Source organism: Stutzerimonas azotifigens DSM 17556, assembly GCF_000425625.1.
In the GTDB taxonomy this organism is placed as follows: Bacteria; Pseudomonadota; Gammaproteobacteria; order Pseudomonadales; family Pseudomonadaceae; genus Stutzerimonas; species Stutzerimonas azotifigens.
Map to the genome: position 1 here is coordinate 111829 of NZ_AUDU01000017.1, position 55388 is coordinate 167216.

The following is a 55388-nucleotide window of genomic DNA, read 5'->3' on the forward strand; positions in this document are numbered from 1 at the left end:
CTTCACCAACCTGATCAGCGGCGTAATCCCGGCCGATTTCGATGCCGAACAGAACCGCTTCTGCATCGTCCCGAACTGCCGGATGCTGGACAAGACTGACCAGCAGACACGCGATGCCTACCTGCCGTTCTTGATCACCTGTACGCGCTACCTGCTAGAAAAAGGCGCCAAGCCCTTCGTGCTGGTGCATGAGGGCAAAGGTGATCTGGCGCTCGCCGAGAAGCTGTCGTCTGCAGTTGGCGGCATCCCGATCGTCCGGGAAAGCGGCCCGCTGGAAATCAAGGGCATCCTCGGCGCCTGCAGTGGAACGCTGGGTAGCCGCTTCCACGGTTTGGTCAGCGCGCTCTCTCAAGGTGTGCCGGCGCTGGCCACCGGATGGAGCCACAAATATCAGATGCTGTTCGAGGACTACGGCTTCCCTGAAGGGCTGGTGCAGGTCACCAGTGATGAGGCCGAGATCAAGCGCAAGCTGGATCTGGTGACGGACGAGAGCGCGCGCATCGCGGCACTCATCCAGACCCGTACCGCCGAGCTCAAGCAGCAGTCCGAGCAAATGTGGCAGCAAGTGTTCGCGACCATAGACCAGTGCAACGCCGCCAATCGTTCAGTGCAGCCTGATCAAGTCACAGCTTGAGTCAAGAAGCCATCGACCGACTGGGCATAGGCAGGCGGTCACTAGGCTACATAATTACTGCAATGCGCGAATGCTAGACGTTCCGCTTGGGTCGATTGCAGTTCTTAGCTAATGGCTGCTTTTGGCCGATTTCTGCCTTTAGATATAGTCTGTAGATTCAGCCTACCAAACGACAGCTGCGGGTCGGCTGTTACCGATCCCTACTGGTGGGAAGACCTCTCCTCAAAATCGATTCACGTAACGCTCTCTAATCGATTCCCGAGACGCTGAACGCCAGACGACTTCAGCTACGCCTGCTTGGCCAAGTTTATCTATGCAACGATACCAGCCCCATCACCAGCTATTGCGGCGACTGACCAATGCGGTCGCGCGCGATTACCGATTCCCCCTGGCCGAGAGATTCGCGTAGCGCCAGGCTCACCCCATGTTCCGCTGACGTTGTCAGCGACATGCCAGGCAGCTTCGGTCTTCAAGGCTGCTCATGGTTTCCCCGTGTGACCGACCCCGTTCGCACCGCATCCCTCGCGCGAACGCCTACTGGCTTGCCGGTAGCGGATGCATATGTTCCTCAACCCACCGCGGGGTTACGCACCTCCCCGCATTGGGCCGGTGTGTCTTCGCTTTCTTGTTCCCAAGTCAATGGAGATCCGCCATGACCAGCACTACTTCCAATCCAAAGTCGTACTTCGACATCCACACCTCGGGCATCGGCTACATCCAGCGTGTCCGCGAAGTACAGGTGAAGGGTGGCCGCAAGGCTATGCCATTTCTCGCGTGCACTGTAGCGGCGCTCTTCGGGCCTGCAAATAACCCGGTCCGACGCTACTTCGACGTGCGGGTTTCAGGTGCCGAAGCCAAGAAACTCCTCCAACCCTACATCGGTACCGATGATCCCCAGCAACGGCCACTGGTCCGCTTTCGTCTCGGTGATCTGTGGATCGATCCGTTCCGTCGGCTCTCGGGCGATCCAGCTGCCAGCATGAAGGCCCGGCTACTCAAGGCCGAGGTACTGGAGCGCAGCGCCTTGGACGAAATCGAGCATCACGAGCTGCATACCCGCGGTATCGGCTACTTGAACAATCCCAGGATGATCCCGAACGGCGGTGATCCGTTCCTCTCGTGCTCAATTGCAGCCTTGGCCGGCCCGGTTGGCGATCCCGAGTATCGCTATATCGAGGCCACCGTAGCTGACGACGGCGCCCAACACCTGGTGCAGCGCTGCATTCAGGCCGTTGAAGCGAAGAAGAAGGTGCTGCTTGCCTTCACGCTCAACGACATGAAGGCGGATGCCTACGTCCGTACCAAAGGTGAGCATGCTGGTGAAGTGAGCGGAAGCCTGAAGTCGAAGCTGGTTCGCGTCAGCCTGATCAAAGTCGACGGCGAAAAGGTCTATCCGCTAGAGCCCGAAGCCCCCGCTCTCGAAGACGTTCACGCGTCCGACAAGACGGTTCTCGCCGAGGACGACAACGGTGGCCCACAACCCACTGCCCTCATTTTGGCCCCTGTCGAGGAGCCCGCGCGGGTGGCTTCGTTCTGACCCACTGGGCCTAACCTAGGGCACGCGTCCCGCACCTTCCATGCCCCGGCACCTCGGTGTCGGCGGCATGCGCAGCTTACCTCCCGTTATCGCCCATCTTGGGGCTTTCTTTATCCCATGCAATCAGACGTGCCGGCCTTCCAACCCGCATGTGATTGCCGCATTTCTCAAGGAGAACGGCCATGCAACTCGCCTCTCGTTTCGCTTCGCGCTCGCCAATACTGCGCTCTGACCATCCACTTTCCGATGATCAGATTCGCGCAGTGGTACCGTCGATCTTCGCGGAAAACCCGCATGAAAGCCGATCCGAGCGATACAGCTACATTCCCACCGCCTCGGTGCTCACCGAACTGCGCGGAGAGGGTTTCCAACCTTTCATGGTGTGCCAAACCCGCGTGCGCCACGAGGACCGCCGCGAATTCACTAAGCACATGGTTCGCCTTCGCCACGCCAGCCAGATCAACGGCAACGAAGCGAATGAAATCATCCTCCTAAACTCGCACGACGGCACCAGCAGTTACCAGATGCTGGCCGGTATGTTCAGGTTCGTCTGCCACAACGGCTTGGTCTGCGGTAACACCCTCGCCGATGTCCGCGTACATCACAAAGGCAATGTCGCCGAGCACGTAATCGAAGGTGCCTATGAGGTCTTACACAGCTTCGAACAAGTGCAGGAGTCTCGCGACGCGATGCGCCTCATCACCCTGGACGAAGGCGAGCAGGAACTACTGGCCCGCTCTGCATTGGCGCTCAAGTACGACGCGCCGAACAAGGCGACGCCAGTCACCGAGGCTCAGATACTGATGCCTCGCCGCTTCGGCGACGGTGGCAGTGACCTGTGGTCCACGTTCAATCGTATTCAGGAAAACCTCCTCAAAGGCGGTTTGAACGGGCGCAGCGCCCATGGCCGCCGCCAGAGCACCCGGCCAGTCCAAGGCATCGATCAGAACCTGCGGCTCAACCGAGCACTGTGGATGCTGGCCGAAGGCATGCAACAACTGAAGGCCTAAGTGCCACGCGGACCTCGCCCTCAGGCGTGGTCCGCCATTCTCTATTCAATGCGTGCTCAGCACCCCGGGGACCGAGGAATCTCACACCCATCGCAAGGAGAGCAGCCATGCAGCCGCACGCCCTAAAACACAGATGCTGGAACATCGGTTTGCATTGGCCATGGCGTGCGGCATGTGATTGCTGGTCGCCTCACTCTCCACACTGCTGACCGGTCTGGATGCGCGCAGCGGGGATTTTCAATAGACCGCTTCGCCCGACGGATCGTTGGCTAGCGGGTCTCCAGTTCGGCCCGTACCGACTTCGTTCTCGATGCGCTGGAGCAGGCCTTGTATGCCCGTCGCCCAGTCGATCAAGGTGGCCTCATCCATCACAGCGGACGCGGCGCCCAGTATGTTTCCCGCTACACCGAGCGCCTGGCTGAAGCGGGCGTTGAGCCGTCAGTGGGCAGCGTCGGCGACTCCTATGACAATGCCTTGACTGAGACCGTCAGCGGGCTGTACAAGGCCGAAGTGATCCACCGGCGATCATGGCAGAGCCGCGAGACGGTGGAACTGGCAACGCTGGAATGGGTGGACTGGTTCAACCATCGACGATTGCTGGCGCCCATCGGGAACATACCGCCCGCGGGAGCCGAAGCGATCTACTATCGGCAATTTATCGAGTCTGCCCAAGCGGTATGACTCACACCAAAGAGCCTCCGGAGAATGCGGGGCGGTTCAGGTCGGTAGTGGCGGCAGTCTGTTGTTTCACGCCGGTGCTGGTGGTTCTGTTTGGAGCAATCGGCCTATCCGCCTGGGTAGGCTACCTGGACTACGTACTGTTTCCGGCGCTCGGCGCCTTCATTGCGCTGACCCTTTATGCCCTGCACAAGAAGCGTAAAGCCGAGGCCTGCTGCACAGTCGATTCGAATACGGGAGAAAAGTGATGATCGAACTCCAGGTGGAGGGCATGACCTGCGGATCGTGCACGGAGCACGTCAAACAGGCATTGGAGCAGGTGGCGGGTGTGCGCTCGGCGAGTGTTTCCTATCCGCAGGGGCTGGCAGCGATCGCGACCGATGGCCATGTGGGCTTGGAGCCGCTTATCGCGGTGGTCACCGCACTCGGTTATCGCGCGCGGGGCGCCGACGGCTCTGCCGGTCCATTCGACCAGGCGTCGGGCTGGTCGGGTCGGGAAACTACACAGGCGGGCGATGAGCAATCGCTGCACGTTGCCGTCATTGGCAGCGGCGGCGCCGCCATGGCGGCCGCGCTCAAGGCGGCGGAAGGTGGTGCCCGCGTCACGCTGATCGAGCGCGGCATCATCGGCGGCACCTGCGTCAACGTGGGGTGCGTGCCCTCCAAGATCATGATTCGCGCCGCCCATGTAGCCCAGCTGAGGCGCGAGAGTCCGTTCGACGCCGGGCTGTCGGCCACCACGCCGGTCGTCCTGCGCGAACGGCTGCTCGCCCAGCAACAAGGTCGCGTCGACGAGCTGCGCCATGCCAAATACGAAAGCATCCTGGAGTGTACCCCGGCCATCACCGTGCTGCGCGGCACCGCCCGCTTCAGGGATGGCCGCACGCTCAGCGTGGAACTGGCCGAGGGCGGCGAGCGCATCCTTGCCTTCGACCGCTGCCTGATTGCCACCGGCGCGAGCCCGGCGATTCCGCCGATTCCAGGCCTTAAGAACACGCCCTACTGGACCTCGGACGAGGCGCTGGTGAGCGACAGCACTCCCAAACGTTTGGCCGTGATCGGTTCCTCGGTGGTGGCGCTGGAACTGGCGCAGGCATTCGCCCGCCTGAGCAGCAAGGTCAGCATCTTGGCGCGCCACACGCTGTTCTTCCGCGAAGACCCAGCCATCGGCGCAGCGCTGACGGCGGCCTTCCGTATGGAGGGCATCGAAGTGCTGGAGCACACGCAAGCCAGCCAGGTGGTCTACGCCGACGGCGAGTTCGTATTGAGCACCAACCACGGCGAACTGCGCGCCGACCAACTGCTCGTCGCCACCGGCCGCACGCCCAATACCCAAGGCATGAATCTGCAAGGCGCCGGCGTGAACCTGGATCAGCGCGGTGGCATCCAGATCGACACGGGCATGCGCAGCAGCGCCCCCGATATCTATGCGGCAGGTGACTGCACCAACCAGCCGCAGTTCGTCTATGTCGCGGCGGCGGCCGGCACTCGGGCGGCGATCAACATGCTTGGCGGCGAGGCGACACTCAATCTTGGTACGATGCCGGCCGTGGTATTCACCGATCCGCAGGTGGCCACCGTCGGTTACAGCGAGGTGGAAGCGCACCACGCGGGCCTCGAAACCGACAGTCGCACGCTGAGCCTGGACAACGTGCCACGCGCGCTGGCCAACTTCGACACCCGTGGTTTCATCAAGCTGGTCGCCGAAGCGGGCTCCGGCCGGCTGCTGGGCGTGCAAGCGGTGACTCCAGAAGCAGGCGAGATCATCCAGACCGCTGCCATCGCCATCCGGGCGCGGATGACGGTGCAGGAACTGGCCGACCAACTATTCCCCTACCTGACCATGGTCGAGGGATTGAAGCTGGCGGCGCAGACCTTCACCAAGGACGTGAAGCAACTGTCCTGCTGCGCGGGTTAAGGGAAGACCGGACCGTGCCAGGAGACGAGAGCCAAGGCTGTTGCATCAGTGAGATCGCAACAGCCGAGGAGGTGGAGAGTGGACACCCGCATCACCACAGCTTGCGGCGCCGGGACGCAGACCGAAGGGGCCAGCGCGGAGCGATTGCGTAGTGGCGACCGAGAGGCATTCACGGCCCTGGTGCGTGAGCATCATCAAGCACTACGGACGCTGGCTGCCTGCATCGTCGGCGAAGCCTGGGCCGACGATGCGTTGCAAGAGGCCTGGCTCGCCGCCTATCGGACGCTGCCCTGGTCCGAAGGGCGGGCCAACCTCAAGACATGGCTCTGGGCAATAGTGCGTAACCAGGCACTGGCCCGGCTGCGGCGGGAGCGGCGCTACGTGCCCTGGGCGGCGATGTTCCCGGAAGCAGACAGCGGCAAGAGCCTGCGCTTCGACGCGGCCGATCCCTGGCCGACGACTCCGGGCCCCTGGCATCAGGAGCGGCCGGAAGCGCTGTTGTGCTCCGCCGAGTCGGCCCAGTGTCTGGGCCGCGCCATCGCCGCGCTGCCGGGTGCGCAACAGCGCGCCTATCGGCTGCGCGAGATGGAGGGCCTGGAACTCGACAATATCGCCGAGGGCATGGCGACCTCCAGCGGCAACGTGCGCGTGCTGCTGCACCGGGCCCGCTCCGCGTTGAGGCGTGTGCAGTTCGATGCTGCATAGTGGAAACCTCATTCATGGCGCGATGGATTCGTTTAGGCTAGGTTTTACCCGTGACCCATTCGCCGCTTTCTCATCTTTCAAGAAAGAATTTCTAAGCGTCTTCGTAGCTGCGGCTGCTCGCCCATTCCAAGTCATACTGCACTTCAAGGTGAAAGGCCTCATAGAGTCGCCAGGCCTTCTGGCTGGCTTGCTCCAAGGCCTTCTCCACCCCGGCTTCTGTGAGGGGTTTACTGACATCAGGCTGGGCTGGGAGCTGTTCACGAAGCGACGCGAGCTTCACATAGACGGCATAAGCAGCATCGCGACTCTGGGCGGCATGCCCTTCGGCAATTTTGCCGTCCAATCTAGACATCAACTGTTCTATCTCTGTTGTCTCAACGTCAGTCACAAGCTACGCGTCTCCGTTTGGGAAATGAGGGGCGTTGTCGATTCGGCTGGTCAGGCTTTCAATGCCAGAATTCGGCGCGCACCGTTCAGCACGATGAGACCAACGACCGTACCAATCACCAAATCTGGATAGGGAGAACCGGTCCACGCAACCAAAGCACCTGCGGCAATAACGCCAATATTCGCGATCACATCGTTGGCCGAAAAAATCCAACTCGCTTTCATGTGTGCACCGCCTTCGCGATGGCCATAGATCATCAACAGACAGCTGACGTTCGCGACGAGTGCAAATAAGCCAATCCCCATCATCAGCATCGACTCAGGTTCGCTGCCATACATGAAGCGTCTAACCACCTCCACGAGTACCCCCAGAGCCAATACGATCTGGACGATACCCGCCAGGTGCGCAGCGCGAACCTGCAGCTGCGCAGCTCGACCGACCGCAAAGAGAGCCAGGCCATAGACGGCTGCATCAGCAAACATGTCCAGCGAGTCGGCGATCAGGCCCGTCGACTGAGCGATCAAGCCCGCGCCCAACTCGATGACAAACATCGCGGCATTGATACCGAGCAGGATTTTGAGCGTGCCGGCCTCCTTGGAAGCAGTCAGCTCTTCACTGGCGCTATTGGTCGAAGCTGCTTCCTGGCTGGCCGGTTGAGTGCCGAGAAGCGTTGCCCCTAAACCAAGCGACTCCAGCTTGGTCGCGATTTGGTCAACCGGACCGTCATGGAAAGCGCGTACCTGTCTGCTGCTCAGATCAAAGGACAACGAATTGAGCTCAGGCAAGCCATTGAGCGCGAGCCGAATCATTCGCTCTTCTGAAGGGCAATCCATCTTGGGCACAGAAAAACTGCTGACCCAGGTTCCTTCCTTCGAAGGCGCGGTTGCCGCTTCAGTGGTTGCCGCCTCAGGGCCACAGCCACGGGATGTATCACAAGAACTCATGATTCGCCTCTCCTATAGGACTTAATGCTACCGATTAAAAACCATGTAGTAGCTATAGGGTCAAGCCTGGATATACTGGCCCTTTTACCAAGGGACAGACCATGCGCATCGGCCAACTTGCACAGCAGGCTGGGGTGGACATTCAGACGATTCGTTTTTATGAACGTCAGGGGCTGCTTCCACCGCCTAATCGTGAGGACAATGGCTATCGAACCTATAAAGCAGACCATGCGGACAAACTGCTGTTCATTCGTCGATGCCGCTCTTTTGGCATGTCACTGGAAGAAATTGGTGTTTTGCAGAGCTACCAAGAACAGCCGCAGCAACCCTGCGTTGCGGTCAATGAGCTCCTTGATAGACATATCACCCAGGTCAGGAACCAGATTGCGTCCTTGCAGGTCTTGGAAAGCCAACTGGTGACGTTGCGGGGCTGCTGCGATAACGGACGACAAAGCCTGGACTGCGGGATACTTTCGGGCCTGCTGGGGGGCGACAAACCTCTTTTATGATTTCGGCTTCAAGTCATTTTTCGCGTCGCCTCAATCCATAGCGCTTGACCCTATAGCGGCTATAGGGTGTTCACTTAGGCCATCTGCTGCGTAAGTGAGATCCAGATGAATACCGCTCTCCGCATTGCCATCGATGAGGCCTTCTACCAAGCGAGGAAAGCACTCAAAGAACAGACGCCAACCGAGGCTTTCTCCTGGCTGGAGCGAGCCCACATATTGAACCAGCGAATGCCTATTCTTCATGCTCAGAGCCATTGGCTGATGCTAAGGGCTGGCTGGCAGTTGCGCGACTTTCGGGAGGTGCTCAGCCAAGTACCGCGAATCATAGCGGCCCTGCTGTTCTCGAAGATCTGGGTGCCGCTCGGAAACAGCGGACGCGCCAGGGTCAGTGCTTTTGCGCCGATGCCCATCTCACCGGAGCTGCAGAGACTTCTTCAAGGAGAAACGCGATGAGCTCGTCTCCTAGAAGGTTACTTTTTGTTGCTCCCTGGTTCTGGTGGATGCTATCGCTGACCATTGCCTCGGCCGACCAAGCGTTGAAGAGCGCAATCACGGGTTCGCTCCCGGTCGGCACCGTGACTCCTCTCACCCCGTTTTTCAATCTGGTTCATTTCTGGAATACCGGTGCAGCGTTCAGCTTCCTGGCTGACGCGGGCGGTTGGCAGCGTTACTTCTTCATCGTTATAGCTCTGGTCGTTTCGATGGTGCTGGCTCTGGTATTGCGTAAAACCAGAGCCAACAGCGAAGCCTTAGGCTATAGCCTTATCTTGGGCGGGGCAGTTGGGAATCTGATTGATCGCGCATTTCGAGGCCATGTAATCGACTACTTGGATTTTTACTGGCAGTCCTGGCATTGGCCTGCGTTTAACCTGGCAGATACTAGTATCGTCGGTGGTGCCGCCATGTTGATCCTGAGCAGTTTGCTGAGCCCAAATGCGGAAGCTGGCCGAGTCAAAGAATGAAAGGCTCGCCCTCAACGGATACGGTGCGCTGGACAGGCAAGGCCTGGGTAGGGCCCGGCATCGGCATCTTTCATGGCCGTGCCGGCCCCCAGGAGTGGCACCACCATCAGGCGCATCAGATTTCAGTGGGCCTCGACTCACCTGTATCGGTTGAAACCCCGTTGGGCATTCAAACAGGGGCAGCCATCTTCATAGCCGCGGGCCTGAAACACCGACTTAGTGCTGGACGAGTTCTGTCGATCTATCTGGATGCACTATCCGATGAAGCCCCAACTATGCGTATGCGGGGTACCGAAGAAGCGAGAGTGATTGTGATCGCCCCGACGGACGTATTGGCGATTATCGACGTGCTGCGCGAGACAGGACACACCGCACTCCAGGTTAGGGCGGGGGTGCGTCAGGCACTGCGGCTACCCGATCCACCGATTCCAGATCCTCGCTTGACCAAGGTGATAGAGGCGCTGCGTAGAGGTCAAATGGGACGCGACGGAATGGCCGAGTTGGTGCATTTGTCTCCTACACGATTTTCCCATTGGTTCGTGGAACAGACAGGCTTGCCGCTGCGCAGCTATGCGAAATGGTTACGTCTCACACAAGCCCTACAGCATCTAGCCAAAGGGGGGCTGCTCATCGAAGCGGCCCATGAGGCGGGCTTTTCTGACTCGTCGCATTTCTCCCGGACATTTAAGGCGCTACTGGGCATCGATCCTTCCTCCGCCCTGGCTGAAGTCGATCTTCAGGAATCGTAGCTCTTTCGTTCAAGCTGAAAACGGACCATCCCACATACAGTCATGGCTCCCTCTTCAGGAGCTGAGCGATGTCTATCTCCCTGCGATTCGCCATCCGGTGGCTGAGCTATCCACTAGTGTTTGGCAGTTGTACCGCCTTCATGGTCTGGGCACTGTATGCAGGAATACCGTATTGGCCCACCACCCTCATAGTCTCCGCGGCGGGGATGCTACTCATTGCTGGCTTGGAGCGCATCCAGCCTTTTCGGCGAGCCTGGCTGGAAGATCATCAGGACACCCTGACGGATCTGCTGCACATGCTGGTGAACCTGTCTGTCATTCAATTCACTGCGGAGTTCCTGGCCGAGTTAGGCGATGCGGTACCGGCTTCGATTCGGCTCTTCCCGATCGAGAGCCCATTGTGGTTGCAATTGCTACTAGTCGCCGCCGTGCTCGATTTGAGCCTGTATGTGATGCACCGCATCAGCCACCCTCGGTGGGTGGCGTTCGGCTATTTTGCCAAAATCAGAAAGTCTTTTTCAGACTGTCCCTAAAACCCTGTAGCGCCGGAACCTCCTGTTCCGGGGCCGACATGCTGATTTTCGGCAGCGTACCGTTGCCGCTTTTGTCCCTGGCGGTTTTCATTGCCATTGTCCTGCTTCTTGTCCTGATTCGTCGGCGAACCCTTGTATGAATAGACGTGCCGTCGTGCTGACCATCAGCGCGGTAACCATTGCCGGATTCGTCGTGGCGGCAATGCTCTACCAGCGGTTTTCCACCCCCCAGGAGGCTCAGGTCGTCACCCAGGCGAGCAGCTCGCTGGTGCGTTTCCACTCACCAATCATTGGGCCGATCAACGCTCCGGTCACCATCGTCGAGTTCTTCGACCCTTCGTGCGAAAGCTGCCGAGCGTTTTTCCCCTACGTGAAGCAAATCATGGCGCAGTACCCGCAGGACGTACGCCTGGTCGTGCGCTATGTGCTGTTCCACCGGGGCTCGGAAGAGGCCGTGCGCTTACTGGAGACGGCGCGCATGCAGGGGCTTTACGAGCCGGTGCTGGCCGCCGTGCTGGAAGCACAGCCGCTGTGGCATGACGACGCGCAAGCACAGAAAGCCTGGGAAGCGGCCGCCGCAGTGGGTCTGGATGTCGAGAAGGCCCGCGCCACAATGAACTCGCCGGCCATCGACGAGATACTGGCCAAAGATGCTGCGGACGTGAAGAAAGTCGGCATTCAAGGTACGCCCACCTTTTTCGTCAACGGAAAGCTTCTGACTAAATTCGGCCCAGAGCCTCTGTTGGAGTTGGTGCAAAGCGAATTGCAGAAAGTGCGCTAAAACACCAAGACTGGCGCAAACGCCGTGACTGCTTTAATCGGGAGTTTTTATGCGAGCACTGGAAAACAAGATACCTCCGCCGATTGTGACTGCTCTGTTCGGGCTGCTGATGTGGCTGGTCGCCCGATATGTGCCGAGCCTCGACCTGGCGCTCTCTGTGCGTGTGCTGTTGGCGCTGCTCGTGTCGGCCATTGGCGTTTGCTTCAGTGTGGCCGGAGTGCTGTCGTTTCGGCAGGCGCAGACCACCGTCAATCCGCTTAAACCTGAAACTGCATCAGCGCTGGTGCGCTCGGGTATCTATCGGTACTCACGCAACCCGATGTACGTCGGCTTTGCTCTGTTATTGCTGGCCTGGGCCTGCTACCTGGCCTCACCGTTAGCATTGCTCGGGGTGCTGGGGTTCGTCCTGTATATGAATCGCTTCCAGATCAACCCTGAGGAGCGCGCCCTGACAACCCTGTTCGGCAGCGAATTCCAGGTCTATCAGGCGCAGGTGCGTCGCTGGCTCTAAGTTGGCTAGTCCACCGTGTTAGAACGGCCATCTGGAAGCCAGCGGTCTTCCAAAGCAATAATTTGTGGCAACGACCTAGAGGTTGAATGCCCGCTTTCGCCGATTTCTGCCAATTGATGCCCCAGGTAGTACCGTCCTAGCTCGTCTGCCTGTTTGATGATCCAAGCTGTATCGAACCTCTGTGGTCGAGGCAGGCATCAGAGGCGCCAGCCTTTGTTTTATCCACAAAACCTGTGGATAACCCTTTCGATAACTCCTGAATGCACACAACCGAGGGCGTCTTATTCACCTGACGATTTTTTGACCACTCCTGAGATTGGCTCAGCACAGGAGCTCATAAAACCGGCAACACAGCAGTTCCCTTTGTTTGCTGATCCGGTTCCACAGAACGCCGATGGTCTCGCCTCGACCTTGCCGAGAGCCGAGCCATGCACACCGCCCTTCCCTATCACAGTTGCCTGCTGCTGGCCGCTCTGGCGACCGGCTGCGCAACGCCTCCACCGCTCTCTCCCCCGCCCGATGAGGTGGCGGCTCCGGCACCGGAGAACATCCCGGTTGTCCGCTACGGCCGCTACACCCTTGTCGAGCTAATCCCGACGGCCGCTCAGCAGGATCTGCTGTTGCAGATCGTCGACGTGTCCATTCCCGACACTCTCAACGCCAACGTCGCTGACGCACTGCGCCATGTATTGCAACGCTCCGGCTACCAGCTCTGCAGCGGAAGTGAAACTGATGCGCTGGGCAGACTCCCGCTGCCGGCGGCCCACTACCACCTTGGCCCGCTGCAACTGCGCGATGCCCTGCTGACCCTAGCCGGGACAGCGCGGACGCTGCACGTCGATCACACTGCACGCCGCGTCTGCTTCACCCAGCCTCCCCATACGCCAGCCGAAGCCCCACCCGCCACTGCGGATACCGCTCCCGGTGCCGCTAGGGAGTCACAGCCATGACGACGATGCTAGGTAGCGAGCAACACCGGCACGGCACGCTGATGCGCACCGCCATCATCACTTGGCTGTTGCTCATCAGCGCCGCCGTCGTGATCGATCACGTCGCGCTGTCGGGTCTGGCGACACAGGTCGAAACCAGCGCCACCGGCCTGCAGGTCGCCGTGCTGGAAAAGCGCTTGGCCGACCTAGTCCAGCAGGTCGAACAAGCCCAACAGCAACCTGACGCACTGCCCCAGGCGCGCTACGACGTCGAGCATCAGGCCTTGGAGCGGCGACTGAACGTCATCGAGCAGGCCCTCGGCAGCCGCCCGACCGCGGAGAGTCTACTGCCGCTGGTGGCCCGCATTGAGCAGTTGGAAATACAGCTCAACGAACCTCGCCCAGCACCACCGCCGGTGCCCCGCCCGCGAGCTTCCGTCCCCGCTAAACCAAAGTCCATCGAGCCGCCATTCCGGGTGATCGGTGTCGAGCTACGTGCCGGCGAGCGGTTCCTTTCGATTATGTCAGCCACCTCGGGCACGCTCTCGCAGGTTCACCTGCTGCGCCCCGGCGAGACGGAAGCCGGTTGGCACCTCGAAACCATCGAACGGAGCGCTGCCGTGTTCCGACACGGCGACGACACTCGTCGCCTGCCCATTCCCGCGCAGTAGGACAAGCAGATGAAGCTGCACCATATCGTCCCCGTACTGATCGCCCTGCTGATCAGCAGCCTTGTCCAAGGAGCGGAAACCCTCACCGCCAACAACCTGCCCACGCGCGAGCGACTGATGACCACCGAGCGCGCCGACGAGCAGCACACGCGAGGTTGGGGGCTGAGCGCCGAGGAATGGGCGCGCTACCGGACGCTGATGCGAGGGCCGCTGGGTATCTATTCTCCCAACCTCGACCCACTTACCGCGCTAGGCATTGAGGCGCGCTCCGACCAAGAACGGCGACGCTATGCAGAGTTGCAGGTCGAAGCAGAAGCCCACCGCGTCGAAAAGCTGCTGGCGTACCAACGGGCTTACGACGACGCCTGGCAGCGGCTCAACACCGATATGCCGCGCGTCATCCTGCCCGATGCCGGCCTGGCATTCTCGCCGGTTGTGCCAGCGGCGAACGGACGGCTCGCCGTATTCGTCCAGGACGCTTGCCCCGCATGTGATCGGGCAGCGCAGCGGCTGCAAGCTGCTGGTATGGAATTCGACATTTACGTCGTCGACAGCCACGCCGACGACGCACGTATTCGCGCCTGGGCACAACGTATTGGCATCGACCCGGCCAAGGCGCGCAGCGGCCAGATCACGCTCAACCACGATTCGGGACGCTGGCAATCGCTGAATCTGCAGGGTGACCTGCCGGCAATCGTACGCAAGGTCGGCAACCAGTGGCAGCGGCAGCCGTAATGTCGCGCCGCCACGCGCTCGTGCTGCTGGCCTGCGCACTGGCAGGCCCCATCCAGGCGCGGGAAATCCCACCGCCGGCCTATCAAGTCGCTGCGAAGCGCGCCGGTATTCCCTCGACCGTGTTGTACGCCATCGCGTTGCAAGAGAGCGGCATCCGTTTGCGTGGCCGTCTGGTGCCATGGCCGTGGACGCTCAACGTCGCTGGCAAGGCGCAGCGCTACGCCACCCGTGCTGAGGCTTGCGGCGGGCTGCGCCAGGCACTCAGGCGCACACCCGCCAAGCGCATTGACGCCGGTCTCGGCCAGATCAATCTCGGCTACCACCCGCAGCGTTACGCACAGCCCTGCGACCTGCTCGACCCTTACCGTAACCTGGCCATCGCCGCCGAGATACTGCACGAGCAGCACATTCCGGGCGACGACTGGCTGCTCGCCATCGGTCGTTACCACCGGCCTGCCGGCGGCGCACCAGCCGCGCGCTACCGTCACAGCGTCGGCCAGCACCTGGCCCGCGTACTGGGTACCCCCCAGCTGGAAATCACTTCGCGAGGGAATCTGCCATGAAATCCCTGACCATCCTCGTCGCGTATCTTTCGCTGCCGTGGCTGTCGCTGGCCACCCAGGCTGACGCGCTGATCATCGTCGCAGACCATGGCGGTACGTCGGCCTTGCCGTACTACGAAGCCTTGAACTTGCAACCGCGCGCCGAGGTGAGCGCGCCACCCATCGAGATTCCGCGTCCGCCAGCCAAACCGTTCAACGAAGCCGATATGCTGCCGGTGCGCTCGATGCAGCTGTCACCTGGCGATGTGGCGCGTAGGTTGATCGAAGCACCGGGAATGCCGCCGTTCTTTCTCGTCGGCGACGACAATCGCTCGCGCGCCTGGCTGCGTCAGCGCGCACTGCGCATACACGAGCTCAATGCCGTGGGCCTAGTGGTCAACGTCAAGTCGGCCGAGGCCCTGGCTGCGCTGCGTGCGCTGGTGCCGGGGCTGTTACTGTCACCGGTTGCGGGGGATGATCTCGCCGAGCGCCTTGGCTTGCGCCACTACCCGGTGCTGATCACGGCAACCGGCGTCGAGCAGTGAAGCGCCGACCATGGCCCAGAGCCACGCGATCGAAGTGCTGTTGCGGCCAGCCGTGGAGCTGTACAGCGTGGCGGTCTGCGCCGCCGCCGCGTTTCTGTCCCTGGTGGCACCGTGGTCACTGGCGCTGAGCCCATCGATTGGCCTGGGCAGCGCCCTTGCCTTTCTCACCTTCGGCACCATTCGCCTGCGTGATGCGCTGGTCATCCTGCGCTACCGGCGCAATATCCGCCGCCTGCCGCGCTATGTGATGACCAGCCGTAATGTGTCTGTCAGCCAGCAACGGCTGTTCATAGGCAGAGGCTTTCGCTGGGAACAACGGCACACGCACCGCCTGACGCAGACATTCAGGCCCGAGTTCCGCCGCTATGTGGAACCTACGCCCGCTTACCAGTTGGCACGCCGCCTGGAAGAGCGGCTGGAGTTCGCGCCGTTTCCACTGTCGAAGATGGCCAAGCTCACCACTTGGGACGTTCCCATCAATCCGGTGCGCCCGTTGCCACCGGTCGGCGGCCTGCCGCGGCTGCACGGCATCGAGCCAAACGAAGTCGATGTCAGCCTGCCACTCGGAGAACGAGTCGGACACTCACTTGTGCTGGGCGCGACACGGGTCGGCAAGACCCGATTGGCCGAGCTGTTCGTGACTCAGGACATTCGACGGCGCAACGCCGCCGGAGAGCACGAGGTGGTGATCGTATTCGACCCCAAAGGGGATGCAGACCTACTCAAGCGGATGTACGTGGAGGCCAAACGCGCCGGGCGCGAACGTGAGTTCTATGTTTTCCACTTGGGCTGGCATGATTTCAGCGCACGCTACAACGCAGTGGGCCGGTTCGGGCGGATCAGCGAAGTGGCCACGCGTATCGCCGGACAGCTCTCAGGTGAAGGCAATAGCGCCGCTTTCAGGGAGTTCGCCTGGCGGTTCGTCAACATCATCGCCCGTGCCCTCGTCGAGCTGGGCCAGCGCCCCGACTACCTACTGATTCAGCGGCATGTCGTCAACATCGACGCGCTCTTTATCGAGTACGCGCAGCACTACTTCGCCAAGCACGAACCGAAGGCCTGGGAAATCATCGTCCAGCTCGAAAGCCGGCTGAACGACAAAAATATCCCGCGCAATATGATCGGGCGAGAGAAGCGGGTCGTAGCCTTGGAGCAATACCTCTCACAGGTACGCACCTACGACCCCGTACTCGACGGTCTGCGCAGTGCCGTGCGCTATGACCGGACGTATTTCGACAAGATCGTCGCCAGCCTTTTACCGTTGCTGGAGAAACTCACCACCGGCAAAACCGCGCAGCTACTCGCACCGAACTATTCCGACCTCAACGATCCCAGGCCAATCTTCGACTGGATGCAGGTCGTCCGCAAACGCGCGGTGGTCTATGTCGGCCTTGATGCCCTGTCGGATGCGGAAGTTGCCGCTGCAGTCGGCAACTCGATGTTCGCTGACCTGGTATCGGTCGCCGGCCATATCTACAAATTTGGCATCGACGACGGGCTGCCCGGCGCAACAGCGGGAGCACGAGTCCCTATCAACGTCCATGCGGACGAGTTCAATGAGCTGATGGGTGATGAATTCGTGCCTCTGGTCAACAAGGGCGGCGGCGCAGGGTTACAGATCACCGCCTATACGCAGACGCTCTCTGACATCGAAGCCCGTCTTGGCAACCGCGCAAAAGCGGGCCAAGTTATCGGCAACTTCAACAATCTGTTCATGCTGAGAGTGCGCGAAACCGCTACCGCCGAGCTACTCACCCGGCAGCTTCCAAAAGTGGACGTCTACACCACGACGCTGGTCAGCGGGGCTACTGACAGCTCCGACGTTCGGGGGCCAACAGATTTCACCTCCAATGCTCAGGATCGCATCAGCACCGCCAGCGTGCCGATGATTGAACCCGCACACGTGGTTGGCTTGCCAAAAGGCCAGGCCTTTGCCCTGTTGCAAGGTGGCCAGCTCTGGAAAATCCGCATGCCGTTGCCGGTACCCGACCCTGACGAAATGATGCCCGAGGACTTACAGCAGCTTGCGAGCCACATGCGCCAGCACTATGTCGAAGCCAGCGACTGGTGGGAAAACCGTGGCACTCCCGGCCTACAGGATCAATCACTGCCCGACGACCTGCTCGATGGCTTCCGCCACCTCGCCACCACTGAGACAAGCAACGCCGAGGCACGGCCATGAAGGACCCGGCCAGCACCACGCAACGCGAACAAACCCACCAGCGAGGCTTGCTCGCCAGCATCATCACCCTGCCGCTGCGTATGCTCGGCGTGCTGATCGGCTCGCTGCTGCTGTCGATCATTATCGAGTGCGTCGGCATGCACCTGTTCTGGCCTGATCAGGGCTGGCGTCACGCCCAGGGCATGCTCGACTACGAACTGAACCACCTTTCCAGCCACTTCACCCGCAGCGCGGTGGTACAGGAGCCCGGCCGCACCGCACATCAGCTTGTCGAGGGTGCTTACGAATGGATCTTCGTGAAGACTGGCCTGCTCGACTGGATGAGCCAGGCATCGGCGCGCTCCCACGCACCCAGCCATGGTGATGGCCGAGACATCCGTTTCTACATCAGTCAAGTCTACGTCTGGAGCGAGAGATACCTGATCGCCGCCGCATTCACGGCATTGACGTTCATGGTTCGACTGCTGGTCCTGGTACTGACGCTGCCACTATTTCTGCTGGCTGCTTTCGTCGGCATGATTGATGGTCTGGTGCGGCGCGACATCCGCAAGTTCGGCGCGGGCAGAGAGTCAGGCTTCGTCTACCACCGCGCCAAGGCGAGCCTGATGCCATTGGCGGTCCTGCCATGGATCATCTACCTCACCCTACCCGTCAGCGTACATCCGTTGCTGGTGCTGCTGCCGAGCGCGGCGCTGCTCGGCCTGGCGGTGAACATCACCGCAGCCAGCTTCAAGAAATACTTGTGATTCGCTAGCCAGTGGGTAGTGACGCTTGAGTCCGCCTGTAATAGGGGCACACCCAGGTTCCCATTGTTTAAGGCAGCTCCTCAGGCATACCGAGAGCATTTAGCCACTTCTCGCAAATTGCGGATTGGCCAATGTCGAAGCGACTTCCCCCACCAGCCGACAGGCATCACGCGCCCGGTCTGACCCTGGCGCTGCTGCTCGGCCTGTGCGTATCCGGCCACACCAGCGCCGACGATGCCACGCCCGAACACGCCCGGCTCGCCGCCGCGCTGCGCCAGCTCAACAGCATCGAACGGCTCGTCGCACAACAAGCCGCGCAGCAGCGGGACGAACGCGCCCGCTACCACTTCGACTACGCCCGTCTCACCGCTGACCTTGAGCGCGTGCGCGCCGGCATCCACGACTACCTCACCCCAACGCGTGCGCAACCGCGCGACCCCGCCCTGCTGCTTGGCGACTACCGCCAGCCTACCGCCGCCCTCGAGCCGCAGGTCGCGCCATGAACGCCGCGCAGACCGCCGCGTTCCAGGCCAACAGCGGCATCACCCCTTCCGACATGGCGACCGTGCTACTCGGTGCGGTGTTCGCCGTCCTGCTCGTGTGGGGTGCCTGGGCGATGCGCAGCGCCTACGTCGGTTGGGCAGAAGAACAGCTTTCCCAACGTCAGTTCCTGGTCGTCGTGGTGCGCTTTGCCGTGCTGTACCTGGTGCTGACCTTTTTCCTGCTCTCGTAAGAGGTAGCCATGATGAAGCCGCTCACCCGCATTTCCCGCCCCCTCCACTTCGCTAGCCTGGCTGCACTGCCGATGTTCAGCGTGCTGACACCTCTCGCCCACGCCGAGCTGCCCACCCTGGAAAACCCTTCGCGCGGCACGGGCGGCGGCATCATGGAAACGTTGCAGAATTACGGCTACGACATCGTGATGCTCATTGCATTGCTCGTGGTCGCCTCGATGTTCGTCGGCGTCTGCTACCACGCCTACACCCGCTATGCGGAAATCCACATTGGCCGCTCAACCTGGGGCCAGTTTGGCCTGACCGTGGCGGTCGGTGCGATCCTGCTCGTGGTTGGCATCTGGCTGCTGACCGAAGCCATCGGCGTTCTCTGAACCAAGGAATGCCGACATGGCTGAAGACATCCGCCCGGACGGGACGGTGGCGTTCCTGCCCCACCGTCTCAACCGTCACCCCGTGGTGGTGCGAGGGCTGACGGCAAACGAACTGTGGGTCTGTGCGGGATCATCGGGGGTGATCGGTCTCGCGAGTGGCATCCCGCTGGCCTTCATATTTACAACGATTGCCATCGTCCCCACAGCCATCCTACTGGCGGTCACCGCTGGCATTTTCATCGGTGGCGGCACGCTGCGCCGGCTCAAACGCGGCCGCCCAGAAACATGGCTGTACCGGCAGTTGCAGTGGTGGATCGCCGCCCACCTGCCGCAGCTCGCACCTTTCACCGATGGCCACACACTGGTGATTCGCTCCGGTTACTGGAGCACACGCCGGGGCAAGGCGCTGTGAGCCGGTTCAAAAACGAAGTGCTGCGGCTCGAAGCCCACATCAAGACCCTGCGTATCGGGACCAGCGCGCTGGTCGTACTGGCGCTGGTCATGGGCGTCGGCTGGTGGAGCGCTCCACGCGACCTGACCATCCATGTACCGCCAGACCTGCGCTCAGGCAGTACGCGTCCATGGTGGGACGTGCCGCCTGAGAGCGTTTACGCCTTCACCTTCTACGTCTGGCAGCAGCTCCAGCGCTGGCCCACCAATGGCGACGAGGACTACCCGCGCAACCTGCACGCGCTGTCGCCCTATCTCACGCCCGCCTGCCAGGCGTTCCTGCAGCAGGACTACGAGTACCGCCGCAATGCTGGAGAGCTGCGGAGACGCGTACGCGGCATCTATGAGATTCCGGGCCGCGGTTACGGCGACAACCCGACGCTGCGCGTGCGCACCGTCTCCACCCGCGAGTGGGTCGTTAGCCTCGACGTCACGGCAGACGAATACTACGCCTCGGAGCAAGTCAAGCGCGCCCTGGTCCGCTACCCGCTCAAGGTCCTGCGGATTGACGTCGACCCTCAGCGCAACCCGTTTGGTCTTGCCATTGACTGCTACGAGGGCGCGCCGCAGCGCATTGCCACCCCTGTCGATCCGGCGGCAGCGCCCGCTCCTTCCCCGGAAAACATGCCATGAACCGCTTATTGCCACTGGCTCTTGCGGCGCTCACCCTGGTTCTGTTCAGCGCCGTCCATGCCACCGAACTCGTGCGTTGGGAAAGGTTGCCGCTGGCCGTACCACTCGTGGTTGGCCAGGAGCGCATCGTCTTCGTCGAGCGCAATGTCCGCGTCGGGGTACCCGCATCGGTCGGTAGCCGCCTGCGCGTGCAGAGCGCCGCCGGGGCCATCTACCTGCTGGCGAGCGAGCCAATCGAACCGACCCGGCTGCAACTGCAGGACGCCGATACCGGTACCGTCATTCTGCTCGACATCGCCGCCGAACCCGAGCAGGAGGGTCAGCTACCGTTGGAGCCGGTGCGCATAATCGAGAGCGCATCATCCGCTGCTCAGACGGATGCAGATGACAGTGCCGCAGCCGCCCCGCCCGTGCGGGCAACACCGCAGCCGGTGATCCTGACCCGCTACGCGGCACAGAACCTCTACGCACCGCTGCGCACGGTCGAACCCGTACCGGGCGTCACACGCGCCACCCTGCGCCGCGACCTGCCGCTGGACAGCTTGCTGCCGACGCTGCCGGTACAGGCCCAGGCGCTCGCGGCATGGCGTCTGGACGACCTGTGGGTCAGTGCCCTGCGCCTGCGCAACAACGCCGCGCACTGGCTCGACCTGGATCCTCGCGCCCTGCAAGGCCACTTCCTCACCGCGACCTTCCAGCATTCGACGCTGGGACCGAACGGCACGCCGGACGACACCACCGTCGTCTACCTCGTCACCCGTGGACATGGGCTGGCGCAGGCCCTGCTGCCGACCATCGCGCCCGTCGATGCCTCCCTCAACCTGCCCGTTCCGCAAGATGAAGGAGGCCGCTGATGCACAGCAATGGCCTGCTCAAATGGCTGATGATCCCCCTGGCGCTGCTGCTGGTGTTCGTCGGCATCAAGCTGTTCTCCGGCGGCAACGACGTTCCCGGTTCGCAGGAAGAAAGTACCCGGCTCACGCCCGATGAAGCCAAAGCGCTCGGTATCGAGGGCGACACCCCACGTGACACCGTGGCGACGTTAGTCGCTCAGGTCCGTCAACTACGCACCGAGTTGCAGACCGCACTGGGCGACAACAAGGCCCAGCGTGACGAGAACCAACGGCTTCGGCAACGCGAAGGCACCATCGACCGGCGCATCCAGAGCGCGCTCGACAGCGAACGCAATCAGATGCATCAGGATCGGCAGCAGGTCACCAGCGAGCGGCAGAAAACCCAGGGGCTGCTGCAACAACTGCAGCAGCGGCTCGATGGCATCGGCAAGGATAACCCCGCCGATCTACCGGTCGGCCTAGGCCTTGAGCCGGGCGACGGTCTGGCTGGCGATACTCTGCGCTGGATCGAGCCGGAGGACCGGCGCGACGACGGCAAGCAGCGCAACACCGGCAATGCCAGCAGCCCCAGCTTCCCGACCCGCTTCGGGCCGGCGCAGAAGACACTTGAAACCACTGCCAGCTCCGCTGTCGACGCCGGCCGCCGCGCGGCGGGTGTGCCAGAGACGACAGCCGTCTACACCGTGCCGACCAACTCGACCCTGATGGGCTCGATCTCCATGACGGCACTGATCGGCCGCGTACCGATCGACGGCACCGTCAGTGACCCGTATCCATTCAAAGTCCTGATCGGGCGGGACAACCTCACCGCGAACGGCATTGATATTCCGGATGTTGCCGGCGCCGTGGTCAGCGGCACCGCCTCAGGCGACTGGACCCTCTCCTGCGTGCGCGGGCAGATCCGTTCGGTCACGTTCGTCTTCGAGGACGGCACGATCCGCACCCTCCCGAAAGACGACGAGCGCGGCGGCAACCGCCAACAAAGCAACAACGGCAACGACACACAGGACGGCATGGGCTGGATCAGCGACCCGCACGGCATTCCCTGCGTCAGTGGCCAACGCCGTAGCAACGCGCAGCAGTACCTAGGCACGCAGGCCCTGATCACCGCGGCCGGTGCCGGCGTCGCCTCGCTGATCGACTCAGACAGTGGTCAGGTCTCCTACATGAGCAACGACGGCTCCATCGGGACCGTCGGCATCGGCTCAAACGAAGCCATGGGCCGTATCCTCGCTGGTGGCGTGCAAGACATGTCTGCTTGGGTCAACAAGCTCTATGGTCAGGCGTTCGCAGCGGTCTACGTCAAGCCCGGCGCACGCGTCGCAGTGCATCTCGAAGAACCCCTGACCATCGACTACGACCCGAAAGGTCGCCGCGTCGATCACCGTCTTGGAGGAAGCTCACATGCGCAAGATCTGGACTAACAGCCTGACGCTGCTGGCCGTCGTGCTCACACTCGGCGGCTGCGCGACAAGCAAGGACGAACTACTGCCGCACGACGACAGCACCATGCTCGATATCTGGAACGTCGAGACCGGCGGCGGAACCGCCCGGCAACTGCTCGACGCGCGCCAAGCCCTGCGCCGGCCGTTGACCGAGGCCGATGTACACGCTGCGTACATCGTGCAGGCCCGCTACACACGCACGGCCGCCAACGAAATTTACCGACAGTTCCATCGGCTGCCGAACCCCGATCTGCTGATGTACGTGTTCCCGCACATGGCTGGAAGCGACCCGGTGCCGGTGCCCGGCTACACCACGCTGTTCCCTCTGTACCAGCGCGTGCAGTACGCACTGCCTGGCGAACGGGTTGAGGATTACTAATGGCCTGGCCCCTGTTCAAGCACCGGCGCCAGGTCGAGGAACCCGCGCCACCTGCGGACGCCTGGGCTCGCCACGTCGCCGAGTTATACACCCACGGCATTGCCGAACCTGGCACCGCACACGTCTCGCGTCAGCCGGCCACTCAGGCCGACGAGAAGGCGCTCTACGATGTTGCACCCTCGTTCACCGACCTGCTGCCGTGGGCCGAGTACCTGCCCCAGTCACAGTGCATGCTGCTTGATGACGGCACCTCGGTGGCGGCCTTCTACGAGCTGCTCCCGGTCGGCACGGAAGGACGCGAACCCGCCTGGCTGCTGCAGGTCCGCGACACGCTGGAAAACGTGCTGCAGGATGCCTTCGACGAATTAGAAGACAACCCCTGGGTCGTGCAGCTCTACGCCCAAGACGACCCCAACTGGGACCGTTATCTCGACGAGCTGCGCGCCTACATCCAGCCCCGCGCCCAAGGCACCGCCTTCACCAAGTTCTACCTGCGGTTCTTTGGCCACCATCTGCAGGCCATCGCCAAGCCCGGCGGTCTGTTCGAGGACAACACCGTCACGCGCCTGCCCTGGCGCGGTCAGACCCGGCGCACGCGGATGGTCGTCTACCGCCGTGTCGGCCACGCGCCGCATCGCCGTGGGCAAACGCCCGAGCAGGCCCTCATCCGGGTCTGCGACCGCCTCGTCGGCGGCTTGGCCCATGCCGGTGTACGCGCCCGGCGTCTTGGCGCGGCGGACATCCACGCCTGGTTGTTACGCTGGTTCAATCCCCATCCAACCCAGGTAGGTAACACCGCAGAAGACCGGGAGCGGTTCTATGCCCTGACCGGCTATCCGGACGAACAGGAGCCCGGCGAGATCGAGCTGGCCAGCGGCACGGATTTCAGCCAGCGGCTGTTCTTCGGTCAGCCACGCTCGGATGTCGCTGAGGGCCAATGGCACTTCGATGGCATGCCGCACCGCGCCATCGCCGTCGACCGCCTACGCACACCGCCATCGACCGGGCACGTCACCGGCGAAACCCGCAAGGGCGACGCGATCAATGCGCTGTTCGACCAACTGCCGGAAGACACGATTCAGTGCCTGACGCTGGTCATCACCCCCCAGGATGTGCTCGAAGCGCACCTCAACCACCTTGGTCGCAAATCCGTGGGCGACACCCTGGCATCGGAACAGACCCGTGCCGATGTGCAACAGGCCCGCAGCCTGATCGGCAGCGCTCACAAGTTGTACCGGAGCGCACTCACCTTTTATCTGCGTGGTCGCGACCAGTCCGAGTTGGACGCTCGCGGCCTGCAACTTGGCAACGTGCTGCTCGGTGCCGGGCTGCAACCGGTACGCGAAGAAGATGAGGTCGCACCGCTCAACACCTATCTGCGCTGGCTGCCCTGCGTCTACGACCCAGCGCTGGACAAGCGCCAGTGGTACACCCAGCTGATGTTCGCCCAACACGCCGCCAACCTGGCACCGCTGTGGGGGCGCAGCCAGGGCACCGGCCACCCCGGTCTCACATTGTTCAACCGCGGCGGCGGCACCATCACCTTCGATCCGCTCAATCGCCTCGACCGGCAAATGAATGCGCACCTGTTCCTCGCCGGCCCGACCGGCTCCGGCAAGTCGGCCACGCTTAACAATCTGCTCAACCAAGTTACCGCGATCTACCGACCAAGACTGTTCATCGTCGAAGCCGGCAACTCCTTTGGCCTGTACGGCGATTTCGCCGCGCGACTGGGCCTCACCGTACATCGTGTGAAGCTCTCGCCCGGCGCGGGCGTCAGCCTCGCTCCTTTCGCCGATGCGCACCGGCTGGTGGAAACGCCCAGCCAGGTGCAGACGCTCGACGCTGATGCGCTGGACGAAGACGACGCGGCTACCGATGGCGATGAGCAGCGCGACGTGCTGGGTGAGCTGGAGATCACTGCCCGCCTGATGATCACCGGAGGAGAAGAACGCGAGGAAGCGCGCATGACGCGTGCGGATCGCAGCCTGATTCGCCAATGCATCCTCGACGCGGCAGAGCGCTGTGTCGCCGAGCAACGCACGGTGCTCACGCGGGACGTCCGCGATGCCCTGCGCGAGCGCGGCCGCGACACAACCCTGCCCGAGGTCCGCCGTGCCCGGCTGCTGGAAATGGCCGATGCGATGGATATGTTCACCCAAGGCAGCGACGGCGAGATGTTCGACCGCCCCGGCACACCGTGGCCGGAAGCTGACATCACCATCGTCGACCTGGCTACCTATGCCAGGGAGGGCTACAACGCTCAGCTTTCCATCGCCTATATCTCGCTGATCAACACCGTCAACAACATCGCCGAGCGCGACCAGTTCCTGGGCCGCCCGATCATCAACGTCACCGACGAGGGGCATATCATCACCAAGAACCCATTGCTCGCCCCCTATATCGTCAAGATCACCAAGATGTGGCGCAAACTTGGGGCCTGGTTCTGGCTGGCGACGCAGAACCTGGACGACCTGCCCAAAGCCGCCGAGCCAATGTTGAACATGATGGAATGGTGGTTGTGTATGGGCATGCCGCCAGACGAGGTAGAGAAAATCGCCAAGTTCCGCGAGCTCACTCCGGCGCAGAAAGCCCTGATGCTCTCTGCCAGAAAGGAAACCGGCAAATTCTCAGAAGGTGTAATTCTGTCGCGTAGCATGGAATTATTGTTCCGCGCGGTGCCCCCCAGCCTCTATCTCGCGCTCGCCCAAACCGAGCCGGAGGAAAAGGCCGAGCGCTACCAACTTATGCAGCAGCATGGCATCAGCGAACTCGACGCCGCGCTCAAGATCGCCGAGAGCATTGATCAGGAACGTGGCATCAGCCCGCTTCCGCTGGAATGGACCAGGCAGTAACGGAGCTGCACATTGACCTCACGTTCAACACCACACCGCCATCTATGATCTCCGCACTCAAGCCGGCCCGAACCAGCCGGATAATACCGGTCGCTCACCTCTATACGTGCGCTTCAATGTGTTCGCTGTGGTCAGCTTACGGCGGGCTGCAACCACAAGATTGCACCCATGCGGGCGCGCAAAAGAAAGGCCGCCCGAAGGCGGCCTTGGTAAAAATTACTTCTTCAGCGTTTCCAAGTAGGCCTTGAGAGTCTTCTCATCGGCCGCCTTGACGGTCATGCCGTTAGGGCCGGTGCCGATGTCGGTGAACTGCTTGGCCGGCTCACCGGTGGCTTCGAAGTCCTTCAGCTCCTGGGAGCCCTCGCGGAACACCCACAGTCGGCCGTCTTCGACTTCGGTGACGAAACCAGGTTTGTCGAACTCACCGGCTACGGCGGTGCCGGCGAAGAGGGAGGCCAGCATTAGCGCGGACAGGGTCAGTTTTTTCATCGTAGATTCCTGCATTGGGTTGAGGTGGGACGCAACCTAAATCCGTACCGATGACGCTTTCATTACAAAATTCATATATGCGAATTTACAGATGTAATAAAACGTTTCAGAGGTTAGCGAGAACGTGAACCGGCTAAAGCGAGCTGCTATACGACGGGTTGTCAGCACCAATGGTGATTGAGGCAAGCGTAGGTTTACCTTTTATGTGAAAAACCATATATTCGTTTTTCCGAATTTGTCAGAGACATTTCCCATGGCTCACAAGTCTCGCGTGCTCTTTGTTTGCGTTGCCAATGCCGCCCGTTCACAGCTGGCCGAAGCACTCCTGCGGCACACCGACGCCAAACACTTCGAAGCATTCAGTGCTGGTACTGCCCCGACAGGCGTTGATCCGCGCACCGTCGCCGCGCTCCGGAACTTGGGCGTAAATGCCGATGGCTTGCGCAGCAAATCCATTGATGAGTTCGCCGGTCAGCAATTCGATTACGTCATAACCCTGTGCGATAAATCGGCATTGGAATGCCAGGCGCTGCCGGGCTCCGCTGAGGTTCTCGCATGGAATTTCGAAGACCCAGTCAGCAGCGACCAGCCCGACGCCTTCCGTCATGCTCTTCACGAGATTCATGAAAGGATCAAAATGTTCGTTCTAGTAAAAACCAAGCGCTAAGACTTTCATGGCCGACCACCTGACTCCTACCACCGTATTCAAATGCCTGGCTGACGAAACCCGCGCCCGCGCGATGTTACTGATCGCCGAAGAAAGCGAGCTGTGCGTGTGCGAACTCACCTTTGCTCTCAACGAGAGCCAGCCAAAGATCTCCCGCCATCTGGCGCAACTGCGCACCTGTGGACTACTGGAAGATCGCCGGCAGGGGCAATGGGTGTACTACCGGTTGCACCCGAATCTGCCGGATTGGGTGGCCCGCATCATCGAACTCACCCTTTCTTCAAACCGCCACTGGCTCAGCCCAGATGCGAAGCGCTTGAGCCAGATGGGTGACCGCCCTGCGCGTACCGCCTCCTGCTGCTGAAGCTCACCTGGGCTCATCCAACCCAAGGGATACCTGATTGATGAAGATTCTGTTTCTCTGCACCGCTAATAGCTGCCGAAGCATCCTTTCAGAGGCCGCGTTCAACGCGATGGCGCCGGCCGGCATGAAAGCCTATAGCGCCGGAAGCCACCCCAAGGGAATTGTTCACCCGCTCAGCCTGAAGGCGCTGCAAAAGGAGGGTATTTCGACCGAAGGGCTGTCGAGCAAGTCGATCGACTCGCATGAGTCGCTGAATCCTGACTTCGTAATCACCGTATGCGACAAGGCGGCGGGCGACGCTTGCCCAGTGTTCTTTGGGCCGGCGGTGAAGGCTCACTGGGGGCTGGCTGATCCTTCAGAGCTGCAAGGCACTGAGGCGGAAGTCGACGCCGCTTTTGATCGTACGCTCGCAATCATTCGCGCTCGGGTGCAAGCCTTTCTCGATTTGCCGCTGCAGCAGCTCAGCCCCGACCAACTGAAAGCCGAGCTAGCGCGCATAGCTGCACTTGAGGTAGCCGCATGAGCAAGAGTCGTCTCTCCTTTCTGGATCGTTACCTGACGTTCTGGATTTTCCTTGCGATGGCACTGGGCGTAGGCCTGGGAAGCGTGTTCGAGGGTCTGCCAGCCTGGTTGAACAGCCTGTCTGTAGGCTCCACCAATATCCCGATTGCCATTGGCCTGATCGTGATGATGTATCCCCCTCTGGCCAAGGTGAAATACGAAGAGCTGCCCCAGGTGTTCCAGGACAAGCGCATCCTGGTGCTCTCCCTCGTTCAGAACTGGGTCATCGGGCCGGTGCTGATGTTTGCCCTGGCTGTCATCTTTCTGCGCGACTATCCGGAGTACATGACAGGTCTTATCCTGATCGGCCTCGCTCGCTGTATAGCCATGGTGTTGGTGTGGAACCAGATCGCCGGTGGCAACAACCAGTACGTGGCGGGCCTCGTGGCCTTCAACAGTATCTTCCAGATCCTGTTCTTCAGCGTGTACGCATGGATTTTTCTGGGGCTGCTGCCGCCGCTGTTTGGCCTGCAGGGTAGCGTCATCGAGACCAACTTCTTTGACATAGCCGAATCGGTGCTGATCTACCTCGGTATCCCGTTTCTGGCCGGATTCCTGACCCGCAAAGTGCTGATCGGGCAGAAGGGAGAAGCGTGGTACGCCGAGCATTTCATTCCGCGAATCAGCCCTCTGACCTTGGTGGCCCTGCTGCTCACCATCGTCGCGATGTTTAGTCTCAAAGGCGATATGGTGCTGCAGCTGCCGCTCGACGTAGTTCGAATCGCCATCCCGCTGACGATTTACTTCATCGTGATGTTTTTTGTCAGCTTCTGGATGGGCAAGGTGCTGAAGGCCGATTACCCCCGTACTACTGCTCTGGCGTTTACCTCAGCGAGCAATAACTTCGAGCTGGCCATCGCGGTAGCCATTGCCACCTTTGGCCTGGCGTCTCCGGTGGCCTTCGCCACGGTGATCGGTCCGCTGGTCGAGGTGCCGGTCTTGATCTCGCTAGTTGGCGTTGCCCTGTGGCTCAAGCGTCGCTGGTTCGATAGCGCTGCCACCCCCGTACAACAGGAGTGACCATGAAAGACGATCTGCTCCCGAATCTCGATTTCGGGCTGGCAAACCCTCCGAGCCTGGAAAAACTCGGCATCGAGAGCACGCCAACTCACCCGCCACGCATCCTGCTGCTCTACGGTTCGAATCGGGAGCGCTCGTTCAGTCGATTGATGGTCGAGGAAGCTGCACGGCTGCTCCAACGATTCGGCGCTGAAACCCGCATTTTTAATCCCTCAGGTCTACCCCTGCCGGACGATGTTCCTGACACCCATCCCAAGGTGCAGGAACTTCGCGAGCTGATGAAATGGTCCGAAGGCCAGGTCTGGTGTTCGCCCGAGCGTCACGGCTCCATGAGCGCAGTATTCAAGGCACAGATCGACTGGGTGCCGCTGGCGATGGGTGCGGTTCGCCCGACCCAGGGCAAGACGCTGGCGGTCATGCAGGTCTGCGGAGGATCGCAATCGTTCAACGTGGTCAACCAGCTGCGAGTACTTGGTCGCTGGATGCGCATGTTCACCATCTCCAACCAGTCCTCGGTGCCCAAGGCTTTTCTGGAGTTCGACGAGAACGGTCGAATGAAACCCTCCGCGTTCTACGACCGGCTGGTCGACGTTATGGAAGAGCTAGTGAAGTTCACCCTGCTGCTACGTGACCGGTCTGACTATCTGGTTGATCGCTACTCCGAGCGCAAGGAGTCGGCCGAGGAACTTTCCCGGCGGGTCAATCAGCGCGCTATCTGATCGAGGAACTAAAGATGAGCCACCCCTACGATGTGCTCAGCATCCCAGGCTTGCCGGGAAAGCTGATTTTCACCCCCTGCCCCGGCACCAAGGGAGTCTTCCTGACAGACGCATTGGCTGCGCTCAAGCAAGCCGGAGCCACCGCCGTCATCACGCTGATGCCGCAAAGCGAATTGGACACGAACGATGCGGGCGACATTTCCAGGCAATGTGAGGTGTTGGGTCTCGCCTGGTATCACCTACCGGTGGCGGATGAGCAGGTCCCTCTCGAAGATTTCGGACGCCAGTGGAAGGAGGCCAGGCAGCCAATCCTCTCCCAACTGAAGGCCGGGGAATCTCTCGCCATTCACTGCAAAGGCGGTTCGGGGCGCACCGGTCTTATTGCCGCTCGCATCCTGATCGAGGCGGGTCTTGGCCGGGATACCGCGATCGCTCAGGTGCAGGCGCTGCGACCGAAAGCCATCCAACACCCTGCACACCTTAATTGGATCAATCAGTTCGACTGATCCCCGCTCTTCTTCTGTGAGATACCAGCATGACGATCAAAGTTGGCATCAATGGTTTTGGCCGTATCGGTCGATTGGCACTGCGTGCGGCCTGGGGCTGGCCCGAAATGGAATTCGTCCGGATCAACGATCCTGCTGGCGACGCCGCGACCCACGCCCACCTGCTCAATTTCGACTCGGTGCATGGCCGCTGGGGACAAGAGGCGAGCAGCGACGGCGATTGCATCCTGATCGACGGCAAGCACATCCAGGTTACGGCGAACAAGGCGATCGCCGAGACCGATTGGAGCGATTGCGATCTCGTCATCGAGGCGAGCGGCAAGATGAAAACCGTAGCCGTATTACAGGCCTACCTGGACCAGGGCGTTAAGCGCGTCGTGGTGTGTGCCCCGGTCAAGGAAAAGGGCGCGCTCAACGTCGTCATGGGCGTCAACCACCAGCTATTCGATCCAGCCCAGCATCGCATCGTCACAGCCGCCTCCTGCACAACCAACTGCCTGGCGCCGGTGGTCAAGGTGATTCATGAAAGTCTGGGTATCCGCCACGGATCGATCACCACCATCCACGATCTGACCAATACCCAGAGCATCCTCGACACCCCGCACAAGGATTTGCGCCGTGCCCGCGCCTCGGGGATGAGCCTGATCCCGACAACGACCGGTTCGGCCACGGCGATCGCCGAAATATTCCCAGAGCTGCGCGGCAAGCTAAACGGTCATGCTGTGCGTGTTCCGCTGGCGAATGCTTCGCTCACCGACTGTGTGTTCGAAGTCGAACAAGCGGCCACCGCGGAAGAAGTGAACGAACTGCTCAAGGCTGCCGCCGAAGGTCCGCTGAAGGGCATTCTTGGCTACGAGGAACGTCCCCTGGTCTCCATCGATTACCGCACCGATCCGCGCTCCTCGATCATCGACGCGCTATCCACGATGGTGGTCAACGGTACCCAGGTGAAAATCTACGCCTGGTACGACAACGAGTGGGGATATGCCAATCGTGCCGTCGAACTGGCCCGGCTGGTCGGCGCTGCAGTGTAATCGGGAGCACACATGAAAGCGTTGTCGACCCTGTCTGTGGAAGTACGTCAGTACCTGGTGGTCACCGGTAATTACTGGGCCTTTACCCTCACCGATGGCGCATTGCGCATGTTGGTGGTGTTGCACTTCCACTCGCTGGGCTACACGCCCCTGCAGATCGCAGCGCTGTTCCTGTTTTACGAGATATTCGGTGTCATCACCAACCTGGTGGGTGGCTACCTTGGCGCTCGCCTCGGCCTCAATCGGACCATGAACATTGGGCTGGGCGTGCAGGTGCTCGCATTGCTGATGCTCACCGTACCGGCGGCTTGGCTAACCGTGCCTTGGGTGATGGGCGCACAAGCGCTTTCCGGTATTGCCAAGGATCTGAACAAGATGAGTGCCAAGAGCTCAATCAAGCTCCTGGTACCGGATAGTCAGCAGGGCACGCTATACAAGTGGGTAGCGATCCTGACCGGCTCGAAGAACGCCCTTAAGGGGGTGGGCTTTTTCCTCGGCGGGGCGCTGCTTGCGCTGCTCGGCTTTGCCGGCGCGGTGCTGGCCATGGCGGCGGTGCTGGCCCTGGTCTTCATAGGCAGCCTGGTATTCCTGAAGAGGGATCTCGGCAAGGCCAAGGCCAAGCCCAAGTTCCGCGACATGCTCTCCAAGAGCCGGGCAATCAACATCCTCTCTGCGGCACGTCTGTTCCTGTTCGCCGCTCGCGACGTTTGGTTCGTGATAGCCCTTCCGGTTTATCTGAGCACCGTATTTGGTTGGGACTTCTGGCTGGTCGGAGGCTTTCTCGCGGCGTGGGTCATCGGTTACGGCATCGTGCAGTCCCTCGCGCCTAATATCACGGGCAAGAAACGAGGTCATGTGCCGGACGGGCGTGCGGCGTTCGCCTGGGCGCTTTCCCTGGCGGGTTTGCCTGCCTTGATTGCGCTGGGTCTTTCCACCGATTGGTCAGCCCTTACGGTACTGCTGGGCGGGCTGATGCTTTTCGGCGTGTTGTTCGCTGTGAACTCCTCGCTGCACAGCTATCTGATCATCAGCTACGCCAAGGAAGACGGTGTCTCGCTGGACGTGGGGTTCTATTACATGTCCAACGCCCTGGGCCGCTTGATCGGCACGCTGCTGTCCGGCTGGGTGTTCCAGGCTTATGGACTGCACGCCTGCCTATGGGTGTCGAGTGGATTCATTCTGTTGGCAGCTCTCATTTCCATGTTCCTGCCAAAGCATGGAATGACTCGCTCAAGTTAGCCGGTCGTAGTGATCGGTTTTTTGCAGGCGGGCAACCACCCCGTAGCGCTCGGGAGGAATGCTGCGAACCATTCCTCCCGATGTTGAAGCGTTACGAGTAACGCCGACGCTTGAACGACACTGAATGTTTGTAGGCTTCGTTTTCACCTACTTTACGAATGTCGGCCCACGCACCCTTGTAATAAGGAATTACGTTGCGATCGGTCCATTCGCTGACTGTGTCGCCCTGTACGCCGTTTGGGTATCCGAACATCATGAAGACTTGCCCCCGCTTGATGTCGGGTTCCGCGTAGGCCATGGCATAGGTCGCGCCGTAGTCGTTATAAATCTCAACTATATCCCCAGCCGCGATCCCCAGTTGCGCAGCGTCCTCTGGGTTGATCTCCAGGGGTGCCATAGGAAAACGACCTTTACGGAAGCTTAGATGCTGATCGTGATAGGCCGATTGCCAGATGTGATTCGTACGCCCGTTATTGATCCAGAAAGCATGGTTTTTCTGCTGCGCTTCGATGACGGCGGGGAAGCCATTCCAGGGTGACGGCTGAAAATGGGCCTTCCCGTCATCCGTGTCGAACGTGTTGTCGCTGTAAAGTATTTCGGTCCCGATCAGCTTACCGTCGCGGTATTCCTTGATGGGCAGCTGAACGCCATTCGTCCCTGCGGCTCGCAGCCGTTCATAGGTGGCAAGATGCCCAGTAGGCCCCCCTTGGCTATCAATCTCCTTCTCATGAGCCATGCGGAAACCGTCATTGAACGAATCCTCCTCACTTTGCCAGTCAAAGCCTGAGAATCTCTGCGCCATCTCAGTGTTGCCTTCGCCTTCATACAGGCGCTTCAGCGCATTGGCCATATCGGCAGCGATCATACAGTCCGCTTTGGCAATCCCAGGAGGATCCATGAAGCGCTCTGACAATCGCAGCCGTCTTTCACCATTCATGGATGTGAGGTTCATTTCTCCCGGGTGTGCGGCCGGGAGGAGCATGTGGGAGCTGTCCGCGAACTTAGTGCGATAGAGATCAATATCAACGAGATACAAGCCGCCTTGGTTCTTGACCGCATCATAGATGATGTTGATTAGCTGCTCTGTAGAAGCGCCCCTTGCCTTGGCCAGTGCCTGGTTGACGATATTTGCCCGTCGCTTTACTGCTTCGCGATATGTCTCGGCGTTTACGGTCGTTTGGAAAGCATTGCAAGCCCAGACGGTGAGCATCATTCCATTGTTTTTGATGATTTCCTGATCGATGTAAGGAGCGGGCCGACCGCCTGGATAAGGGGGGCGTACATAACCCTCCTGATGGCCACCCATACGAACCACGCCAGTTCCTCGACGGCCAACGTTATGCGTGGCCAATACAAGGTTCACGATGGATGACTGGATTCGGTAGTTATCGTTGCCCCAGATGACCCCTTTTTCATAAGCATGCATGGTGCGGGGCGCGTGCCCCGATTCCTTGGGTTGATAAGCCCACTCTGCTGCTTTTCTCAAATCGTCTTCGGTGATACCAGTAATAACGCTACATTCGCTCAGGCTAAGCTTGTTAGAGGCAAGAGTGTCGTCGAAACCGGTCGTGTGGTTCTGGATGAATTCATCATCCTGCCAACCTTTTTCCACCACATACGTCAAAAGCCCGTTAAATAAAGCCGTGTCCGTTCCAGGGTTGATAGCTAAGTGTAAAACATGGTCCTTGCCAGCAACTGTTTCAGAAATATCTACAGAAATAGTGCGGCGGGGATCTACAAAAATTATCTTGGCTTTAGCAAAGCTTTCACCTGGATATCGCTCCTTCTTTTTCCCTGTCGTTGCGCCCTGCAAATTGGGCACCCAATGAGCGAGAAAATAATTAGTTTGGGACTCGTACGGATTGTTACCAATGGAGATCAATACATCAGCAAGCTCTGCATCTTCATAGCTGTTGTTTAGCTCGCCGACCCCCATGTCGCGCGTCGCATGGCACTCGGAATTGTAGGCTGGCCTGTTGTGTATCCTGACCATCGGAGTACCAATGCCGGAAAAAATCAACTTCCCAGTCGCCCAGGTATTTTCGAAGCCTCCTCCCGCCCCACCATGGTCGAAAAGATTGAACAGAATTTGTTCGGGCCCGTCTTCGTCTAGAATTCTTTTAGTTAACCCCGCGTAGATATCCATCGACTGCTGCCAAGTCGTCTCTATCCAGTCATCACCGGTATAGAGCATCGGAACCTTGAGGCGACGCTCTCCTATCGGGGTATTTTCGGAATACATAATGCTGGCCATTTGGCCGCCGCGCGTAGAGGATAGCCCCTTATTTACCTCGCACTCCTTATCAGGAATAATCATTATATTGTGTTCGCTGCCATCGTTATCCTTAATACGATTCACCATGGCAGGCGTCATGGTGATCTGCATTGGGGGAACTTGGCGGGTGAAATCCACGTTAAGAGCATTTTGCTCGGGCGCCCTGCCACCCTCTTTGTTTGCGGGCCACTTGTATACGTGATACCCACAGCCAACTATGCAGAAATGGCAAGCCATATTAGTTTTCTGGGCATCTATCGGTGGCAGCGGGACTCGATCTTTGAATTGGCTCATCAGGCTATCCTCACACTAGATTATATTGGCTTGCCTTCCATAGATCAGTCCTTGGACTGAGATGGCATAAACAGATTTCTCGTCATCGTTATAAGAAAGCACGATCTGAGGCAGATTCTCGGTTGCCTGACCGGTTACCATTTGCCCGCCTTGGTCTGGATCAAATATGGAGTAATGGCAAGGGCACTTAAACGTCTCTGCTGTTTGATCGTAAAGCACAGGGCAACCCATGTGGGTGCATAACGTGCTGTACGCAACAATGTCTTTATCCGGCCCGACGCCGCCCGGAACGGTTTTACCTTTTTTTATCAGGACACAGGGTGAGGCGCTATCCGGATAGGAAAAGGAAACAGGGTTATTGACCTGAAGCTCGTTTAGTTTTGCGATTGGTTGTTGGGGATAGGGAAGTGTTGTAGAGCCAGGCGGAAAACTTGGAGCGGATTGTTGCGCAAAGGCAGTATTTGATAGAGCAAGCGTGCCGACAGCCGCTCCACTACCTGTGTATTTTAGAAATATACGACGTGTTAACTTACCCATTTGCGTCCTCTCTTATTATGGTTGCTGCTGGACTTAATTATTGTTTTTGAGCACGTAGGATTTTTACGTTCGAACGATAGCAGATGCTAATGGTGAGGCTGCTATTGCGCCGCACAGACTAGTTATAGTCGAGTTTCAGGAAGTAGCAACAGGCCCATCGCTACTTCTAGCGCAGCCTGTTAAGTTTCATTTTTATTACAGTTTGCCCCATAGCTTCATACCTGCTGGCACTAGGCGCAGCTATCAGGACCGCGAGCTTAAGCAGAGAGCGCTTCTGCAAGGGAGGTGGAACCGAAGGTTCAGTCTTGTGTCGGGGAGGACGGTTTGACGAGGCGCTGTTCGGTTCGAGCAACGCCTCGCAATTTTCTACGCGCTTCTGAAGAGTGCCTGCAGACGATTCAGGCCTACGGGCTCATCCTTAAGCAGAGGCATAACCGCATAACGTGTTGCGTGCTCCTTGGCTACCGCGTCGATCTCACGGCGCTCGTTCTCGGCACGCTTGCGCAGGAATGCGGACACTGGCCTGGCTGCCGCAACGCTGTTGTTTACGATCCAGGCCCAAGGTTCTATGTCAGCGCGTCGCAGGTCAGCCTGCAGATTCGCCGCTTCCAGAACAGGGGTGGTTTCCGCGAGTGTCACCAGCAATACCTTTGTCTGCTTGGGATCTTGCAGCTGCATCATGGGCGTTACGTAACTTACCTTGCTGTCTCCCATCTGCCGGACGATTTCACGGTGATAAGCGCCCGTGGCGTCCAGTAGAAGAAGCGTATGTCCGGTGGGGGCGGTATCCATGACCACAAACTTCTTGCCGGCCTCTCGAATCACTCTGGAGAAAGCCTGGAATACAGCGATTTCCTCAGTACAAGGCGATCGGAGGTCCTCCTCCAATAGAGCCAGGCCCTCGGGGTCCAGGTGTGCTCCTTTCGTTTTGAGCACGTGCTGCCGGTAGCGCTCGGTTTCGGCCTGCGGATCAATTCTGCTGACCGTCAGGTTATCCAAGGCCCCTTCAAGTGTTTCGGCAAGATGTGCAGCCGGATCGGAGGTCGTTAGATGCACGGGTAATCCCCGACGAGCCAAGTCGACGGCAACAGCTGCGGCCATGGTGGTTTTGCCTACGCCGCCCTTGCCCATGAGCATCACCAAGCCATGTCCGTCAGCCGCAATGTTATCCACCAAGATGGAGAGTTCAGGAAACTTCAGATCGGGCTCGCCGCCAGTTATACCCCCGCTATCGCTATTCATATCAGCGAACAGGCGCCCAAGCGTGTCAAGACCTACCAGATTGAAAGGCTTGAGCGAGAGCTGGTCGAGCGGGAGCGCGTGTAGTACTTCGGGGAAGTTCGCCAGTACCTGTTGCTCGCGTCGGTAGATGGCTGAGGCGAGTTCATCACCGTCGGCAGCACTGGCCGGCAGTACTCCATTCACGACCAGATACTGCTGCTTCAAGCCTATTTCAGAAAGCTCTTCGTGCGTGCGTGCAACCTCACGCAATGCGGCATTCTGCGCCCGTGCGACGAGTACGAGACGCGTGCGTAATGGGTCGGATAGTGCCTCCACCGCGACTTTGTATTGCGCTTGATGCTTTTCCAGGCCCGCGAGAGGACCCAGGCAAGTGGCGTCGCCTTTGCTGTTTTCCAGAAACCCGCTCCAAGCGCCAGGAAGCTGCAGCAGCCGGATGGTATGCCCCGTAGGCGCGGTGTCGAAAATGATGTGATCGAACTCGGCGATTAGGCTGTCGTCTGTCAGCAGCGCGGTGAACTCATCGAACGCAGCAATTTCGGTGGTGCAGGCCCCTGACAGTTGCTCCTCGATGCCTTTGACGATGTCCTCCGGGAGGACGCCCCTGACCGGCCCCACGATTCGATCCCGGTAAGCCTGAGCGGCCTGTTGCGGATCAATCTCGAAAGCGGCTAGACGGGGTACACCGCGGATCTCGGTCACCTTGTTACCAATATCCAGGCCGAAAACCTGCCCGACGTTCGATGCTGGGTCAGTGCTGACCAACAGGACGCGCTTGCCGTCGCCGGCCAGTTGAACAGCCGCGGCACAAGCAATGGAGGTCTTGCCTACACCACCCTTGCCGGTGAAGAACAGGAAGCGCGGTGGAGTTTTAAGAAATTTCATGAGGGGGTCCTTTCAGCAACAACCACGTCCCGAACAGCATTCGCTGCCCGATGCGTCGGATAACGGCGATTCGTTAAGCCCGGTCCACTTGGCGAGCTCGGTGCGCGTCGGATAGCGGCCCGTCAAGACGACTTCGCCGCTGACGAGGGACACGGGCAAACTTTCCTGTCCCGAACGTTCCAGCAAGTTGCGAACGGCAGGTTGTTCGGCAAACGCCTGAGGCTGGTGTGCCAGATTGAAACGCTGGACTTGGCCACCATTCCGTATGGCCCATTCCACATCACCTGCGAAGGTGACAAGCGCCTGATCCACCTCTACTCCACATACGCCGGTGCTACAGCACAGCGCGGGGTCATAAATTTGTACGGCCTGCATGTTGGTTCTCCGATGACAACCGATAAAAAGTCAAAGAGCACCAAGGCTTGTCGATCTTATGTGCCTGCTTCGCTCCGCCGGCCTGATTAATGGCAGGTCAACGGAGCAAGCCTCGGCAACGAGTTCTTATGCGCGACTCGTAGGGTTACAGCAACGTGATTCAGAAGCCTGAGGTGCAGCAAGGGGCGCCTGAGTGTCACAGCATGGGGGTTGCGCAGCAGGCGTAGGGGCACCGCAGCTCGGCACCCCTTTCGGCTGTTCAGGCCGGAGGCTACAGACTCCGGTTTCTGGCAGCTCAAGCTCAACACGACGCGCAGCTTCCCAGTCGCCGGCAAGACCCGCTACCACCGAGCGCACTTGCTCGTAGCCCGTAAGCATCAGGAACGTGGGCGCGCGTCCGTAGCTTTTCATGCCGACAATAAAAACGCCCTCGTCGGGGTGGGACAGTTCGTCAATGCCATGGGGCCGAACGGTACCGCAGCTGTGCTCATTGGGATCGATAAGGGGGGCCAGTTGAACGGGGCTCTGGGTCGCCGGGTCGATCGCCAAGCGCAGCTCTCCTAGCAATTGAAGATTGGGGCGGAAGCCTGTGGCAACGATGATCTCATCCACTGCCGGCAGCGTTTCACCGTTGCTGTGGACGATGAGCCCTGCTTCAGTGGAGTCGACATGGCTGATCGAAACGCCTTTGAATAAGGTGATCTTCCCCTGGTCAAGTAGCGCTTTGATCCGCATGCCCAGATTGCCTCGCTCCGCGAGCTTATCGTTGGCCCCACCTCCCAGGATTCGCTCCAGCGAGTGCCCTCGAATGGCCCAGTACACCTTGGTAGCAGGTGCGTCGGCAGCGAGCTGAACCAGATCCTGCAGGGCGTTAAAGGCTGAGTGGCCTCCACCCACAACCAATACCCTGCGATTGCGGTATCGATCATGTTCATTACCGTAAGCATCGGGTATGCCGTAGACGATATGCGCTTTTGCCTCCAACTCACCCAGTGCCGGAATGCCTGACGCTCCCATCCAGTTAGGTGTCTCGTAGGTGCCAGAGGCATCGATCACCGCCCGAGCAAGCACGTCCTTTTCACCTTCGGGACCCGCCACGCGCACCAGAAACGCAGCCTCTGCACGCCCCTTGTTTTTCAGCGTGTCAGCGCCATCCTTGGAGACCGCAAGCACGCGTGTCTTCAGATGCAGGCAATCACTGACTACTGGTACAGCGGCAAGTGGAAGGACGTATTGCTTCAGAAGCTCGCGGCCAGTTGGGTAGCTCCCGGCTCCCGGAGCTACCCAACCAGTTGCGGCCAGGAGCTTCGCAGCCTCCCTGTCCACGTTGTATTCCCAAGGCGAGAACATCCTGACGTGCCCCCAGCGGCTGATACTCGCTCCCGCCTGGTCGCCCGCCTCGAAGATCAGTGGTTTCACGCCTCGAGCCAGAAGGTGCGCTGCAGCGGCCAGACCCACCGGGCCGGCGCCGATTACAATGACGGGCAGTTCAGACAGTTTCATATCAATTCTCCGGCGTTAGGCTGGTTGGTCTTGCTTACAACTCGGTTGGTAGTAACAACAATCAGGGCAAAAAAAGGAATACTTCTACACGCCTATTTCGATCGGGGCGGGCAGCAATCAGTGGCCAGCCCGCAGCGAATTTCAGCTGCTCGGGTAAGCTGACGCAGCAACACGAGCGCCCCCTGTCGTACCTCGGGCGTCATGCCACTGATCATCGCTTGCTCTTCAGCGATGAGGTCCGCTCGAATCTGTTCATACAGCTTGGTGCCCGCTTCGGTGGCCTGGACGCGTACGGCGCGACGGTCCTCCGAATCCTCGACGCGCGAGACGTAACCCTTGCGTTCCAAGGTATCAACCACACGGCTGGCGGTACTCTTGTCCAAAAACATCTCCTCGGCCAAGCCCTGCAGGCGGAGTGGCCCCTGCTTGACCAGCGTCTCGATGGCATAGCACTGCGTAACCGACACGTCGTAGCAGCAAATACGATCGCGATCACGGAACTGGTAGACCCGCACCAGCTGGTTTAGCGCCTCATAGAGGGCTTCCGCATCTTGGCTCAGGTCGTCATTACGCATCTTTGGCATGTCGGTTCCGATTAGTTGTTACCTGCAACATTATTGCTCAGCGAATTGTTCGTCAAGCCATGGTTGCTCAATTGACCTGGATAGGGGGCATCGACTAGCTTGTTGCTACTAACAACTATAGCAGTGAGCGACCGTGACCCAGATCGAACCCCATCTGCCGCTCACCACTGGACGCCTGCGCTTAGTGATCGCCTTGGGCATCACGCAGATTCTGGCGTGGGGCTCGACGTTCTATCTGCCTGCGGTATTGGCGGGGCCCATTGCACGCGACACCGGATGGGCACTCTCGTCAGTTGTAGGAGGCCTCTCCTGGGGGATGCTGGTTGCTGGCGTTTGCTCGCCTCTGGCCGGCAGATTGATTGATCGCCATGGAGGACGTCCCGTACTCGCCTTCAGCTCATTGATGTTGGGCGTTGGGCTGCTGATCATGTCCTTTGCACATGCCCTATGGCTTTACTACTTGGCTTGGACGCTGCTGGGAGTGGGGATGGCGGCAGGCTTGTACGATGCCGCGTTTGCAACACTCGGAACGCTGTTCAGAGAGCATGCGCGCGAAGCAATTACCGGACTGACCTTGATCGGAGGATTCGCCAGCACTCTGGGATGGCCCGCAATAGCCGCGCTTGAATCTTGGCTAGGTTGGCGTGAGGCCTGCCTGGTGCTTGTAGCCTCCCATCTGTTGATTGGACTGTCGATCCACTGGCTGGCTGTCCCCAGAACGCACGTGCGCGATGCTGGAGGGGGCTCTGCAGGCGAAGAACGGCCCCCGCCATTACCTGATCGCTCCAGCCGTCGACTCTTCATGCTGGTCGCGGGGCTGCTGGCAGTTATGGCATTCGTCATGGCAAGTTTTTCCGTACACCTGTTGTCCGCACTCGAACAGCTGGGGCTCCCGACCGTCACAGTACTCGCGATTGGTATGGTGATCGGCCCCGCGCAGGTCGTGGCAAGGTTGCTGGAGTTTTCCATCGCCCGGCATCTCCACCCCACTTGGTCAGCGCGCATCGGCATTCTTCTGAGCCTTGCCGGCGTACTCCTGTTCACACCTGGCATACCTTGGCTAGCATTCGTCGCCGCCGCCCTCTACGGTGCCGGCAATGGAATCATGACCATTGCAAGAGGGACGCTACCATTAACGCTATTCGGGGCGGAGGGGTTTGGCACCAGGATGGGAGCATTAGCGCGGCCTATGCTCCTGGCGCAGGCTGCCGGCCCGTTTGTGGCTGCGCTTGTGCTGAGCGGCCAAGGCGCAACTACGATGATTTTGCTGATGGCGCTGCTGGTTGCTGCCGCTTTGGGCGCGAGTCTTAGGTTGCCATCGAACCCTAAGGCGGAACAAAGCTACTCCCTGGACTCCTGATGACAGCCCCTTGGTCCCCAACTGGCTGAGTGGTCTGTCCCACCGGCTGCAACAGCCATGCGCCACCTAAGCCATCGGCTAGAAGTGCGCAGCGCGGGCCGGCGTACCCGTAACACACAGCGCCATTTCCCTGTAAAAACGGAGATCACTGGTTCCCGTTTGTTTGTCGTTACCCACACCGTTTTGAAGTGGACTACCGCCATTGCCAACTCTGCGGTGGTTCAACATGCTGGCTCGACCGACTCTCCTTTCTCATTCATCGTGGCGGTCGCTCGTCGCCGGATTATGCGCTGCGCTGCTAAGCACGCAGGCGCAGGCCAAGGACATTCTCGTCGTTACCGATAGCCAGCACCCGGTACTAGCTACCAGCGGCGTTCGGGTTATCGAGCTGGATCAGCCGGCCCGAATCAAGGGCGAGCTGGGTGCCCATCTGCCTGCCGACCCCACTCGCAGTACAGCAGTCGTGCAACAGCGGCTGAAGGACGGCGGTAACGCTCTCCTGGCACGCCTTGGTGCGGCTTACCAAGACGTGGTGGATGCCTGGAGCCTGGACATTACCACGATCCCCGCTGTAGTGGTTGATCAACGCTATGTGGTTTATGGCGAGCCGGACGTCGCCAAGGCGGTTGCGCTCATCGAAGCACATCAGAGAACGCAGCCATGATGTGTTCTCGCCGCCTGCGCGCCGGCATCGCCGCCATTCTGCTGACGATGGGAGTCCCGTCTTTCGCGCTCGACACCTCGACCATCGCTTCCTCGACGCTCTCACCGGACTGTCTGGAATATCGCGTTGCCGGGATCTGTTTCTGGCTGCTCTGCACGTATTTCAGCTGCTCCGTGGAGACCTCGGTGAAGGTCAGGCATTACGTGCCCGACGCGGTTGTGTCCAGCTACTCGAACACTGGCGAGAATCCATGGGTGGATGTGCAATCGATAAGCCAACCCAACGCCATGGCACAAGCCGGCGGCGACGGTACGACCAACGAGAACCACGAAAACAACCTGGCGAAGTTCAAGAACGCTGACGTGATCGGCCACCCCGGCGGCTATGTGCTGAGCCAGTTCGCCTCCGGCTTCGGCTATATCTGCAAAGGTGCCGGCACCGCCTTCATGCCTTACCTTTTGAGTACTCTCGACACCATCGCGTGGCGCTACAACATCCCCGAAATGGTGTACCCGGAAGCGCTGACTCCGGGCGAACGCGAGATCGGCACCCGCACTGACCGCAATCTCTGGGGCAACGTCTATCCACGCGGCGGCTTCCTGCACCAAAGCGATGACTATATGGCCGGTGCGGTAGTAGCCCAACGTGCCGGGGATGTCGTCACACGCCGCGGCCAGATCCACGTCTACCAACCTCTGCTCGCCGATGCCGAGGATGGCTACTGGCCAGCCGGTGAACTAGTTGAGAGCGACGCCACGACAGGCAAATGGCAGGAACTGACACCGACCCTGTCTCCCACATGCGCGGTCTTCCCTCACTCCGAAAACCGCGTACAGGCGCAGCAGGGTGATTACGCCTGGGCGCTGTGGAGACCCTATAGCTGCTGCGAACGCGAAGGTCAGGTGTTTCTGGGCAGCGTCGATTTCAACTGAGGCAGGCCATGATGACCCGTTGCAAATCCTCCCCTGCTGCAATACCGCGCCCTCTCCTTCTAACCGCCATTTTGATGATGGCGTGCACAAGCACCTTCGCCCAGACCAGCGTCAACCAACATGGTGTGCAACACCAGGGCTCCGTGATCGGCGACGACGTGCTGTATTCAATCGGCGGCGGCCAGGCCGTGTCGATGACACCCGCCTCCAATATGCGCGCCATTGGCGTCGGCGTTGGATGGGACAGCAACCTGATCTGCGGTGACATGTCTATTTCGACCACGATCCAGAACCAGTTGAACGGCGCGACCAACGGCTTCCAGACCATCATGTCGTCAGTCATTCAGAACGCCACGGCCGCTGTGGCGTCGTTGCCAGCACTGATCATCCAGAGGGCGGACCCCGGGCTCTATAACCTGCTCACCAACGGCGTGTTGCAGGCTCGGCTGGATTTTGACCGTTCCAAACTGACCTGTCGCGCAATGGCGGAGAAGATGGGCGACATGGCTGGCGGCCAGATCGGATGGAGCCAGCTCGCCGATGGGATGGTACTTAAGCAAGCCGTATCCAGCACCGACGCCGTATCTGCCATTGAGCAGACCGAAGCAAGCCGCGGCAATGAAGGGGTGACATGGGTCGGTGGCGAAAATGCGGGAGGCACAGGGCAGCGCCCGATTCGCGTCGTCAGTGATGTCACCCGCGCCGGTTACAACCTGGTTAACGGGCGCGATGTCGACGACACCAGCACGATCGATCCGAGCAGTTGTGGTGGCAACCTGACCTGCCAGACCTGGAACTCGCCCACCGCAGCCTCAGCCTGGGCCGTACGGGTGCTGGGCGAGCAAGAGCAGCGCACGTGCGAAGCATGCACCAAGACTATGACGATGCCCGGAGTCGGCCTGACGCCGCTGATCCAGGAGGAATACGAGGAGAAGCTCGAAGTGCTACAGGGGCTGATCGCCGGCAGCCAGTCCCTAAGCTTCGACAATTTACAAACAGCCGGCAGCGCCTCGCTGCCGATCACGCGCGGCGTGATCGAAGCACTGCGCGACGAACCCGACCAAGACATCCTGGCGCGGCGCCTCGCTTCGGAAATCGCCTTGTCCAGCGTGCTCGAAAAAGCACTGCTGCTGCAGCGTACCCTGCTGACTGGACGCAAAGAACCGAACGTCGCAGCCAACGAATTGGCGCAAAAAGCAGTTTCACACGAAAGCGACCTACTCGACCGCGAAATCCATAACCTGAAAACCGAGCTGGAGCTGCGCCGCGAGCTGGCGAGCAATTCGCCCACCGCCATCATCCAGCGTTACAGCGCACGCTCTGCAGGCTCGCGAGGCATCTATCAAGGTGATCCGACCCGCGACCGGCTCGATCAGTTGCAGCGTCCCCCGAGCAGCGGGAGCACTCCATGAGCATGGCGTGGCGGCGCCAGTGGCTACGTCGCGCAGGTTTGACGCTGCTGTGGGTCGTCTTGCTGCTGGTCGCGACAGTCACTGTCAATGTCGTCGGTATCCACTTGGCCGGCGGCATCGAGGGTTGGCAGCAATGGCTGGATGATCATAGCGGCCATTTCCTGGCCTGGCGGCTACTGCTCTATGCCGGCACCACTTGGGGCTGGTGCTGGATGCGGCGCCGTGTACTGGCACGCGAGGCGGAACCCGGCACTCACCGGCGCCTGCGGACGGCCGAAATCGCTGCCGTCATCGCAGTTGCGGCACTGGAGATCAGCCAGTTCGTACAAGGCGGATAACCGGAGGCTGCAATGACCCTCTACACCACCGATTACCTTGAGTATTACTTGACGCTTGTCTCCTGGATCGTCCACAACGGCATTTGGGCAGTTCTCGTCGCCAGTGGCGTATTCGCCATACCCTTTTTGGCCATCATCATTCAGGAATGGCTCAAGGCCCGCGCTGAAGGTGCCGACGAAGGAAACAAGGGCGCGTTGTCGGCCGTGCGTATCGAGAACCGCATCTATGTGTCCATCGTGGTTATCCTGTTCGCGGGCATGCCGTTCATCGACGTGGATTTCAACACGCTCCAGTTCGATCGCACCCGCTCAGCTCAATGCCAGGTGAGTGTCCCGGCGCCTGCTGAGACAGGCTGGTCCCAGTCCTTCAGCACCCTCAACGACCAGTCGGCCAAAGTGCCGGTGTGGTGGGCCTTCATGCACACCGTCTCGCGGGCGCTCACCGGCGCTGCGGTGGCGGCGATCCCCTGCGGCACCGATCTGCGGCAGATGCGCATGGAGGTCGACGCCACTCGCATCGATGATCCAGTACTTGCCCAAGAAGTGAGCGATTTCACCCATGACTGCTATGGGCCAGCACGCGCCAAGCTTTTCATGAATCGCCCGGCGCTGAACGAGGAACAGATGCATGACGTGACCTGGATCGGCTCGCGCTTCTTCCTCAATACTGCGGGTTACTACGACATCTATCGGGCAATGACACCACGCGAGGGCTGGGCCTATGACAGCAGCCGAGATGAAGGGCTGACGGAGGTGCCCAGCGGTGCGGGTTATCCAACCTGCAATCAATGGTGGTCCGACAGCACGAACGGACTGCGTGCACGCCTGCTCGGCCAGGTCGACCCCAGCTTGCTGACGCGAATCGGCGGCTGGGCCGGTTTCCTGTCACAGGATCAGGTCGACGATTCGGTGATTCGAGCCATCGCGTCGCCGCGGCAGCAGAAGCTCAACCAGGGTGCGGTCTACAGCGACTACGGCGGCCAGATCGAAATGACCATTCCCAATGTCGCTACCCGTGCCGTCAGCGACGCCGGGCTGACCATCGGCTCCATCGGGTTTTTCCCCGCAATGGATGCGATGCGACAGGCGCTGCCGATGGTTCTGGCACTGCTAAAGATGGCGCTGGTGATCTGCATCCCGCTGGTGCTTGTTATCGGCACCTACGATCTCAAAACCGTAGTCACAATCAGCATCGTGCAGTTCGCGTTGTTTTTTGTCGATTTCTGGTTCCAGCTCGCACGCTGGATCGACTCGACGATCCTCGACGCGCTCTATGGCTGGGGCTGGGGGTGGAACCGGCCGCATGCGAACTTCGATCCGCTGATCGGCTTGAACAACACCTTCGGCGATATGGTCGTCAACTTCGTGATGGCCACGATGTTTATCACGCTGCCCGGGTTTTGGGTTGCTGCCTTATCTTGGGTCGGTGTACGCACCGGCGGACTGCTCCAAGGGCTCTCGGATGGCACACGACCGGTAAGTCAAGCAGGAGGAAAAGCGCCGGGAATGCTCTCAGGCAAACTCAGGTAGGCAGCGAACCCGACACCTAACAATGGCGTTAGTCATCATGCTGCGGGTCTGCATAACGCGAATCGGGAGCGTCGTTGTAAAGAGCCGGATGGTAGCCAGGATTGATCTTGTGTTCAGCTTGCTCACCGACCGCCCACTCTTCTGACGCACCATCATCGGAGTCGCGGGCCATCCATGCCGCAACCACTGCCACAAGAAGCACAAGCACCAACCAGAAGGCGGCGTATAGCAGCACGCCAACCACCATCAGCTTGGCAATCCAGAGCAAGGCAGTAGCTCCACCAGCAGGTAAACCGTGCTCTACGAGCCAACCACTCATCTTCCGCTCTAGACGCAGGCATCCACACCACATCCGGCCGAATACTTGGCCAAGGTGCTCTGCGAATGAAGTCTGCGCAAAAGTTTTCATGGTGGTTACCTCATGGTCGTCCCGTTATGTCCTCTCAACATCGGGTCTGCCGTGCCGTTGATCGAAGCTCACGTGGTTATTCAAGCGTAACGGGCATTTCTGCACGTCATCCATCAGACACCGTGGCGCGACCAAAACTCCGCAGGCGTTACGATGGGATACCGATTTGCCAGCGCTAGCAAGTCCTTGTCGCCGGTAATCAGATAATCGGCGTGCGCCGCCACCAGTGTGAGCAATACGGGTTGGTCAGCCGGATCGCGCAGGTCAGCCGCATGTTCGCCCTCAGGCTCGACAATATCGACCAGGAACATAAGGCTGTCGACCAGATCGCGGATCTCCTCGGGGGTCATGGCGATCCTGGGCAAGCGTGGCAACACTCGGGTCAGCTCGTCCAGAATGTAATGCGATAGCGCGACATCCAGACCACCTTGGCGCCAGGCCGCCACAATGCGCCCCGGCACGCTGGCCGGATACGCCAGGCCCGACACCAGCACATTGGTATCGAGCACGACGCGCAGCCCTGCCATCAGCCCCGCTTCCGCTCAGCCGCAACCGCAGCCTCGATCTCGGCCAGACCTTCTTCGACCGGTACGCTGGCGTAAGCCTCGCCGATCCTGCTGCTCAAGGCATCGAAGCGCTCCTGCATGCGTCGAATGCGAGCGAACAACTCGGCGTCTACAAGGGCCGCAACTGGTTTACCGTCCTTCTTGATGACGATGCTGTCGTTGCGGTACTGGACTTGGTTAAGCATCTCGCCCAGGTTTTGCCGGAAGCTAACAGCGCTGACTTCGGTAATCATCGCGCACCTCAGACCATATCGGTCAATATGATTGATATGGTCAGTATGGTATAGGTTCGGCATGGTGTCCATCCGGCTGGTCTATGTGGGTCGCCACGGTAGGGCCTGAACAGCCTGCCTGCTCTAAACAATGCGGTTTGGATCATCACCGCATTGTCTGCGGCCAGCAAAGGAGCAACTGCCCGCGCCAAAAATCTGGAAAAGGGCAAGAGACTGGAAATCACGGGGGCTGACAGGCCCCTTCTAGAGGGAGCCCTAAAGGGGAATCACCCACACCGCATAGACGCTCGCGGATTTCCGTCCGTGCCGGCTATATCAAAGGATTCCGCTAAGGGTGCAAGGGAATGGGACTGAAGGGAAACGGGCCTACCCGAAAAGGGAAAAGGCCCTCGCCTACCTCAACTCCAGGTGCCACCGATGCTCTCGCTATTCCAAAGAAAACTCCAACTACCAACGGACTCGCCCCCCTCCAGCGGAGACAAGAAAAAAGGACTGATGCGGCCGGAGCCGGTCGCGTCGCTGCTGTCCACAACGCGCCGGCGGAAGCTGCTGGAGCACATCTGGCAACGTACCTCGCTCTCACGCAAACATTTCGCCTCGCTCTACTTGGCTCCGCTGCAACGCTATGCCGCGCTGGTCCAGCAGTTTCCTGCTTCGGAAGCACATCACCATGCGTATCCAGGGGGGATGCTGGACCACGGCCTGGAAATCGTCGCGTATGCGCTCAAGCTGCGTCAGTCGTATCTTCTACCCAGTGGCACCACACCCGAGGATCAGGTCGTACAGGCAGAAGCCTGGACCGCCGCCATAGCCTACGCCGCGCTGCTGCATGACATCGGCAAGATAGCTGTCGATGTGCACGTCGAACATGCCGACGGCAGCACTTGGCATCCCTGGCACGGCCCGCTAGCTCGCCCCTACCGATTCCGTTACCGGCAGGATCGTGAGTATCGCTTACACAGCGCAGCCACGGGCTTGCTGTATCGCCAAGTAATCGATGACGAGATTCTCGACTGGCTCAGCACCTTCCCTCCACTCTGGTCCGCACTGCTGTACGTCCTGGCCGGCCAGTACGAACACGCAGGTGTCCTCGGCGAATTGGTCATTCAGGCCGACCGTGCTTCGGTCGCCCAAGCCCTGGGAGGCGATCCTGCACGGGCTATGGCGGCCCCTAAGCACGCGCTGCAGCGCAAGCTACTCGATGGCCTGCGCTACCTGCTAAAGGAGGAGCTGAAACTCAACCAGCCCCAGGCGTCGGACGGCTGGCTGACGCAGGACTCTCTGTGGTTGGTCAGCAAGACTGTTTCGGACAAGTTGCGCGCGCACTTGCTGGCACGGGGTATCGAAGGTATCCCCGCGAACAACACTGCAGTGTTCAACGTGCTACAGGATCACGGCATGCTCCAGCCCACCAGTGAAGGCAAGGCGATCTGGCGAGCGACGGTCAGGAGCGACGTAGGTTGGTCGCACACGTTCACACTACTGCGATTGGCGCCAGCCCTGATCTGGGAGGGAAACGATCGACCGGAGCCGTTCACTGGCACCGTCGTGATAGAGGTGGAGCCCAACGATACGACCGCAGAACCATCCATCGATAGCGGTGAAACCTCACCTGTGGCGACCGCCGCGCCTGCGCCCTCTGCTGCACCCGCTGCCGATAGCATCGACGCCTTGCTGGCATTACTCGGCACCTCAGATACCGAACCGCCCTCGCAGAGGCCGGAGATTGAAGCACTACCAGAAACGGGCATCGATGACCCACCCGCAACTTTCCAGGTGAACGATGCAATGCTGGCTCCTGCCGCTGTGCTTCCACCCACCGAGAACGGTGGAAACTCACGGGAGCCACCTTCCGGCGAACACTTCATGGCTTGGCTACGACAACGTGTACAGAGCCGCAAACTCATCATCAATGATGCCAAGGCCCTGGTGCACGCCGTGGCTGACACGGCATTTTTGGTTAGTCCCGGTGTGTTTCAGCGTTACGCACAGGAGCACCCGCACACGGCCACGCTCGCCAAGCAGGATCAGGTTTCAGATTGGCAGTGGGTGCAAAAGCGCTTTGAAAAGCTGCAACTGCATCGTAAGCAGATCAATGGCCTGAACATCTGGACATGCGAGGTGACGGGACCACGCAGGTCAAGACGATTACACGGTTATCTGCTGGCAGAACCGCAGCACCTGTTCGATGAGGTGCCACCCAACAACCCGCATCTAGAACTTCGCACTGATGGCATTTGTACTGACTTGACCAGAAGTTAAGTACGTATTAACCGCTGAACCAATATCCAACGAGGGTACGATCGAGGTCAGTCAGCAACCTCCCAGCCGTATCCTTAATTTACTCGTAGGGCTCTCGCACTGTACCGACCACGCCTTCGCTCGGAGAGCGCCCGCCGACGCCTGCGGTGTTGTCGATTAAACTGGCAGTGGCGGTCTGTACAAACGCCTTCATTTGCTCAAGTAAAATTGCATCTGCCGAGGTGGTTTCGGTCCGAGCACTTTGCGGCTGCGCCCCAAGTTGGTAGTTATAAATTCGTGGTTCCATACCTTTTGGCTGCACCACGATCCGATCGCCGCTCACCATAGCGACCGTCTGGTCGCCGCCAGAGGGTTTTATGATGCCAAAGCCCGGATCGTCCGGCGCCAGGCTCAGCAGATCACGGCCCCAGCACTGTTGGCGCACCGCACCATCCAGCCGGCCCATGATCGTAGGCACCACGTCCACCTGAGTGCCCACCACATCCATTGTGCTACCGAACCGTTCCTGTATGCCTGGCGCAATCAACAGCAGGGGAACGTGAAAACGATACAGGTCCATCTCGGTCAGCTGTTCTTCCGCGCCGAACCCATGATCACCAACGACGACGAACAACGTGTTTTTATAATAAGGCGCCTTCTTGGCCTTCTCGAAAAACTGACCCAGTGCCCAATCGGAGTAGCGCATGGCTGTCAGATGCGGATCGAGCGAGCCGTGACCGCTGGCAGGCTTGACCGGAAGTGGGTCGGGAAGTGCATAGGGCGTATGGTTTGAAAGCGTCTGGAGCAAGGCGTAGAACGGCTTACTCCCGTCTTGCTTGAGCAACTCTTCGGCGGCACGGTCGAACATGTCCTGATCGGAAACGCCCCAAGTCGGATCAGAGACGACCGGATTGGTATAGTCATTGCGGCCGATGAACCGGGTCATGCCCTGGTTGCTGAAAAAACCCGACTGATTATCCCAGGCGAAATCCCCGTTGTAGACGTAGAGATCATCATAACCTCGGGCGCTTAGCAGCTGTGGGAGGCCGGAGAACTGGTGGCCGCCCTCAGGCGTCTGCATCAGATATTCGAACCCCGGGAGGTTGGGAAAGCAGGCCATGGTAGCGAACATGCCCTGATGGGTATGAGTGCCGTTGGAAAAAATCCGGCGAAGCAACAGGCCATCCTGTGCCAGGCGGTCGAAGTTCGGGGTTATCCCGGCTTGGCTCCCGAGCGCCCCAACGAAATGGCCGGCAAAGCTTTCCATCAGGATCACCACCACGTTTTGAATCGGCAACCGGGTATCGACAGGTGCCTGATAGTCACGGCGAATGGCTGCCGTTTCCGAGTCGACCAGGCGATCATTCGGGCCCAGCAGCAGGTCGCGGGTGATGGCGACGGCCTGGTCGGACGGCATCGAAGGCTTCCAGACGTTGTCCCGTTCGGCGGAGAGACGGCTCTTCCCGGCTGCATACAGGCTCAGCATGCCATTCAGGCCAAGCTGGTTCGCGAACATCGATTCGGTCGTGAACGCATCGCCCCAGCGCAGGGGCGGGCCCTGGCGAAGGGTGCCGCGTGCGGCGATGACGGAAACCAGCACGCAGAGCAGCAATGTCACACCTCGGACAGGCCACGAACGCACGGATCGATCGCAGCGCTGCCCGTTCGGTTGGCGGCCGGCCGACTTCCAATGCCTATCCAGCCAGGCAAAGATTGCGAATGCTGCCCCACTCAGTACCGCCCAGGCCAGCAGCAGACGGACCACCGGAAATCCATGCCAGAGCATGCTCAGCACTGTTGCCGGATCTTCCTGGATGTACTGGAAAACCAGCCCGTTGAGGCGCTGGTGGAATTCCTGGTAGAAGTTCAGCTCGACCATGCCGAAAAAAATCGCCAGGCCCGCTGCGAAGTTCAGCCAGTAGCGTTGCCAGCGGCGCGCAGCCACTAGTCGCGTGCTGAATAACGCCAGGATCAGCGGAGCACAGATGAACACAACGACGCGCAAGTCGAAGCGCAAGCCATTAAAAAACGCCTCGACAAAGCTGGCCGCAGGCGTGTCGCCGATCAGTTCGTGGTTATAGACCAGCAGCCCGAGTCGCAGCAGTGAAAAAAGAAGAAGAAGGACGATTGCGCTCGTCAGAATGAAACCGAGGTGTTCAAGGGTGCCTGGCGATGTTCCACGCGCAGCCACACGACCCGAGGGCCGCTGGTTTGAATTCATGGGAAGACCTTTAGGAGCGATTCAGCTCGAGGATGCGATCGCGGCCCTGCTCGGCGAGCAGATAATGGCGCGGTGCGACACGTAGCAGCGTTTGTGGAGAGCGCAGATGGCCGAGGACGACATGCTCGGTGCCGGTGTTATCCAGCAAAAGCAGACGTGCCATGTGGGTGGCGTCCTCGCTGGCCCAGAGTCCCTCTTCGGTACAGAGCAGATAGCCGGGTTCGTTTAGCCCGGACCAAACGGTCTCGTCCACGCCGTCCTCGTTCAGGCGCTTGACCCAGCCGCGTTTCTTCTCGGCATAGAAAAGCCGCCCATCGGGGCATGCGGTGATGGCCTCTGCTTCGTTTAGTCCGTCACGCAAGATAACGGTCTTGCCGCTATGCGGGTCGAAGCGCAGCAGCCGACCGCTGGCCTGATCCTCGATGGCATAGAGATAACGACCATCGCTGGCGAGCTGCTCCACGCCTTGGCCGATCAGCAGGCTGGTGGTTTTGTCTGCGTGCATCCACAGGACCGGTAAATTTCCACCTTCCTGACTGATGGCGATCCCGCCTCGATAAGCCAGTAACCCGTCCGGTTTGGACAACCCTTGCATCACCTGAAAAACGCTGCCATCGGCAGGCAGCTTCAACAGCGTCCCGTTTCCGTTTCGGTATTCCTGCGTCACATAGAGATTGCTTCGGTCGTCCTTGGCCAGGGCGCTGACCCTCTCGATATCATCGTAGTAGACTTGGTAACCCCAGCCGGATGCGGCGGTTACTGCTGCCAGGTGACGCCATGCAGGCAATGCCAGCGCCAATGCCGAAACGGCAAGCCCGCAGGCAACGACTTTTAGGGCATTGAGTAGCGCCCAATGATCGGCCTTTAGAACGCTAGCTAGAGGACGCCGAGTCATAGCAAGATTACTCCCCAGACAACCACAATCAGAATCAGCGCGAGAAATTGGGCAGCACTGCCCATGTCCTTGGCTTGCTTTGAAAGCGGGTGGATAGCCATAGATATCCGGTCGATGGCTGCCTCGATCGCTGAGTTGAGCAGTTCCACGATCAGCGCCATGAGAGCCACCAGGATCATCACGGCCCGTTCGGTTCTGCTCACATCGAGCAGGCAGACAACGGGGATCAGCATGAGGTTCAGCAACAGCAACTGGCGGAACGCCGCTTCTCCTAGGTAAGCGGCCTTGAGTCCGGCCAGCGAATAGCCTGTCGCATCGATGATTCGGCGCAGGCCCGAGCGCCCCTTCAAAGCCTGTGCATCGGTTTGGCAATCGTTTAGTTCGCTCATGCCGCACGCGTCCCGAGTGCCTGTAGGTAGGCCTGCTGAAAGAGCACCCAGTCTTCCAGCGGCATATGCTCGCGATGGCGGAGCAACTGGCGCAGGTCGTGCCGGGAGGCTGCGGAGGTCCGCCAGCGCCGTCGGCTCTTTTCAAGGTCGAGCAGGGCAATCACCACCTCTGTCTCGGCGTCTCGCGTACCTACCTTGACGAAGATGTGTTTGGGGTAGCAGCAACCGTGCTGCCAGCCAGCCCGGTGCAGGCGTGCCAGGGTGAAGGCCAGTTGCTTGAGCATCTTGTCGTTCAGCGCGCCGTCATGTCGGTGCGGGCCATTGGGCGCGTACCATTCCTGCAGGCTGATAAAGCCTTCCAGCGCCTCGGTGACCAGCAGCGCCTGCCATTGGCCCGCTTCTTTTTGCGCGGCACAGTAAATAAGACTCGGGACGCGAATTCCCAACCGCTCAAGCGCAAGTAAAGCCTGCCGCTCGCGTAACGCGGTCGGACGTCCGAACGGGTACCGCAGCGAGCGGTAGAGGTGGCCGACCTGGCGCTTGCAGTAAAGGATGGGCTGGTCAGGATCGCGCGACACCAGGCGTTGTACACCGCTCTGGCCACCGCGCCGCTGGTTGGGCAGCTCGACCCACTCGCCTTCGCTGTTCCACCAGCGCTCGAAGCGCGTATCGCCGCCCGGCGCTGGCTGTAGCCCTATCAAGGCGTCCATGGTCAGGCTTCCTTGCGCAACGTATAGACGCGCCACATGGCATAGCCCGGCAAGAAGTCCTGCTGACCGATGATCTTGAACCCGGCTCTACGGAACTCCGCTTCGATCACATGGCGCGGCACGACAAACCGGTTCTGATTGTCCGCAGCCCGGCCCTGCCTGACACGCTTGGCCTCCAGGCGCTTGCGCTTCCAGGCTTTGTAGTTGCCATCTACCCAAAGCGAGACGATGACCGTATCCCGCGTGACACGATGGAACTCTCGGAGTATGGCCAGGCGGTGATCCGCTTCGGCGATGTGGTGGAGCAGACGGATACAGAAGATGCAATCGACCGCATTGGGGCCCAGGTCGATCTGGAAGGCCGATGTCTGGAAGGTTTTGACCCGCGCGACGATCCCGGCGGGCTGCGACACCTGCGCGGTGGCCAGCATGTGCGCCGAGTTGTCGGCAGCCAGAATCACCCGGTTGGGGTGTTCCGCCAGCAGGGGCCAGAAGCGCCCCGCACCGCAGGGTAGATCAAGTACCAGAGCTGGCTCGTCGGCTTGCTGAAGTGCCCGCCGGGCCAGCTGTTCATCACGCCAGTGGGAGAGCCTGCGGGCCAGACCATCATGGTGCTTGTGCAGGTACTGCACTGCATGCTCCTGGTCGTATTTGCGCGAGAACTCAAGTTCGATCGGATGATTTTTTGACATGTCTGGCCTTCCACAAAGGGGTACGCCAGACAATCTAGGGATGAGGGGGTCAAGCGGTTGTCAAAACCCTGTGAAAAAAATGTCAAAGCTGCTGATTCGGGCTCTGCCCCAGAACGACCCGGAAGCAGCTGCCGCCTGGTGCAAGGTCACTGACGCCAATGCTCCAACCCTGGTGGGTGCAGATGCGTTTGACCAGCGATAGCCCCAGCCCCAGGCCTTCCCCACGGGCACGCTCACCCCGCACGAAGGGTTCGAAGATGCGTTCCTGCTGGCCGGAAGGAATGCCCATGCCGCTGTCCTCGACGCGAAAACCGCCCGGCTCCAGCGTCAGGCGCACCCAGCCTGCATCGGTGTAATGCAGCGCGTTGCGCAACAGGTTGGACATGACGGTAGACAGGAGGGTGTGGTTGTAGCGCTGAGCACCAGTGCCCTCCTCCAGCAGCTCGAACCCAAGGCCCTTTTCAGCCATTGCCGGGCCCCAGCGCCTGTATTGTTCCGCTGCAACGCTCGCCAGGGTGGTTGTCCCCGCCAGTGACGCTTCTTCCGGCTGGCTGCGGGCCAGGGTGAGAAAG

At 60.1% G+C, this 55388-nt stretch carries 62 protein-coding genes and 1 pseudogene (2 of these 63 only partly in view); 45 read left to right on the forward strand and 18 right to left on the reverse strand.

Going from position 1 to position 55388, the window contains the following annotated elements; translation table 11 throughout:
- From H610_RS0101400 to H610_RS23045, 7 genes and pseudogenes are all read left to right on the forward strand, one after another.
- On the forward strand, positions 1-634 hold the 3' portion of the coding sequence (locus tag H610_RS0101400) for a polysaccharide pyruvyl transferase family protein (protein ID WP_028238044.1). It extends 551 nt beyond the left edge of the window; the window shows 634 of its 1185 coding nt (coding positions 552-1185); its start codon lies off the left edge, out of view; the stop codon is at positions 632-634.
- A gap of 652 nt (positions 635-1286) precedes the next feature.
- Positions 1287-2171, forward strand: coding sequence for a DUF3577 domain-containing protein (locus H610_RS0101405; RefSeq protein ID WP_028238045.1), 885 nt, complete (start codon positions 1287-1289; stop codon positions 2169-2171).
- A 182-nt stretch (positions 2172-2353) separates the two neighbouring features.
- On the forward strand, positions 2354-3181 hold the full coding sequence (locus H610_RS0101410; RefSeq protein WP_003291505.1) for a DUF932 domain-containing protein: 828 nt from the start codon (positions 2354-2356) through the stop codon (positions 3179-3181).
- A gap of 234 nt (positions 3182-3415) precedes the next feature.
- Positions 3416-3862: pseudogene (locus H610_RS23035) on the forward strand (DDE-type integrase/transposase/recombinase); the annotation flags it as partial.
- On the forward strand, positions 3859-4107 hold the full coding sequence (gene merF / locus H610_RS23040; protein ID WP_003291507.1) for a mercury resistance system transport protein MerF: 249 nt from the start codon (positions 3859-3861) through the stop codon (positions 4105-4107). The pseudogene H610_RS23035 and the gene merF, both read left to right, overlap by 4 nt.
- Positions 4107-5777: a mercury(II) reductase gene (gene merA, locus H610_RS0101425; protein ID WP_003291508.1), complete on the forward strand. Its 1671-nt coding sequence runs from the start codon at positions 4107-4109 to the stop codon at positions 5775-5777. The genes merF and merA overlap by 1 nt, the downstream gene beginning before the upstream one ends.
- A gap of 78 nt (positions 5778-5855) precedes the next feature.
- Positions 5856-6482, forward strand: a complete 627-nt coding sequence (locus tag H610_RS23045) for an RNA polymerase sigma factor (RefSeq protein WP_003291509.1) — start codon at positions 5856-5858, stop codon at positions 6480-6482.
- Between the two features lie 91 nt (positions 6483-6573).
- Here H610_RS23045 and H610_RS0101435 read toward each other — a convergent pair whose 3' ends face one another.
- Together H610_RS0101435 and H610_RS0101440 are read right to left on the reverse strand one after the other, a co-directional pair.
- On the reverse strand, positions 6574-6870 hold the full coding sequence (locus tag H610_RS0101435) for a hypothetical protein (RefSeq protein WP_003291510.1): 297 nt from the start codon (positions 6868-6870) through the stop codon (positions 6574-6576).
- A 50-nt stretch (positions 6871-6920) separates the two neighbouring features.
- Positions 6921-7814 (reverse strand): cation transporter, encoded by an 894-nt coding sequence (locus tag H610_RS0101440; RefSeq protein WP_180983607.1) that lies wholly within the window; start codon positions 7812-7814, stop codon positions 6921-6923.
- A 101-nt stretch (positions 7815-7915) separates the two neighbouring features.
- Here H610_RS0101440 and cadR point away from each other — a divergent pair, with 101 nt between their 5' ends.
- The 23 genes from cadR to H610_RS0101550 all read left to right on the forward strand — a co-directional run bounded on the left by cadR (position 7916) and on the right by H610_RS0101550 (position 25933).
- Positions 7916-8323: a Cd(II)/Pb(II)-responsive transcriptional regulator gene (gene cadR, locus H610_RS24670; protein WP_003291512.1), complete on the forward strand. Its 408-nt coding sequence runs from the start codon at positions 7916-7918 to the stop codon at positions 8321-8323.
- Between the two features lie 105 nt (positions 8324-8428).
- Positions 8429-8776 carry a DUF3703 domain-containing protein gene (locus tag H610_RS0101450; RefSeq protein WP_003291514.1) on the forward strand — a complete coding sequence of 116 codons (348 nt, stop codon included), beginning with the start codon at positions 8429-8431 and terminating at the stop codon, positions 8774-8776.
- Positions 8773-9285 carry a signal peptidase II gene (gene lspA, locus H610_RS0101455; protein ID WP_003291516.1) on the forward strand — a complete coding sequence of 171 codons (513 nt, stop codon included), beginning with the start codon at positions 8773-8775 and terminating at the stop codon, positions 9283-9285. The genes H610_RS0101450 and lspA overlap by 4 nt, the downstream gene beginning before the upstream one ends.
- A complete protein-coding gene (locus H610_RS24675) occupies positions 9282-10034 on the forward strand; it encodes a helix-turn-helix transcriptional regulator (RefSeq protein ID WP_169338845.1) in 753 nt (250 codons plus the stop codon). The genes lspA and H610_RS24675 overlap by 4 nt, the downstream gene beginning before the upstream one ends.
- 68 nt (positions 10035-10102) lie before the next feature.
- Positions 10103-10567, forward strand: a complete 465-nt coding sequence (locus H610_RS23050; RefSeq protein ID WP_236614253.1) for a hypothetical protein — start codon at positions 10103-10105, stop codon at positions 10565-10567.
- Positions 10568-10703: 136 nt separating this feature from the next.
- A complete protein-coding gene (locus H610_RS0101465; protein WP_028238046.1) occupies positions 10704-11348 on the forward strand; it encodes a DsbA family protein in 645 nt (214 codons plus the stop codon).
- Between the two features lie 49 nt (positions 11349-11397).
- The gene (locus H610_RS0101470) at positions 11398-11859 is read left to right on the forward strand and encodes a methyltransferase family protein (protein ID WP_003291010.1); all 462 of its coding nucleotides are present in this window, start codon (positions 11398-11400) and stop codon (positions 11857-11859) included.
- Positions 11860-12287: 428 nt separating this feature from the next.
- Positions 12288-12809, forward strand: coding sequence for a PFGI-1 class ICE element type IV pilus protein PilL2 (gene pilL2 / locus H610_RS0101475; RefSeq protein ID WP_003291012.1), 522 nt, complete (start codon positions 12288-12290; stop codon positions 12807-12809).
- Positions 12806-13459 (forward strand): hypothetical protein, encoded by a 654-nt coding sequence (locus H610_RS0101480; RefSeq protein WP_003291014.1) that lies wholly within the window; start codon positions 12806-12808, stop codon positions 13457-13459. Before pilL2 ends, H610_RS0101480 begins: the two co-directional genes overlap by 4 nt.
- Before the next feature lie 9 nt (positions 13460-13468).
- Positions 13469-14194: a TIGR03759 family integrating conjugative element protein gene (locus H610_RS0101485; RefSeq protein ID WP_003291016.1), complete on the forward strand. Its 726-nt coding sequence runs from the start codon at positions 13469-13471 to the stop codon at positions 14192-14194.
- The gene (locus H610_RS0101490) at positions 14194-14757 is read left to right on the forward strand and encodes a transglycosylase SLT domain-containing protein (protein WP_003291017.1); all 564 of its coding nucleotides are present in this window, start codon (positions 14194-14196) and stop codon (positions 14755-14757) included. Before H610_RS0101485 ends, H610_RS0101490 begins: the two co-directional genes overlap by 1 nt.
- A complete protein-coding gene (locus tag H610_RS0101495; protein WP_003291018.1) occupies positions 14754-15281 on the forward strand; it encodes an integrating conjugative element protein in 528 nt (175 codons plus the stop codon). Before H610_RS0101490 ends, H610_RS0101495 begins: the two co-directional genes overlap by 4 nt.
- 10 nt (positions 15282-15291) lie before the next feature.
- Positions 15292-17463 carry a type IV conjugative transfer system coupling protein TraD gene (gene traD, locus H610_RS0101500; RefSeq protein ID WP_003291020.1) on the forward strand — a complete coding sequence of 724 codons (2172 nt, stop codon included), beginning with the start codon at positions 15292-15294 and terminating at the stop codon, positions 17461-17463.
- Complete coding sequence (locus tag H610_RS0101505; protein WP_003291022.1) at positions 17460-18209, forward strand: TIGR03747 family integrating conjugative element membrane protein; 750 nt, start codon at positions 17460-17462, stop codon at positions 18207-18209. Before traD ends, H610_RS0101505 begins: the two co-directional genes overlap by 4 nt.
- Before the next feature lie 131 nt (positions 18210-18340).
- Entirely contained in the window at positions 18341-18712 is a 372-nt protein-coding gene (locus H610_RS0101510) for an integrative conjugative element protein, RAQPRD family (RefSeq protein ID WP_003291023.1), read from the forward strand.
- Positions 18709-18942 carry a TIGR03758 family integrating conjugative element protein gene (locus tag H610_RS0101515; protein ID WP_003291024.1) on the forward strand — a complete coding sequence of 78 codons (234 nt, stop codon included), beginning with the start codon at positions 18709-18711 and terminating at the stop codon, positions 18940-18942. Before H610_RS0101510 ends, H610_RS0101515 begins: the two co-directional genes overlap by 4 nt.
- Positions 18943-18954: 12 nt before the next feature.
- On the forward strand, positions 18955-19317 hold the full coding sequence (locus H610_RS0101520; protein WP_028238047.1) for a TIGR03745 family integrating conjugative element membrane protein: 363 nt from the start codon (positions 18955-18957) through the stop codon (positions 19315-19317).
- Positions 19318-19333: 16 nt separating this feature from the next.
- Positions 19334-19729 (forward strand): TIGR03750 family conjugal transfer protein, encoded by a 396-nt coding sequence (locus H610_RS0101525; RefSeq protein ID WP_003291028.1) that lies wholly within the window; start codon positions 19334-19336, stop codon positions 19727-19729.
- Positions 19726-20400, forward strand: coding sequence for a PFL_4703 family integrating conjugative element protein (locus H610_RS0101530; protein ID WP_028238048.1), 675 nt, complete (start codon positions 19726-19728; stop codon positions 20398-20400). The genes H610_RS0101525 and H610_RS0101530 overlap by 4 nt, the downstream gene beginning before the upstream one ends.
- Positions 20397-21254 (forward strand): TIGR03749 family integrating conjugative element protein, encoded by an 858-nt coding sequence (locus tag H610_RS0101535; RefSeq protein WP_003291031.1) that lies wholly within the window; start codon positions 20397-20399, stop codon positions 21252-21254. Before H610_RS0101530 ends, H610_RS0101535 begins: the two co-directional genes overlap by 4 nt.
- A complete protein-coding gene (locus tag H610_RS0101540) occupies positions 21254-22678 on the forward strand; it encodes a TIGR03752 family integrating conjugative element protein (RefSeq protein ID WP_003291032.1) in 1425 nt (474 codons plus the stop codon). Before H610_RS0101535 ends, H610_RS0101540 begins: the two co-directional genes overlap by 1 nt.
- Complete coding sequence (locus H610_RS0101545) at positions 22659-23078, forward strand: TIGR03751 family conjugal transfer lipoprotein (RefSeq protein ID WP_003291033.1); 420 nt, start codon at positions 22659-22661, stop codon at positions 23076-23078. The genes H610_RS0101540 and H610_RS0101545 overlap by 20 nt, the downstream gene beginning before the upstream one ends.
- Complete coding sequence (locus tag H610_RS0101550; protein ID WP_003291035.1) at positions 23078-25933, forward strand: conjugative transfer ATPase; 2856 nt, start codon at positions 23078-23080, stop codon at positions 25931-25933. Before H610_RS0101545 ends, H610_RS0101550 begins: the two co-directional genes overlap by 1 nt.
- A 216-nt stretch (positions 25934-26149) precedes the next feature.
- On the opposite strand, the gene H610_RS0101555 is transcribed toward H610_RS0101550, so the two are convergent.
- Positions 26150-26422, reverse strand: a complete 273-nt coding sequence (locus tag H610_RS0101555) for a hypothetical protein (protein ID WP_003291037.1) — start codon at positions 26420-26422, stop codon at positions 26150-26152.
- A gap of 253 nt (positions 26423-26675) precedes the next feature.
- On the opposite strand from H610_RS0101555, the gene H610_RS24685 reads away from it, so the two are divergent.
- The 8 genes from H610_RS24685 to arsJ are packed head-to-tail and all read left to right on the forward strand — an operon-like array spanning position 26676 to position 32532.
- Positions 26676-27089 carry an arsenate reductase ArsC gene (locus tag H610_RS24685; RefSeq protein WP_003291039.1) on the forward strand — a complete coding sequence of 138 codons (414 nt, stop codon included), beginning with the start codon at positions 26676-26678 and terminating at the stop codon, positions 27087-27089.
- A gap of 7 nt (positions 27090-27096) precedes the next feature.
- A complete protein-coding gene (locus tag H610_RS0101565; protein WP_003291040.1) occupies positions 27097-27453 on the forward strand; it encodes a metalloregulator ArsR/SmtB family transcription factor in 357 nt (118 codons plus the stop codon).
- A 40-nt stretch (positions 27454-27493) separates the two neighbouring features.
- Positions 27494-27976, forward strand: a complete 483-nt coding sequence (locus tag H610_RS0101570) for an arsenate reductase ArsC (protein WP_003291041.1) — start codon at positions 27494-27496, stop codon at positions 27974-27976.
- The gene (arsB, locus tag H610_RS0101575; RefSeq protein ID WP_003291043.1) at positions 27973-29034 is read left to right on the forward strand and encodes an ACR3 family arsenite efflux transporter; all 1062 of its coding nucleotides are present in this window, start codon (positions 27973-27975) and stop codon (positions 29032-29034) included. The genes H610_RS0101570 and arsB overlap by 4 nt, the downstream gene beginning before the upstream one ends.
- 2 nt (positions 29035-29036) lie before the next feature.
- Positions 29037-29753, forward strand: coding sequence for an arsenical resistance protein ArsH (gene arsH, locus H610_RS0101580; protein WP_028238050.1), 717 nt, complete (start codon positions 29037-29039; stop codon positions 29751-29753).
- Between the two features lie 14 nt (positions 29754-29767).
- Positions 29768-30259, forward strand: a complete 492-nt coding sequence (locus H610_RS0101585) for a cyclin-dependent kinase inhibitor 3 family protein (protein ID WP_028238051.1) — start codon at positions 29768-29770, stop codon at positions 30257-30259.
- A gap of 29 nt (positions 30260-30288) precedes the next feature.
- On the forward strand, positions 30289-31293 hold the full coding sequence (locus tag H610_RS0101590; protein WP_003291048.1) for an ArsJ-associated glyceraldehyde-3-phosphate dehydrogenase: 1005 nt from the start codon (positions 30289-30291) through the stop codon (positions 31291-31293).
- Positions 31294-31305: 12 nt separating this feature from the next.
- Positions 31306-32532, forward strand: a complete 1227-nt coding sequence (gene arsJ, locus H610_RS0101595) for an organoarsenical effux MFS transporter ArsJ (RefSeq protein ID WP_028238052.1) — start codon at positions 31306-31308, stop codon at positions 32530-32532.
- Positions 32533-32623: 91 nt separating this feature from the next.
- Here the strand turns inward: arsJ and H610_RS0101600 are convergent, their stop codons facing one another.
- The 6 genes from H610_RS0101600 to H610_RS0101615 form a co-directional block, all read right to left on the reverse strand.
- Complete coding sequence (locus H610_RS0101600) at positions 32624-35101, reverse strand: arsenate reductase (azurin) large subunit (protein ID WP_028238053.1); 2478 nt, start codon at positions 35099-35101, stop codon at positions 32624-32626.
- Between the two features lie 15 nt (positions 35102-35116).
- Positions 35117-35638, reverse strand: coding sequence for an arsenate reductase (azurin) small subunit (locus tag H610_RS24690; protein WP_003291053.1), 522 nt, complete (start codon positions 35636-35638; stop codon positions 35117-35119).
- A 366-nt stretch (positions 35639-36004) separates the two neighbouring features.
- Positions 36005-37762, reverse strand: a complete 1758-nt coding sequence (arsA, locus tag H610_RS0101605; RefSeq protein ID WP_003291055.1) for an arsenical pump-driving ATPase — start codon at positions 37760-37762, stop codon at positions 36005-36007.
- 12 nt (positions 37763-37774) lie between these two features.
- The gene (gene arsD / locus H610_RS24695) at positions 37775-38137 is read right to left on the reverse strand and encodes an arsenite efflux transporter metallochaperone ArsD (RefSeq protein ID WP_003291057.1); all 363 of its coding nucleotides are present in this window, start codon (positions 38135-38137) and stop codon (positions 37775-37777) included.
- A 126-nt stretch (positions 38138-38263) separates the two neighbouring features.
- Positions 38264-39640, reverse strand: a complete 1377-nt coding sequence (locus H610_RS0101610; protein WP_003291059.1) for an FAD-dependent oxidoreductase — start codon at positions 39638-39640, stop codon at positions 38264-38266.
- A gap of 92 nt (positions 39641-39732) precedes the next feature.
- Positions 39733-40224 (reverse strand): MarR family winged helix-turn-helix transcriptional regulator, encoded by a 492-nt coding sequence (locus tag H610_RS0101615; RefSeq protein ID WP_003291060.1) that lies wholly within the window; start codon positions 40222-40224, stop codon positions 39733-39735.
- A 133-nt stretch (positions 40225-40357) separates the two neighbouring features.
- On the opposite strand from H610_RS0101615, the gene H610_RS23055 reads away from it, so the two are divergent.
- The 6 genes from H610_RS23055 (at position 40358) to H610_RS0101645 (ending at position 46460) form a co-directional block, all read left to right on the forward strand.
- On the forward strand, positions 40358-41584 hold the full coding sequence (locus tag H610_RS23055; protein WP_003291062.1) for an MFS transporter: 1227 nt from the start codon (positions 40358-40360) through the stop codon (positions 41582-41584).
- Between the two features lie 226 nt (positions 41585-41810).
- Positions 41811-42248: a TIGR03757 family integrating conjugative element protein gene (locus H610_RS24700; RefSeq protein ID WP_084166343.1), complete on the forward strand. Its 438-nt coding sequence runs from the start codon at positions 41811-41813 to the stop codon at positions 42246-42248.
- On the forward strand, positions 42245-43180 hold the full coding sequence (locus H610_RS0101630; protein WP_003291066.1) for a TIGR03756 family integrating conjugative element protein: 936 nt from the start codon (positions 42245-42247) through the stop codon (positions 43178-43180). Before H610_RS24700 ends, H610_RS0101630 begins: the two co-directional genes overlap by 4 nt.
- 8 nt (positions 43181-43188) lie before the next feature.
- Positions 43189-44592: an integrating conjugative element protein gene (locus H610_RS0101635; RefSeq protein WP_051231416.1), complete on the forward strand. Its 1404-nt coding sequence runs from the start codon at positions 43189-43191 to the stop codon at positions 44590-44592.
- Positions 44589-44930 (forward strand): hypothetical protein, encoded by a 342-nt coding sequence (locus H610_RS0101640; RefSeq protein ID WP_028238056.1) that lies wholly within the window; start codon positions 44589-44591, stop codon positions 44928-44930. Before H610_RS0101635 ends, H610_RS0101640 begins: the two co-directional genes overlap by 4 nt.
- Positions 44931-44942: 12 nt before the next feature.
- The gene (locus H610_RS0101645; protein WP_028238057.1) at positions 44943-46460 is read left to right on the forward strand and encodes a conjugal transfer protein TraG N-terminal domain-containing protein; all 1518 of its coding nucleotides are present in this window, start codon (positions 44943-44945) and stop codon (positions 46458-46460) included.
- 28 nt (positions 46461-46488) lie between these two features.
- Here the strand turns inward: H610_RS0101645 and H610_RS0101650 are convergent, their stop codons facing one another.
- The 3 genes from H610_RS0101650 to H610_RS0101660 all read right to left on the reverse strand — a co-directional run bounded on the left by H610_RS0101650 (position 46489) and on the right by H610_RS0101660 (position 47668).
- Complete coding sequence (locus tag H610_RS0101650) at positions 46489-46869, reverse strand: DUF3742 family protein (protein ID WP_028238058.1); 381 nt, start codon at positions 46867-46869, stop codon at positions 46489-46491.
- Between the two features lie 113 nt (positions 46870-46982).
- A complete protein-coding gene (locus H610_RS0101655) occupies positions 46983-47396 on the reverse strand; it encodes a putative toxin-antitoxin system toxin component, PIN family (protein WP_028238059.1) in 414 nt (137 codons plus the stop codon).
- Positions 47396-47668 (reverse strand): type II toxin-antitoxin system Phd/YefM family antitoxin, encoded by a 273-nt coding sequence (locus H610_RS0101660; RefSeq protein ID WP_028238060.1) that lies wholly within the window; start codon positions 47666-47668, stop codon positions 47396-47398. The genes H610_RS0101655 and H610_RS0101660 overlap by 1 nt, the downstream gene beginning before the upstream one ends.
- Positions 47669-48085: 417 nt before the next feature.
- Between H610_RS0101660 and mobH the strand changes: the two genes are divergently transcribed.
- Positions 48086-49930 carry a MobH family relaxase gene (gene mobH, locus H610_RS0101665; RefSeq protein ID WP_028238061.1) on the forward strand — a complete coding sequence of 615 codons (1845 nt, stop codon included), beginning with the start codon at positions 48086-48088 and terminating at the stop codon, positions 49928-49930.
- 79 nt (positions 49931-50009) lie between these two features.
- On the opposite strand, the gene H610_RS23060 is transcribed toward mobH, so the two are convergent.
- The 6 genes from H610_RS23060 to H610_RS0101695 form a co-directional block, all read right to left on the reverse strand.
- Positions 50010-52130, reverse strand: a complete 2121-nt coding sequence (locus H610_RS23060) for an LTA synthase family protein (protein WP_051231417.1) — start codon at positions 52128-52130, stop codon at positions 50010-50012.
- A gap of 10 nt (positions 52131-52140) precedes the next feature.
- Entirely contained in the window at positions 52141-53025 is an 885-nt protein-coding gene (locus H610_RS23065; RefSeq protein WP_051231419.1) for a hypothetical protein, read from the reverse strand.
- Positions 53022-53414: a diacylglycerol kinase gene (locus H610_RS0101680; RefSeq protein ID WP_028238062.1), complete on the reverse strand. Its 393-nt coding sequence runs from the start codon at positions 53412-53414 to the stop codon at positions 53022-53024. Before H610_RS0101680 ends, H610_RS23065 begins: the two co-directional genes overlap by 4 nt.
- On the reverse strand, positions 53411-54124 hold the full coding sequence (locus tag H610_RS0101685; protein ID WP_051231421.1) for a lipopolysaccharide kinase InaA family protein: 714 nt from the start codon (positions 54122-54124) through the stop codon (positions 53411-53413). Before H610_RS0101685 ends, H610_RS0101680 begins: the two co-directional genes overlap by 4 nt.
- Before the next feature lie 2 nt (positions 54125-54126).
- Complete coding sequence (locus H610_RS0101690; protein ID WP_028238064.1) at positions 54127-54816, reverse strand: class I SAM-dependent methyltransferase; 690 nt, start codon at positions 54814-54816, stop codon at positions 54127-54129.
- Positions 54817-54898: 82 nt separating this feature from the next.
- Positions 54899-55388 carry the end of a sensor histidine kinase gene (locus H610_RS0101695; RefSeq protein ID WP_028238065.1) on the reverse strand. The gene runs 791 nt beyond the window's last position, so only the last 490 of its 1281 coding nucleotides appear in the window; its start codon lies off the right edge, out of view — the gene reads right to left on this strand; the stop codon is at positions 54899-54901.

Bases quoted from the DNA above. Each gene is read 5' to 3' on its own strand.
- H610_RS0101405 (WP_028238045.1), top strand. From the start codon at position 1,287: ATGACCAGCACTACTTCCAATCCAAAGTCGTACTTCGACATCCACACC.
- H610_RS0101410 (WP_003291505.1), top strand. From the start codon at position 2,354: ATGCAACTCGCCTCTCGTTTCGCTTCGCGCTCGCCAATACTGCGCTCT.
- merF (WP_003291507.1), top strand. From the start codon at position 3,859: ATGACTCACACCAAAGAGCCTCCGGAGAATGCGGGGCGGTTCAGGTCG.
- merA (WP_003291508.1), top strand. From the start codon at position 4,107: ATGATCGAACTCCAGGTGGAGGGCATGACCTGCGGATCGTGCACGGAG.
- H610_RS0101440 (WP_180983607.1), bottom strand. From the start codon at position 7,814: ATGAGTTCTTGTGATACATCCCGTGGCTGTGGCCCTGAGGCGGCAACC.
- cadR (WP_003291512.1), top strand. From the start codon at position 7,916: ATGCGCATCGGCCAACTTGCACAGCAGGCTGGGGTGGACATTCAGACG.
- H610_RS0101450 (WP_003291514.1), top strand. From the start codon at position 8,429: ATGAATACCGCTCTCCGCATTGCCATCGATGAGGCCTTCTACCAAGCG.
- lspA (WP_003291516.1), top strand. From the start codon at position 8,773: ATGAGCTCGTCTCCTAGAAGGTTACTTTTTGTTGCTCCCTGGTTCTGG.
- H610_RS24675 (WP_169338845.1), top strand. From the start codon at position 9,282: ATGAAAGGCTCGCCCTCAACGGATACGGTGCGCTGGACAGGCAAGGCC.
- H610_RS23050 (WP_236614253.1), top strand. From the start codon at position 10,103: ATGTCTATCTCCCTGCGATTCGCCATCCGGTGGCTGAGCTATCCACTA.
- H610_RS0101465 (WP_028238046.1), top strand. From the start codon at position 10,704: ATGAATAGACGTGCCGTCGTGCTGACCATCAGCGCGGTAACCATTGCC.
- H610_RS0101470 (WP_003291010.1), top strand. From the start codon at position 11,398: ATGCGAGCACTGGAAAACAAGATACCTCCGCCGATTGTGACTGCTCTG.
- pilL2 (WP_003291012.1), top strand. From the start codon at position 12,288: ATGCACACCGCCCTTCCCTATCACAGTTGCCTGCTGCTGGCCGCTCTG.
- H610_RS0101480 (WP_003291014.1), top strand. From the start codon at position 12,806: ATGACGACGATGCTAGGTAGCGAGCAACACCGGCACGGCACGCTGATG.
- H610_RS0101485 (WP_003291016.1), top strand. From the start codon at position 13,469: ATGAAGCTGCACCATATCGTCCCCGTACTGATCGCCCTGCTGATCAGC.
- H610_RS0101490 (WP_003291017.1), top strand. From the start codon at position 14,194: ATGTCGCGCCGCCACGCGCTCGTGCTGCTGGCCTGCGCACTGGCAGGC.
- H610_RS0101495 (WP_003291018.1), top strand. From the start codon at position 14,754: ATGAAATCCCTGACCATCCTCGTCGCGTATCTTTCGCTGCCGTGGCTG.
- traD (WP_003291020.1), top strand. From the start codon at position 15,292: ATGGCCCAGAGCCACGCGATCGAAGTGCTGTTGCGGCCAGCCGTGGAG.
- H610_RS0101505 (WP_003291022.1), top strand. From the start codon at position 17,460: ATGAAGGACCCGGCCAGCACCACGCAACGCGAACAAACCCACCAGCGA.
- H610_RS0101510 (WP_003291023.1), top strand. From the start codon at position 18,341: ATGTCGAAGCGACTTCCCCCACCAGCCGACAGGCATCACGCGCCCGGT.
- H610_RS0101515 (WP_003291024.1), top strand. From the start codon at position 18,709: ATGAACGCCGCGCAGACCGCCGCGTTCCAGGCCAACAGCGGCATCACC.
- H610_RS0101520 (WP_028238047.1), top strand. From the start codon at position 18,955: ATGAAGCCGCTCACCCGCATTTCCCGCCCCCTCCACTTCGCTAGCCTG.
- H610_RS0101525 (WP_003291028.1), top strand. From the start codon at position 19,334: ATGGCTGAAGACATCCGCCCGGACGGGACGGTGGCGTTCCTGCCCCAC.
- H610_RS0101535 (WP_003291031.1), top strand. From the start codon at position 20,397: ATGAACCGCTTATTGCCACTGGCTCTTGCGGCGCTCACCCTGGTTCTG.
- H610_RS0101540 (WP_003291032.1), top strand. From the start codon at position 21,254: ATGCACAGCAATGGCCTGCTCAAATGGCTGATGATCCCCCTGGCGCTG.
- H610_RS0101545 (WP_003291033.1), top strand. From the start codon at position 22,659: ATGCGCAAGATCTGGACTAACAGCCTGACGCTGCTGGCCGTCGTGCTC.
- H610_RS0101550 (WP_003291035.1), top strand. From the start codon at position 23,078: ATGGCCTGGCCCCTGTTCAAGCACCGGCGCCAGGTCGAGGAACCCGCG.
- H610_RS0101555 (WP_003291037.1), bottom strand. From the start codon at position 26,422: ATGAAAAAACTGACCCTGTCCGCGCTAATGCTGGCCTCCCTCTTCGCC.
- H610_RS24685 (WP_003291039.1), top strand. From the start codon at position 26,676: ATGGCTCACAAGTCTCGCGTGCTCTTTGTTTGCGTTGCCAATGCCGCC.
- H610_RS0101565 (WP_003291040.1), top strand. From the start codon at position 27,097: ATGGCCGACCACCTGACTCCTACCACCGTATTCAAATGCCTGGCTGAC.
- H610_RS0101570 (WP_003291041.1), top strand. From the start codon at position 27,494: ATGAAGATTCTGTTTCTCTGCACCGCTAATAGCTGCCGAAGCATCCTT.
- arsB (WP_003291043.1), top strand. From the start codon at position 27,973: ATGAGCAAGAGTCGTCTCTCCTTTCTGGATCGTTACCTGACGTTCTGG.
- arsH (WP_028238050.1), top strand. From the start codon at position 29,037: ATGAAAGACGATCTGCTCCCGAATCTCGATTTCGGGCTGGCAAACCCT.
- H610_RS0101585 (WP_028238051.1), top strand. From the start codon at position 29,768: ATGAGCCACCCCTACGATGTGCTCAGCATCCCAGGCTTGCCGGGAAAG.
- H610_RS0101590 (WP_003291048.1), top strand. From the start codon at position 30,289: ATGACGATCAAAGTTGGCATCAATGGTTTTGGCCGTATCGGTCGATTG.
- arsJ (WP_028238052.1), top strand. From the start codon at position 31,306: ATGAAAGCGTTGTCGACCCTGTCTGTGGAAGTACGTCAGTACCTGGTG.
- H610_RS0101600 (WP_028238053.1), bottom strand. From the start codon at position 35,101: ATGAGCCAATTCAAAGATCGAGTCCCGCTGCCACCGATAGATGCCCAG.
- H610_RS24690 (WP_003291053.1), bottom strand. From the start codon at position 35,638: ATGGGTAAGTTAACACGTCGTATATTTCTAAAATACACAGGTAGTGGA.
- arsA (WP_003291055.1), bottom strand. From the start codon at position 37,762: ATGAAATTTCTTAAAACTCCACCGCGCTTCCTGTTCTTCACCGGCAAG.
- arsD (WP_003291057.1), bottom strand. From the start codon at position 38,137: ATGCAGGCCGTACAAATTTATGACCCCGCGCTGTGCTGTAGCACCGGC.
- H610_RS0101610 (WP_003291059.1), bottom strand. From the start codon at position 39,640: ATGAAACTGTCTGAACTGCCCGTCATTGTAATCGGCGCCGGCCCGGTG.
- H610_RS0101615 (WP_003291060.1), bottom strand. From the start codon at position 40,224: ATGCCAAAGATGCGTAATGACGACCTGAGCCAAGATGCGGAAGCCCTC.
- H610_RS24700 (WP_084166343.1), top strand. From the start codon at position 41,811: ATGCTGGCTCGACCGACTCTCCTTTCTCATTCATCGTGGCGGTCGCTC.
- H610_RS0101630 (WP_003291066.1), top strand. From the start codon at position 42,245: ATGATGTGTTCTCGCCGCCTGCGCGCCGGCATCGCCGCCATTCTGCTG.
- H610_RS0101635 (WP_051231416.1), top strand. From the start codon at position 43,189: ATGATGACCCGTTGCAAATCCTCCCCTGCTGCAATACCGCGCCCTCTC.
- H610_RS0101640 (WP_028238056.1), top strand. From the start codon at position 44,589: ATGAGCATGGCGTGGCGGCGCCAGTGGCTACGTCGCGCAGGTTTGACG.
- H610_RS0101645 (WP_028238057.1), top strand. From the start codon at position 44,943: ATGACCCTCTACACCACCGATTACCTTGAGTATTACTTGACGCTTGTC.
- H610_RS0101650 (WP_028238058.1), bottom strand. From the start codon at position 46,869: ATGAAAACTTTTGCGCAGACTTCATTCGCAGAGCACCTTGGCCAAGTA.
- H610_RS0101655 (WP_028238059.1), bottom strand. From the start codon at position 47,396: ATGGCAGGGCTGCGCGTCGTGCTCGATACCAATGTGCTGGTGTCGGGC.
- H610_RS0101660 (WP_028238060.1), bottom strand. From the start codon at position 47,668: ATGATTACCGAAGTCAGCGCTGTTAGCTTCCGGCAAAACCTGGGCGAG.
- mobH (WP_028238061.1), top strand. From the start codon at position 48,086: ATGCTCTCGCTATTCCAAAGAAAACTCCAACTACCAACGGACTCGCCC.
- H610_RS23060 (WP_051231417.1), bottom strand. From the start codon at position 52,130: ATGAATTCAAACCAGCGGCCCTCGGGTCGTGTGGCTGCGCGTGGAACA.
- H610_RS23065 (WP_051231419.1), bottom strand. From the start codon at position 53,025: ATGACTCGGCGTCCTCTAGCTAGCGTTCTAAAGGCCGATCATTGGGCG.
- H610_RS0101680 (WP_028238062.1), bottom strand. From the start codon at position 53,414: ATGAGCGAACTAAACGATTGCCAAACCGATGCACAGGCTTTGAAGGGG.
- H610_RS0101685 (WP_051231421.1), bottom strand. From the start codon at position 54,124: ATGGACGCCTTGATAGGGCTACAGCCAGCGCCGGGCGGCGATACGCGC.
- H610_RS0101690 (WP_028238064.1), bottom strand. From the start codon at position 54,816: ATGTCAAAAAATCATCCGATCGAACTTGAGTTCTCGCGCAAATACGAC.